The organism is Candidatus Uabimicrobium helgolandensis, assembly GCF_041508025.1.
GTDB classification, from domain to species: domain Bacteria; phylum Planctomycetota; class Uabimicrobiia; order Uabimicrobiales; family Uabimicrobiaceae; genus Uabimicrobium; species Uabimicrobium helgolandensis.
In genome coordinates, this window is sequence record NZ_CP165719.1 from 7,261,432 (window position 1) to 7,319,102 (window position 57,671).

General features: G+C 34.2%; 41 protein-coding genes, 2 tRNA genes and 5 pseudogenes (2 of these 48 only partly in view). 18 read left to right on the top strand and 30 right to left on the bottom strand.

Features of this window, described 5'->3' with window-relative positions:
• The 9 genes from UABHE_RS26855 to UABHE_RS26895 form a co-directional block, all read right to left on the bottom strand.
• Positions 1 to 533, bottom strand: the 5' end (the start) of a protein-coding gene (locus tag UABHE_RS26855) for a prolipoprotein diacylglyceryl transferase (RefSeq protein ID WP_372366395.1). 667 nt of this gene lie to the left of the window's left edge; the window shows 533 of its 1,200 coding nt (coding positions 1–533); its start codon is at positions 531 to 533; the stop codon falls past the left edge of the window.
• A 1-nt stretch (position 534) separates the two neighbouring features.
• Entirely contained in the window at positions 535 to 1,491 is a 957-nt protein-coding gene (locus UABHE_RS26860) for an RluA family pseudouridine synthase (RefSeq protein ID WP_372366396.1), read from the bottom strand.
• Between the two features lie 31 nt (positions 1,492 to 1,522).
• Positions 1,523 to 1,595, bottom strand: a tRNA-Thr gene (locus UABHE_RS26865).
• A gap of 57 nt (positions 1,596 to 1,652) precedes the next feature.
• Entirely contained in the window at positions 1,653 to 2,915 is a 1,263-nt protein-coding gene (locus UABHE_RS26870; protein ID WP_372366397.1) for an aminopeptidase P family protein, read from the bottom strand.
• Between the two features lie 66 nt (positions 2,916 to 2,981).
• Positions 2,982 to 4,874: a PilZ domain-containing protein gene (locus UABHE_RS26875; RefSeq protein ID WP_372366398.1), complete on the bottom strand. Its 1,893-nt coding sequence runs from the start codon at positions 4,872 to 4,874 to the stop codon at positions 2,982 to 2,984.
• A 9-nt stretch (positions 4,875 to 4,883) separates the two neighbouring features.
• Positions 4,884 to 7,379, bottom strand: a complete 2,496-nt coding sequence (locus UABHE_RS26880; RefSeq protein ID WP_372366399.1) for an STAS domain-containing protein — start codon at positions 7,377 to 7,379, stop codon at positions 4,884 to 4,886.
• Positions 7,380 to 7,555: 176 nt separating this feature from the next.
• Entirely contained in the window at positions 7,556 to 9,568 is a 2,013-nt protein-coding gene (locus tag UABHE_RS26885; RefSeq protein WP_372366400.1) for a protein kinase, read from the bottom strand.
• 57 nt (positions 9,569 to 9,625) lie between these two features.
• Positions 9,626 to 10,774, bottom strand: a complete 1,149-nt coding sequence (locus UABHE_RS26890; protein WP_372366401.1) for a hypothetical protein — start codon at positions 10,772 to 10,774, stop codon at positions 9,626 to 9,628.
• Between the two features lie 599 nt (positions 10,775 to 11,373).
• On the bottom strand, positions 11,374 to 13,806 hold the full coding sequence (locus UABHE_RS26895) for a hypothetical protein (protein WP_372366403.1): 2,433 nt from the start codon (positions 13,804 to 13,806) through the stop codon (positions 11,374 to 11,376).
• 274 nt (positions 13,807 to 14,080) lie between these two features.
• Here UABHE_RS26895 and UABHE_RS26900 point away from each other — a divergent pair, with 274 nt between their 5' ends.
• Entirely contained in the window at positions 14,081 to 15,022 is a 942-nt protein-coding gene (locus tag UABHE_RS26900) for a UDP-glucuronic acid decarboxylase family protein (RefSeq protein WP_372366404.1), read from the top strand.
• On the opposite strand, the gene UABHE_RS26905 is transcribed toward UABHE_RS26900, so the two are convergent.
• Positions 15,019 to 16,851 (bottom strand): serine/threonine protein kinase, encoded by a 1,833-nt coding sequence (locus UABHE_RS26905; protein ID WP_372366405.1) that lies wholly within the window; start codon positions 16,849 to 16,851, stop codon positions 15,019 to 15,021. The two genes, UABHE_RS26900 and UABHE_RS26905, sit on opposite strands and share 4 nt — an antisense overlap.
• Before the next feature lie 201 nt (positions 16,852 to 17,052).
• Here UABHE_RS26905 and UABHE_RS26910 point away from each other — a divergent pair, with 201 nt between their 5' ends.
• Positions 17,053 to 18,345 (top strand): transcription antitermination factor NusB, encoded by a 1,293-nt coding sequence (locus tag UABHE_RS26910; RefSeq protein ID WP_372366406.1) that lies wholly within the window; start codon positions 17,053 to 17,055, stop codon positions 18,343 to 18,345.
• A 293-nt stretch (positions 18,346 to 18,638) separates the two neighbouring features.
• Here UABHE_RS26910 and UABHE_RS26915 read toward each other — a convergent pair whose 3' ends face one another.
• Genes UABHE_RS26915 through UABHE_RS26940 form a run of 6 tightly spaced genes read right to left on the bottom strand, consistent with a single transcriptional unit; the run spans position 18,639 to position 28,457 of the window.
• A complete protein-coding gene (locus UABHE_RS26915; RefSeq protein WP_372366407.1) occupies positions 18,639 to 20,480 on the bottom strand; it encodes a hypothetical protein in 1,842 nt (613 codons plus the stop codon).
• Positions 20,481 to 20,492: 12 nt separating this feature from the next.
• Complete coding sequence (locus UABHE_RS26920; RefSeq protein WP_372366408.1) at positions 20,493 to 24,443, bottom strand: AAA family ATPase; 3,951 nt, start codon at positions 24,441 to 24,443, stop codon at positions 20,493 to 20,495.
• 11 nt (positions 24,444 to 24,454) lie between these two features.
• Positions 24,455 to 25,888, bottom strand: a complete 1,434-nt coding sequence (gene rpoN / locus UABHE_RS26925) for an RNA polymerase factor sigma-54 (protein ID WP_372366409.1) — start codon at positions 25,886 to 25,888, stop codon at positions 24,455 to 24,457.
• A gap of 12 nt (positions 25,889 to 25,900) precedes the next feature.
• On the bottom strand, positions 25,901 to 26,500 hold the full coding sequence (gene recR / locus UABHE_RS26930; RefSeq protein WP_372366410.1) for a recombination mediator RecR: 600 nt from the start codon (positions 26,498 to 26,500) through the stop codon (positions 25,901 to 25,903).
• 20 nt (positions 26,501 to 26,520) lie between these two features.
• A complete protein-coding gene (locus UABHE_RS26935) occupies positions 26,521 to 27,264 on the bottom strand; it encodes a metallophosphoesterase (RefSeq protein WP_372366411.1) in 744 nt (247 codons plus the stop codon).
• Positions 27,265 to 27,323: 59 nt separating this feature from the next.
• Positions 27,324 to 28,457 (bottom strand): bifunctional oligoribonuclease/PAP phosphatase NrnA, encoded by a 1,134-nt coding sequence (locus UABHE_RS26940; RefSeq protein WP_372366412.1) that lies wholly within the window; start codon positions 28,455 to 28,457, stop codon positions 27,324 to 27,326.
• A gap of 608 nt (positions 28,458 to 29,065) precedes the next feature.
• Between UABHE_RS26940 and UABHE_RS26945 the strand changes: the two genes are divergently transcribed.
• Both UABHE_RS26945 and UABHE_RS26950 read left to right on the top strand, forming a co-directional pair.
• Positions 29,066 to 30,010, top strand: a complete 945-nt coding sequence (locus UABHE_RS26945; RefSeq protein ID WP_372366413.1) for a D-cysteine desulfhydrase family protein — start codon at positions 29,066 to 29,068, stop codon at positions 30,008 to 30,010.
• 186 nt (positions 30,011 to 30,196) lie between these two features.
• Positions 30,197 to 30,269, top strand: a tRNA-Asn gene (locus tag UABHE_RS26950).
• Positions 30,270 to 30,376: 107 nt separating this feature from the next.
• Here UABHE_RS26950 and UABHE_RS26955 read toward each other — a convergent pair.
• Complete coding sequence (locus UABHE_RS26955; RefSeq protein WP_372366414.1) at positions 30,377 to 30,673, bottom strand: hypothetical protein; 297 nt, start codon at positions 30,671 to 30,673, stop codon at positions 30,377 to 30,379.
• 511 nt (positions 30,674 to 31,184) lie between these two features.
• Here UABHE_RS26955 and UABHE_RS26960 point away from each other — a divergent pair.
• Entirely contained in the window at positions 31,185 to 31,808 is a 624-nt protein-coding gene (locus tag UABHE_RS26960; protein ID WP_372366415.1) for a hypothetical protein, read from the top strand.
• A gap of 201 nt (positions 31,809 to 32,009) precedes the next feature.
• On the opposite strand, the gene UABHE_RS26965 is transcribed toward UABHE_RS26960, so the two are convergent.
• The 3 genes from UABHE_RS26965 to disA all read right to left on the bottom strand — a co-directional run bounded on the left by UABHE_RS26965 (position 32,010) and on the right by disA (position 34,748).
• Positions 32,010 to 32,183 carry a hypothetical protein gene (locus UABHE_RS26965; RefSeq protein ID WP_372366416.1) on the bottom strand — a complete coding sequence of 58 codons (174 nt, stop codon included), beginning with the start codon at positions 32,181 to 32,183 and terminating at the stop codon, positions 32,010 to 32,012.
• Positions 32,184 to 32,251: 68 nt separating this feature from the next.
• Positions 32,252 to 33,631: a hypothetical protein gene (locus tag UABHE_RS26970; protein ID WP_372366417.1), complete on the bottom strand. Its 1,380-nt coding sequence runs from the start codon at positions 33,629 to 33,631 to the stop codon at positions 32,252 to 32,254.
• A gap of 46 nt (positions 33,632 to 33,677) precedes the next feature.
• A complete protein-coding gene (gene disA, locus UABHE_RS26975; RefSeq protein ID WP_372366418.1) occupies positions 33,678 to 34,748 on the bottom strand; it encodes a DNA integrity scanning diadenylate cyclase DisA in 1,071 nt (356 codons plus the stop codon).
• Between the two features lie 328 nt (positions 34,749 to 35,076).
• Between disA and UABHE_RS26980 the strand changes: the two genes are divergently transcribed.
• Complete coding sequence (locus UABHE_RS26980) at positions 35,077 to 38,577, top strand: protein kinase (RefSeq protein WP_372366419.1); 3,501 nt, start codon at positions 35,077 to 35,079, stop codon at positions 38,575 to 38,577.
• Positions 38,578 to 38,603: 26 nt separating this feature from the next.
• Here the strand turns inward: UABHE_RS26980 and UABHE_RS26985 are convergent, their stop codons facing one another.
• On the bottom strand, positions 38,604 to 39,713 hold the full coding sequence (locus UABHE_RS26985) for a gamma-glutamylcyclotransferase family protein (RefSeq protein WP_372366420.1): 1,110 nt from the start codon (positions 39,711 to 39,713) through the stop codon (positions 38,604 to 38,606).
• 510 nt (positions 39,714 to 40,223) lie between these two features.
• Between UABHE_RS26985 and UABHE_RS26990 the strand changes: the two genes are divergently transcribed.
• The 8 genes and pseudogenes from UABHE_RS26990 (at position 40,224) to UABHE_RS27025 (ending at position 47,432) form a co-directional block, all read left to right on the top strand.
• A complete protein-coding gene (locus tag UABHE_RS26990) occupies positions 40,224 to 40,541 on the top strand; it encodes a hypothetical protein (protein WP_372366421.1) in 318 nt (105 codons plus the stop codon).
• Positions 40,522 to 41,061 carry an RNA polymerase sigma factor gene (locus UABHE_RS26995; protein WP_372366422.1) on the top strand — a complete coding sequence of 180 codons (540 nt, stop codon included), beginning with the start codon at positions 40,522 to 40,524 and terminating at the stop codon, positions 41,059 to 41,061. The genes UABHE_RS26990 and UABHE_RS26995 overlap by 20 nt, the downstream gene beginning before the upstream one ends.
• Before the next feature lie 367 nt (positions 41,062 to 41,428).
• On the top strand, positions 41,429 to 42,283 hold the full coding sequence (locus UABHE_RS27000) for an NAD-dependent epimerase/dehydratase family protein (RefSeq protein WP_372366423.1): 855 nt from the start codon (positions 41,429 to 41,431) through the stop codon (positions 42,281 to 42,283).
• Positions 42,284 to 42,374: 91 nt separating this feature from the next.
• Entirely contained in the window at positions 42,375 to 42,593 is a 219-nt protein-coding gene (locus UABHE_RS27005; protein ID WP_372366424.1) for a hypothetical protein, read from the top strand.
• Between the two features lie 18 nt (positions 42,594 to 42,611).
• Positions 42,612 to 42,767: pseudogene (locus tag UABHE_RS27010) on the top strand (heavy metal-associated domain-containing protein); the annotation flags it as partial.
• A gap of 109 nt (positions 42,768 to 42,876) precedes the next feature.
• Positions 42,877 to 43,302 (top strand): hypothetical protein, encoded by a 426-nt coding sequence (locus tag UABHE_RS27015; protein WP_372366425.1) that lies wholly within the window; start codon positions 42,877 to 42,879, stop codon positions 43,300 to 43,302.
• Positions 43,303 to 43,346: 44 nt separating this feature from the next.
• Positions 43,347 to 45,626, top strand: a complete 2,280-nt coding sequence (locus UABHE_RS27020; protein WP_372366426.1) for a hypothetical protein — start codon at positions 43,347 to 43,349, stop codon at positions 45,624 to 45,626.
• Positions 45,627 to 45,869: 243 nt separating this feature from the next.
• The gene (locus tag UABHE_RS27025) at positions 45,870 to 47,432 is read left to right on the top strand and encodes a leucine-rich repeat domain-containing protein (protein WP_372366427.1); all 1,563 of its coding nucleotides are present in this window, start codon (positions 45,870 to 45,872) and stop codon (positions 47,430 to 47,432) included.
• Positions 47,433 to 47,612: 180 nt separating this feature from the next.
• Here UABHE_RS27025 and UABHE_RS27030 read toward each other — a convergent pair.
• From UABHE_RS27030 to UABHE_RS27050, 5 genes and pseudogenes are all read right to left on the bottom strand, one after another.
• Positions 47,613 to 47,843 (bottom strand): annotated as a pseudogene (locus UABHE_RS27030) (protein disulfide isomerase family protein); the annotation flags it as partial.
• Positions 47,844 to 47,855: 12 nt separating this feature from the next.
• A pseudogene (locus tag UABHE_RS27035) lies at positions 47,856 to 48,206 on the bottom strand (hypothetical protein); the annotation flags it as partial.
• Between the two features lie 12 nt (positions 48,207 to 48,218).
• Positions 48,219 to 48,569, bottom strand: a pseudogene (locus UABHE_RS27040) (thioredoxin domain-containing protein); the annotation flags it as partial.
• Between the two features lie 12 nt (positions 48,570 to 48,581).
• Positions 48,582 to 48,929 (bottom strand): annotated as a pseudogene (locus UABHE_RS27045) (hypothetical protein); the annotation flags it as partial.
• A 12-nt stretch (positions 48,930 to 48,941) separates the two neighbouring features.
• Positions 48,942 to 49,100: a hypothetical protein gene (locus UABHE_RS27050; protein ID WP_372366428.1), complete on the bottom strand. Its 159-nt coding sequence runs from the start codon at positions 49,098 to 49,100 to the stop codon at positions 48,942 to 48,944.
• 405 nt (positions 49,101 to 49,505) lie between these two features.
• Between UABHE_RS27050 and eutH the strand changes: the two genes are divergently transcribed.
• The 3 genes from eutH to UABHE_RS27065 all read left to right on the top strand — a co-directional run bounded on the left by eutH (position 49,506) and on the right by UABHE_RS27065 (position 52,571).
• The gene (gene eutH, locus UABHE_RS27055) at positions 49,506 to 50,735 is read left to right on the top strand and encodes an ethanolamine utilization protein EutH (RefSeq protein ID WP_372366429.1); all 1,230 of its coding nucleotides are present in this window, start codon (positions 49,506 to 49,508) and stop codon (positions 50,733 to 50,735) included.
• On the top strand, positions 50,732 to 51,619 hold the full coding sequence (locus UABHE_RS27060; protein ID WP_372366430.1) for a phosphotransferase: 888 nt from the start codon (positions 50,732 to 50,734) through the stop codon (positions 51,617 to 51,619). The genes eutH and UABHE_RS27060 overlap by 4 nt, the downstream gene beginning before the upstream one ends.
• 166 nt (positions 51,620 to 51,785) lie before the next feature.
• On the top strand, positions 51,786 to 52,571 hold the full coding sequence (locus tag UABHE_RS27065; protein ID WP_372366431.1) for a hypothetical protein: 786 nt from the start codon (positions 51,786 to 51,788) through the stop codon (positions 52,569 to 52,571).
• A 28-nt stretch (positions 52,572 to 52,599) separates the two neighbouring features.
• On the opposite strand, the gene UABHE_RS27070 is transcribed toward UABHE_RS27065, so the two are convergent.
• Positions 52,600 to 52,947, bottom strand: a complete 348-nt coding sequence (locus UABHE_RS27070) for a DUF805 domain-containing protein (RefSeq protein WP_372366432.1) — start codon at positions 52,945 to 52,947, stop codon at positions 52,600 to 52,602.
• A gap of 407 nt (positions 52,948 to 53,354) precedes the next feature.
• Here UABHE_RS27070 and UABHE_RS27075 point away from each other — a divergent pair, with 407 nt between their 5' ends.
• Entirely contained in the window at positions 53,355 to 55,109 is a 1,755-nt protein-coding gene (locus tag UABHE_RS27075; RefSeq protein ID WP_372366433.1) for a hypothetical protein, read from the top strand.
• An 11-nt stretch (positions 55,110 to 55,120) separates the two neighbouring features.
• On the opposite strand, the gene UABHE_RS27080 is transcribed toward UABHE_RS27075, so the two are convergent.
• The 3 genes from UABHE_RS27080 to UABHE_RS27090 form a co-directional block, all read right to left on the bottom strand.
• Positions 55,121 to 55,450: an endonuclease domain-containing protein gene (locus tag UABHE_RS27080; protein ID WP_372366434.1), complete on the bottom strand. Its 330-nt coding sequence runs from the start codon at positions 55,448 to 55,450 to the stop codon at positions 55,121 to 55,123.
• A 747-nt stretch (positions 55,451 to 56,197) separates the two neighbouring features.
• The gene (locus UABHE_RS27085; RefSeq protein ID WP_372366435.1) at positions 56,198 to 56,845 is read right to left on the bottom strand and encodes a hypothetical protein; all 648 of its coding nucleotides are present in this window, start codon (positions 56,843 to 56,845) and stop codon (positions 56,198 to 56,200) included.
• On the bottom strand, positions 56,842 to 57,671 hold the 3' portion of the coding sequence (locus tag UABHE_RS27090) for a hypothetical protein (RefSeq protein WP_372366436.1). It continues 1,015 nt past the right edge of the window; only the last 830 of its 1,845 coding nucleotides appear in the window; its start codon lies off the right edge, out of view; its stop codon occupies positions 56,842 to 56,844. Before UABHE_RS27090 ends, UABHE_RS27085 begins: the two co-directional genes overlap by 4 nt.

The following is a 57,671-nucleotide window of genomic DNA, read 5'->3' on the forward strand; positions in this document are numbered from 1 at the left end:
AAAATTCCCCACGAATACAGATCGAAAGATTCATATAAAAACATAATTCTCGCAAAAAAAATACCACACACAAGCATTCCAATATATGTACTTTTTCTCCGCAACGAAGTATATTTTTTTGCGTAAATTGCATGAAAAAACAACGTGATAGCTATGGTCAAAAAAATAGGTAGGATATAGATTTGTTTAGAACGAAAGTAAAAAGTGATGGTTGTTGCGATTAATAAGGTATAGTAGCGCCGCGATATAAAAATAGTGGCTCCTAAAAAAAAGCCCCATAGTCGCCACCCACCGTCGAAAATATTGAACATTTGCCAATGGTACTGCTCATAAAACTCTATTATGTAAAATAAACGAGAGCCTATTGTACCAGCAATAATAGAAATTGTTGCAAGATGAAAAACACTATGGAGTGGGAGATCGTAGCGCGAAAAACTTTTCAAAGCGACAAATACAGCCAAAAGCGCTCCTATAGCTAAAAGCAAACTAAAAGACTGTACTTGAAGAAAACCAAGTTTTACAAATGGGTACATATCATGACCGATATTTACGTAGTTTTTTAAGAAAAACTTCGAAATCTTTGAATAAAGGAGCAGTAACCGTAATTTTTTCTTGTTTACCTGGATGTAAAAACTCTAATTCACTAGCATGCAATGTTAATCTTGAAACAATAGGTTTCTCTAGACGCTCTTCTTTATGATAGTAAGAAGATTTTAAATCAGAAAGTTTTAGAGTGTTGCGATAACCATACAAAGAATCAATAGCCAAAGGTGTTCCTTGGGATGCCATGTGAACACGTATTTGATGAGTACGACCACTTTCAATTTCTACTTCTAGTAACGCAAAATCACGGAAAAATTCAACTACTTTAAAATGAGTAATCGCTTTTTTGCCTTGTTCTTCTTCCACCATCATACGTGTACTTTTATTAGATACTTGCTTCAAAGGAAGGTTGACTGTTCCCGAATCTGCTGGTGTTCCAGCAACAATTGCTAAATATTTCTTTCTCACTTCGCGTTTTGCAAAAAGGCCGCTGAAGTAACGTTCGAATTCTTTATTTTTCGCAACAATAAGTGCTCCACTAGCTTCTTTATCAATACGATGAACTATACGTGGAATAATCTTATCATTCTTTAAATGATCACGAATACAATCGCGAAATAAAGTGTCGTGAGACCATCTCTCAGGAATAACAGCAATTAAAGGTGGTTTATTTACAACTAAAAACCCCTCATCTTCATACAAAACTTCTATTTTGAGGTTTTGTTGTTTATATTCTTTGTTTTCTTTTGGTAACAGTATGGAAATTTCGTTCTTTTCTCTTATTTGACGATGAATTTTTACAACAGAGCCATTTATCTTAACTAACCCATCGTAAATGAATTTCTTAACAGTGCTCTTTGGAAATTGATGAAGGTGTTGATGTAGGTATTCTTCAATTGTGAATCCTTGGTATTCGGCGGTAACCGTAAAATTGTAGCGTCTTTTCATATTTTTTATAGGCTTGAAAAAGTTTGGGAAGAGCCACTCACCGGACTTGAACCGGTGACCTAGACATTACGAATGCCTCGCTCTGCCAGCTGAGCTAGAGTGGCTTTCGGTGTAATTATTAACAAAAAAATCTATATTTGTCAAGAATGCAAAAAAGATTTTTATAGATTTTCAAAGAAATCTATTTCTTTAGGAATATCTTTAGTTAAAACATCGTGTCCAGAGTCTGTCACTAAGATATCATCCTCTATACGTAGTCCCATGCCACGGAATTCTGCTGGGACATTTTCATCATCGCTTTGAATGTACAATCCAGGTTCAACAGTCAAAACCATTCCAGATTCAAAAATGCGAGATTTACCGCGATAATATGAATTTCCAACATCATGAACATCCAGCCCGAGCCAATGCCCAAATGAATGGGGATAGTACTTTTTATGTTCTTTTCTTTCAACAATCTGCGAAATATCTCCTTTGAGAAAACCTAATTCAACCATACATTCGGCAAGCATGTAATCTATATCATTTACCCACTTATCAATAACAACTCCCGGCTTAATTTTGGCGATAATATTTTTTTGAACATCAAGCAGTTTTTGATAAATCATTCTCTGGCTATCTGTGAATTTTTTATTTATAGGCCAAGTACGACTGACATCAGCACAATAATGTTGGTACTCAGCTCCACTATCCACCAGAACAAAATCCCCAGCCTTTATCTGCATATTGTTATCATTATAGTGTAGTGTAGTTGCATTTGATCCTGCTCCAACAATCGCAGGAAATGCGTTATCGCATCCATTTGTTCTATAAATATGGTGTAAAGTCGCTTCTAATTCATATTCAAAACAATCCGATTTTCCATAGCTAAAAACTGCTTTATAAGCTGCTGCTGTTACCTCGGCAGCACGGCGAATTCTGTCTATTTCACCAGGTGACTTGATGATACGAAGTTCTTGCATTACATCATTCAAATCCCAAATATTATAAGGAACTATTTGCGATGATTTTTTTCGCAAACGTGTAAGTTTACGGAGAAGTATTTTGTCAATATCGCTACTACAACCTAAGGAGTAATATAAAGTCTCACGTCCTAAAAGATATTCGTCTAATTTCTCATCAAATGTTTTTATATCAAAAACTTCGTCAGCGCCAGACTGTGCCTTTATTTCTGAGAATGAAGGCATCTTGCGCTCCCATAAACTCATCATTGGATCAGGAGCAGGCGCAAACAGAAAATAGTTATTTGCCGTCACTATAGCAACATAGCCCACTTCATCAAGACCGGTTAAATAATAGAAATTGCTGTCGCTGCGAAAAACTTCTTTCATTGAATTAGGGTGGTGAGTTATATCACCAGAAAAAAGAATCGCGATACCATTATTTATTTTTTCTGCAAATCTTTTTCTATTTGAACTAAACATTTAATACCTCAATTATCAGAGCGATAAGTTAAGAACATTCCTAGTAAAATTTCGCTATTGTGTCCCTTATTTATTACGGTATATCTTTTGTAGTATTTCCATTATTCTAGATTTTGCTACAGCACTAGGATTACTAAATTTCAACCCCATACGAAACAATGCTTGTGAAGAAACCGGTGAACACCAAATAACAGTTGCAGCAACTTCAACTCCAGGGTTCTTTTCATAAAATAGCTTTAATCGCAGCGGCTCACCTTTAGAGAGCTGGGAAGTAGAAGCAAACGATATACCTGATTGACTGATATTCTCAGCTTTATAGCGCCGGTCATTTATTTTTCCCAGTGTTCCTCGTGCAAATGAAACTTCAACATCTTCTCCATGATAACGACGCTCTAATCTTCTTTCAGCGCCTGAATATTTTTCTTGTTGTTCATGACTCGCCGGTACTGGCTCCCAATTCTGCAAAGATCCTCGCGCTTCTATATGAACACTCTCAAACTCTTTTTTTAATACCTTATTTGTCAGTTTATCCTCTGCTATCGCCGCATTGATTTTACTCATGTCAATTCCCTTGACTTTACCGCCAGAAAAGTGATTCACTCTACGCGCAAATTCTGGCTTGACAATCTCAAGAGGCAAGGTTTTACCGCGACCTGACTTTTTAAATAAATCTTCTACTTCAGGCGATATACGTAGTATCATACTAAGGCCACGTCCAACACAATCTAAATAACTTAAAACAAGTATTTCAATACAAGGAGTAGACAGCTCTTTTAGATTAGAAATATCAATTGCAATAGATTTATTTCCTGTGGAGAGTAGCTTTTGGAAATAAGTAGGAAATTCTTGTACAAAAAGCATTGGCGAAACAAATTTGACTTCTAAACGAGATCCTGCAATATTGAACTGCGGTTCTTCATTCACTTTTCGTTCTACAACTTCAGCAGATGGAATCCATTTTTCCCAATCAGGCTTCTGGTTTTCTAACATCTTAAAACCTAAAACTTTGCCTGTAATAGCCATTTCCAAATATATTTCTAAAGATTTTTTCCACACATTCAAATCAAGAATCTTAACCTCACTCAAGTCAATATAAACATGATTACCACAGTCATTCAACAAATGAATATAATCATCGAGTTGCGCAACATATTGCTCTGGCGAGATCATTCCTACTTCTAAAGTATTTACCACCAACTTAAAAGCAATAGCATCATCCTCTTCTTTTGGAGCAGAAGGGGGAGCTTCTTCTAGCTCATCTTCTTCTGCAACTATTGCAGGTAGTGCAGGATCAGACATATTTAATTTGAAAGCTGGCGGTTCACTTGCTGGTTTTCGCAAGTTAAGTATGGCGGCTTGTGGGTTTTTTGATATTAGATTATGCTGGACTTCATTAACCTTGATAATAAAAACACTACTGTGTTGTATTGTTTGCAAAATAAACAGGTGTATTAAGGTACTTGGAATAGAAGTCAGCTCTGTAACATCAACAATAATACTACCAAATACCTTAATAATTTGACCAATATGGTCTTCTAAATATTCATGGTCAAAATCATCTTCTAAAAATACCTGATTTTTTTCAATAAGAACACCAGGAACTTCTAATTGCGATTGGGTGTTTTCATTAATCATTGATGTAATTTCATTATTAGAAACTACAGTACCTATCTCAAATATATAAAGTTTAGATTGGTCTGTCTGTTTTAAAGTGTGGTAATTTTTAGGATCGAGAATAAAAGTAATTGAATATCCTTGCATTTTCAATGCTTGCGTAAGAAAAGTTAAATGATTCAAATAATCACTGCTTATTTCGGGAGCTGTGACCATATCAACAACGAGGTTCCTTTTCTCTTCAGTAAATACTTTTCGTAAAATCTTTTGGAATTTACTTAATGTATCTCTTTTCGCGAGATAACGAATCTGTATTAGCTCTCCTAAATCTTTCTTTTTCGCCATGTACTCGCCTTAATTTGTAGAAAAAAACTGTTCTAATTCATCTGCCTCTTTTGGCTTAGTTATAGAATACATTACTCCACCAGCAATAATAGAAATCCCACCCATTATTACGCCGAAATTCGAAAGTCCGACACTCATTTCAATTTGCTTAATTAATTTGGGTATTAAATTCCAAGTTGTCTGCGATAAATTCCAGTTAAGTCCTTCAAGTAAAAACGAAACCATTGGAATAGTAATAGCACCTAATGCACTCACTTTTGCCCAGGTTTGTTTTACACAACTACTTGTAACAGAAATATTCTCTATCACTTCGCCAGAATATGCAATTTCAATATTTCCAACTATTTCACCTTCAACAATCGGTGTTACCCAAAATTCTGCAGTAGTCATTTCTGGACTAATATCAATACGCATAGAAGGGGGATACACGGTACAACCTTTTAATGAAGGAGTTACAGTCACTTCAGGTTTAGATTTTTTTACATTTATTTCTGAACGAGACTCTTCCTGCGCAACATAGTCCATAGCTATTTTTTGCAATTTCTCTTTCGAAAAAGCGACAAGTAAAGGAAAAGATTTGAGTGGATTCATTTTCTCATAGTAACGAACAACTATTTTTCTCTTGTAGTAAGTCTCTACGCGCGGTTTTTTTGCTTGATCTGATTTTTCTACTTGTTCAGGCTTCTCTATTTGCTCCATCTTCTCTGTTGTTCCAGAAACAGCCACAATTGCTTGAGAAGCTTCCTCCTCTACATCGTTAACTGCATCCACTATATCTTCCATTTCTTTTTTTTCTTCGGAAGAAGGAAATTCGGGCATTTGTGAAGTAACATTTGTTGATATAGCCTCAGCAGGCATAGATAAAGCATCTTCTTCATCTCGACCAGTTACAACTTCTTCTAATTTCTTTTTTGCTTTGTTCTCTTGAATTTCAGCAGGCTCATTAGTAATTTCTTCTTTTTCTTTCTCCGATTCATCAAGACCGTCAAAAACTTCGTTCTGAGCATTTCCAAACTCATTAATTTGTCCAAAAGTTTTTTCTGCTACACTTTCTTTATTAACTTCTTCTACTACAGTATTGCCTTTAGATCCAATAGTATTAACAGGAACTGTCGCTGCAGTAGGTAGCACGGGTGCAAGATCTGCCGGCTCTGTTGCACTAATTTCTTTATCTTCTTCTTCGGCCTCAAAAGCTTCATCAAAATCTTCATCAACCGCCATTTCAGCAGACGATTCATCCTCTTCATCGTAAATATCTGTCTGCTCTCCATGTTTTTCAACTACAGGAGAAACGGAAATATCAACTTCTTCTACATTTCCAGCAACATCAAATGTCTTTTTTTCTTCAATATTAGATCCACTACCTAAGTCAATTCCTGCTGGGTTTGGTAAATCAACAGAAGCTTTTTTAGCTGGTACTCCGCTACGAAAATGATCTTCCATATCGACAATATCATCTAGGTCATCTTCAGCCGTCATATCAAGCTCAGATATCGCCATATCATCTTCATCATCTTCATCAAACTCATCGTCTTCATCGTCATACTCATCTTCAGCAGATATATTGTCATCTTCAAAATTATTAGGAGATGAATCATGAGTTTCAAGACTTGGAACTTCTTCTGCAGCGCTTTCATCAACAGTTGCTTCCCAGGTATCACTCACTCCAGGTGATTTATCTGAGATTTCAATACCACCTCCTGGAAGACCTAAGTTATTCGTTAATTCACTGCCAACAGTTACATCACCAAATCCACTATCGTTAGAAAACTCATCACTAGCGGAAATAGTAATACCACTACTTTCTTCTCCGTCGCTTCCTCCAAGCGCTTCATTATCTATGGATGTCGCTTCTCCGATACGAGCATCTTCATTCGATACCTCAAAAGGATTAAAGCCACTAAAGTTATCAGGAGCAGGAAACTCAATATTACCCGGTTCATTATTCTCATTTACCTCTGGAGTAGGTGAAGGAATAACAATTGGCTCAGGGGCGGAAACAGGGTCAGGTGTCATAAAAATATTATTTAATCCCCCAACAGCATTTGAAGGTATATCCATTGGTGGTGGTGCTAATAAATCACCTGATTCCATCAACATTTCAGAAGAATCGGCTGGTATATCAGGAATCTGTGGTAGTAGTGGAAAGGGTAAACTATCCAAAGCATCTTTATTTGTCTTTTCAACTTTTAAAATCGTATCCATACCAAGCATTTTAAATAAGTCAAATATTTTTTGAGGGACATTCACCAGAATCAGATCACCATCAGATTCTTTATATCGATCCTGAACTTTTACTAAAACACCAAGTCCAGTACTATTCATATAACCAACGTTAGAAAAGTTAAGAATTAAATACTTACTTCCCTCTGCTGTTAAAGGGTTTAATGATTCCGTTTCAAAAATTTTAACTGTTCTTATATCAATAAAACCTGATAGATATGCAATTGTAACAGTAGAACCATTTGCGAGATGCTCTTTCTCTACTTTAAACGACAATGACATGAATACACCTTTCACAACTCATAGTTACAAGCCTAGTTTTAATATCGTTCCAAATTAATTAGTAGTATAGGCTTGTCATTCAAATTATCTTCAAATCGCAATAAATATATTAAAGGCGCTGAATTCGACAAAGATAAGGAACAACAAACCTGACCAGTATATGCTATATTAGTGCATTAGTTACTAAAAAAATTGGTCATTAATATCTCGCGGCTAAAACGGAATATTTCAATACGATCAAATACTTTTAATATAAGAGATAGTGCTAATTCTTCAGGCTCTAAACTTGGTATAGATGCCCCCACTCCATTACTTGAATTCATTCTACGATGAATAGCGCTTAAAAATGTTTCATAACCAAAACTCTTGCTTGGTGAACTACACCTAAAAGAAATATAGTTACGCGCTTGAACTATTCTCAAGCTCATAAATTCATTGGTGACTTCTCCTGAAAACAAACGCGCAGCTTCATAAACAGCAGGAGGAACAACATTTTGCTTCATTGCTCCAATAGAAGTAAAACTCAATATATTTCCCACAATTTCGTTAATTTGTGATAAATTTTCTTCTGTAGCCAAAAACTGTAAAGTAATGTCTTTACAATTTTTCAAATCTTCCATGTTAATATTATCGTTAATCGAAATCTTTAACTCGCTAGATTTATTGGCGGGCTCCATAAGAAAAAACAAAATTGTGTGTCCAATTTGAATCTTATCCCCCTCGTTTAGGTATTTCCTTTCCACTCGTTTTGCATTAACAAGTGTTCCATTATGGCTTGCTAAATCTTCTACTAAAGTTTCACCACGATCGTCTACATAGAAACAGGCATGATGCCCAGAAACTATCTTACTTGGTAAGACAACAAGGTTACGAGCACTACGTCCAACAGTTACTTTTCCTTGCTTTAGAGAAAAAGCTTCAACAACATTATCAAAGTATTTTACTTTTAAATATGGATCTTTCTCTTCTACTTGTGAAATTTTAGTGGTTGTTTTCTTCTTCGCTTTTGCCCAGAGAGATCGTAAACGACTAACAACTAAGCTATCTTTGCGGTCAGCAAGAAGTTTTTGACCAAGTTTGGTATAATTTTCAACATCAAGCGTTCGCTTTAAAGTAATTCGACCGTCATCATCTTTAAGGAACGATAATTGTTGTAACTGATCTTCGTTATATTCAGTGAAATCCAAACTAAATATATCAATATAAGCCGCCAGGCTGTTATTTGTTGGGCCAAAACCCTTAGCGTATAAATATTCTTTTTCTAGATCATTCACAACCATAGATGCTCTTTGGTAGCGGTGCTCTGGTGCAAAAGAAAGCATACGAGTAATAATCATCGACAGTTCTTTAGGAATGTCTTTTCTTACCCTATGAGGTGGCACTATACTGTTTTTCATCTGCCCGTAAATCACATGAGCTTGATCTTCAAAAGATAGCCTTGGAGAAGCATACATCAAAGGAATGCCTGTCACCGCTTGATATGCTACAAGTCCTAGAGCAAAAATATCAGCTCGTTCATCAATAGGATCATTGCAAATTTGCTCAGGTGCCATGTACATCAATTTTCCAGCCCAGTACTCTGGTTGTTTTTCAGCTAAAACAGCAACTCCAAAGTCAGTGAGTTTACATACACCTTGAGCACTAATAAGGATATTTTCTGGCGATATATCTCGGTGAATAATATATGTATGTGCATAAGATAAAGCACTTGCTATACGACTAATCACAAATGCAGCTAAAGGAATAGGAAAAAGTAAATTCTTTTTAAGATGTTGTACTAAAAGAGAGTGAAAGTCAATTCCTTTGATGTAGTCCATAATAAGCAAAGGTAACTTCTTATCACTTTCTTTTTTCATTTTATCAAGTATACCACCTTGAGCACTACGTCGCATAGAATCTTGCATTCCTTGCGGTAATAAATCGATAGGAACCATTTCCATGCCATATGTCTTCACAACATTTTCATGGCGTAACATCGTAGCGATACTAGCTTCCTGCTTAAGTTTTTCCTCTTCTTCAGGATTAATTGTTCGTAAACATTTGCAAACTACATTGTCAATAACTCCTCCAGTATCTTTTTCAGCTAAAAAAACAATTCCCATACCTCCCTCGCCAATTTTTTTAGCTACTGAGTAACGGGATTCTGAATTAAAAGAGATATTTTCTAATCCTGCCGTAGTTTGATTCATTATACGTTCCTTTTGTGTGCATTTAATCTAATTGTTATCTAAGCGATCTGCTATCACTTACTTGTCATATGTACGAACAACACGAGTACTAAGAACTTCCCATTTTTTATACAAAGGTACTAATTGTTTTCTGTGAATAGATAATTCATCGCCTGGTATTTTATACCCTACCATCAGCACTTCGTTATGCGCGGTCACAACTTTATAACGTCGAACGATAGGATTCACTAAGCCAGAGATAACAACGGCCATAAAATCAGTTTCCGCAGAAACACCATAGAAAATAGCAATACCGCGTCGCGAAGAATTTTTCTTAATAACGTCTCTTTTAAAACGATATTTCTGTTTATCATCACCTTCTTTACGACCCAAATAGTTACCTTTAGCACTCATTCCAGCGTGATAATACTGAGTTTTCTCAAATGGAGATTTATTACTTCTCGAATAGCGATACTCTATTACTGATCCACTCGTTACTTTCTTCACAACATCATCTTTTTTGATAATGACTGCCCCTTTAGCAAAAGATACAATTTCCCATCCAGAAAGAGTTTCTCCTTTTTTCTTTGTGATTTCGAAATTGTCAATTCTAAAGTTAGCGTATGTTAATCCACTATTCAAAAATGTAGGGCTTCCATCTATCTCGGAACCAATAATCAAATTTTTTGCCAACAAGTTCTCAAGAGCTCCTTCAACTTGTACATATGGCAGGTTAACTTCTTTGCTAATATCAAATGTTGAGCGCGTAAATTGATCTCCAAGAACACTTAAAACCTTAGTTTCATCTTCTGTTAATACAGGGTGCAATCCCAATTTTTTGTAGATGGCTTCTTTTGCAATTGGAAAATCAGTATCGTAGTACTTTTGTAAAGAAGTTATATATTTCTCTTTATTTTCAACACTATACGGAATTTTCGCATCATAAAACAACTCAGGTACTTTGTTTTCTGTAACCCCTGGAGCTGGCTTATCAATAACTAGTTTTATATTGATAGAGTAATTTATATCTCGATCTGTATCATTTCTTACAATATAACGAAAGTACCAGTATACATTTTGTATCCCATCTGGTTCCGTAACTATTATTCTTGTAGGCTTTTCTAACATCTCAAAATCAAGTCTCCATCGACGAGACTTTTTTTCTGCAATAACGATCTGTAAACTAAATAATACGACAATCAATGTTAGGAAAAATCTCTTTGACATCTTAACACTCCTGGGTCTAAGTATGAACCGCTCATTACTCTAAAAAATCCTATGTATCTAGATTTCTAGTTCTAAGATGCTATAAAATTGTGTTGAAGCGAAAATTTGCAGGTGCTTTTGAACCTAGGAAAAAATACCAAAATTCTCGTAGGTATAGTAATAACTAAGCCAATAATATTTTGGTACTTCTAACAACGGATCGCAATATACATATAAATTTGCAGTCAATATCAATTTTGTAACAGGACTAATGTTAAAACAAAATATCTTATAATCACAACATTAGAACTAGCTAAATTTTATAGGGTGCGACGTACCCTATATTACAATACACTTTTACCAAGCTATATATATTACACAAAATAGAATATTTTCTTCAACAAAATATTCTATTATTTGCTGCAAATCAATATTAAATGTAAGTAAAAGGCCACTTATTATCACCTAAAAGTACTAGAATAACCGATTCTAACGTTTTTAATCGCAAACGTATTTTCTTTTAATTTTTTAATAGGCTCTAATTCATTCAAAACAAGTAATTCTTCTCTAACCTTTTTAATCGCCTAAATAACGGTTTGAGGGCAAGGCAAATTGCGATATTAACCCAAAAATTGCAATAAACCTCCTAAACGTGTTTCTTCCATGTGTTGAATTTCTTTATTTGGCGTAACCAACATCGTATAAAAGTGTATGATCGCAACTAAAGATAAAACAAGAAAGAACTTAACAATATCAGAAAAAAGAACTTTTGTTATATTATGTCCCAAGAAACCGCCAAGTACGATCATCAACAATAAATACCCAATGGATTCTCCTGTAATTACTTCGCTATTTTGTAATAACAAAGAAATTCCTATCGGTAAAAGCATACCACACAATAAAGCGCAAACAAACATAGTCGAATCAAAAACATCACTAGTTATTACAAAAGGACTTAGCACAAAAGTCAAAACCAAACAAAATGAGATATACCTCAGCCAAGAAATTTCAGAACGCTTACAAATGAATGCAACAAAAGCGCCGCTTAAAATTCCAGAGATAAATACAGTGTACAGTTTATCTAACGACGAAAAGAAAGTCACTTCGGATAAGGTAGTGGTCAAAAATTTACTCAACACCACATAATAAAAAGAAAAAAGGAAAGGGGTTATCAGAGAAGTATTCCAAATAATTTTTTCTTTTACAACTTCATCTTCATAAGATAATTTTGGTATCGAAATAGAAAATAAAGAAAGAGTACACAAACACAACAATAAATATGAAGCATATAAATAATCTAAGTGTTCATTTATATACATTTTTTGTAAATAATAACTAGACGCAAAACCAAACAACTGCAAAAAAGCAGTGGTAACAACTACACCTCTACGCCTTGCTACCGAAACAAAACGATACAAACAGTACCACACACTCAAACACAAATAAACATATCCAATGCTCTGAAAAAACACCCAGGTATAATTCCATTCCGTACTAAGCAGGTAAGAGCTAATAACAAACACATATACGGCGCTGATAAAACTCCACTTGCCCTTTGCAATGTCTAATCGTTTTCCACCCCAAATGGTGAATACCAAGAACGGCACAACAAAAACCAAACCATACATATCGCTAAATTTAGTTGAATACAGTGTAGAGCCCAGAACAAATGAAGCCACAAATAAAAGAAAAGACAATGTTTTTGTAGGTTTTTTTTCCACTAACGATTTTTCGAGCTTATGACTCAGTAACTGTATTTCTTCCTGGGTTGCATCAATTGATAAGTAACCTGTTGCTCCTCCAAGGGGCAAAGCGTTATTTGGTCTTTCTAAAGAAATGTATTCGGTATGATCTTTCACACGAGCAGGAGTAATGACAGGATTCTCATTGTCTATGGCGATATTTTCAGTCGGAGAAAAAGGTAATATTTGTGTTTGTGACCATTCAGCGACAAAATTATCCATATTTTTAACTGGTAGTTTTTTAAATATTTGGCGTTGGATGCTATATTGTTTTTGCAAATCTTGATCTAGAGCTTTTACGGAAAATGGAATAAAACTTTTGGTAATTTTTTTACGCTGCTGTTTTTTCCATTTTTTGTAAATATCTATACTCTTTTTATTTGGAAAAACCAACTGTTGTAGCTCTTTATTTCCATACAAAGCAATTTGTTCTAAAGGTAATTTTGAATGTAATTTACACAGTTCCTCTAAAGAACTATCTTTTTCCTTTTCAAGAAAGCTATTAATAACATCCTTATGACTAGACTTCAAATGAAAGAAATAAGTTCGAGGCACTTGATCTACATTTGTTAGAGTATGTAGTGCTACTCCTGCACGTAGCAACTCTTCTTCAGTATAAAGTTCTTCATTTAACAACAATTCACTAAAACGAATAGGAATTTTCTGAACCAATTCTTTCCATTTATCAAAATATATTTGTAATTCTTGCTTTTGGTCTTCACTTTTATCAAGTGACAGCAAGCGCAAAAATAGCTGTCCCGACCAGATTTGCGTCGATACTTTATTCTGAACATCTATTGGTGAACTAAGAGAAACACGCCGTTCTTCAATATTATCAACCAAGTCTCGGTACTCTGATTTCAAGCTTCCCCGAGAGCTTAAAACAGAGAGTAAAGATCTTTCTATTCCATTGTCTTGTAGTTTCCGATGGATATTCGTAGCTGCAACAAGGTCTTTTACTGGAAAAGCAGTATCAACTTTATTTAAATTAAATCTTTTTTTAGCGCGTACATTTTCAATAAGTTGTTGAAAAGAAATTCCTACTTTCTGCAAAAAAAGCTCATCATCTTCATTGTTAAAACAGTAAACAACACGCGAGGGAAAAAGTTTTATACGCCTTTTACAGAACAACCCCCACAACAAGCTCTGAATTTGTTCTTTTTCTAGAATAGAACGTTCATACAGAATATGGACCAAGCGCTTATTTAAGCCACACTCTTGCAAAATAACTTCTTCTTTTATTATATCAAGTATTTTTTCTCGGTCTGCATACCCTAGAATCAAGGCCAACTTAGCAAAATCAATAGACATAAATTACCTTCACAGAAATCTACAACCCGATCAGGGCGTATCCACGCCTCAATCAAAACAACCTAAAAATCTTTCACATTCGAACTCTTGATTTGTTTAGAGTACATCAACATCATAAGAAAGATAAATGTCGACACATCCTATATTCCATAAATATTTGCAAAGAAATAACATATGCATCTACCAATGACATACACTTGCTATTTCTATGTTTTAATTATAAAATATAGAACAAAACCAATTATGATACAAATTAATTACGCTAGGGTAACAATTGAAAAAATCTATACTTATTACAGGCGCTGCAGGATTTATAGGCTCTCACTTGTGCGAACGTTTTCTAAAAGAAGAGTGGCAAGTACTTGCTTTCGACAATTTTTTAAGTGGTCACAGCAATAATATTTCTCACTTACTCAGCAACAAAAATTTTTCTTTTATCAATTATGATGTAACAAATTTTATGTGCTCACCTCAACCTATCTCTGTTGTTTTGCATTTCGCTTGCCCTGCAAGCCCTGTTGATTATATGAAATACCCAATGGAGACAATGAAAGTTGACTCTATAGGTACTTTTAACACTATCGACTTAGCAAAAGAACATGGTGCTCGTTATATACTAGCTTCTACATCTGAAATATATGGAGACCCTTTGCAGCACCCACAAACAGAAGAGTATTGGGGAAATGTAAATCCCATAGGACCAAGATCGGTGTACGATGAAGCGAAAAGATTTTCAGAAACAATTACGATGAGTTATTTTCGCGAGTATAAACTCGATACTCGTATAACGCGCATTTTTAATACATATGGGCCGCGAATGAAAGCTCAAGATGGCCGTGTAATCCCTAATTTTGTTAATCAAGCTCTAAAAAATAGTCCATTAACAATTTACGGAGATGGACAACAGACACGCAGTTTTTGTTATGTTTCTGACTTAGTAGAAGGAGTATATCGTTTAGCTACTTACGATAATCTACAAGGAGAAATAATCAATTTAGGGAACCCAGATGAATATACAATCCAAAAACTCGTTTCTATTATTCAACAAGAAATTTCAACAAAGTCACCAATTACTTACAAAAGTCTACCTACAGATGATCCTCGCAAACGTAAACCGGACATAACAAAAGCAGCTAACTTACTCAATTGGTCACCACAAGTAGATTTCAAAGACGGTCTTAGAGAAACAATTAACTACTTTAAATCCCTACTCTAGCCCTCATCCTTAGACGAAATTTTTCGCATAGCCACGCGCGAAATAGATATGCAACCGGGAAATTTACCTTGTTTTTGTATACTAAAAGCAACTTTCGTGGCTTTATTTTTTACACCAGACACTTTTTTTAACACCGATTTTGTAGTATGTAATTTCTTGGGAGCTGTTGTTTTACTAGAAGACGCTAACTGACGGTCAATAAGTAGATCGCGACCTAACACAGTTAAAGTAATTTTAAACTCTATTTTTGGATACAGCGCTATATCCTTGAAAAGTTCTGTTAAAACCATGGGAGCTTCAAACTCTTGTACTTCAAAGTGAACCGAGCCGCAAAGAACTTTGACATTGAAAGTAACTTCATAGTCCTTCCAATCAGGAAAATTATGAATATCTAAAATTGTTTTTTGCGTTTCTTCTGAAGCAGCAAACCCATACCAACCATCCCCATTCTCCTCTTTATGCCACTGTCCATCACGAACAACAAGTTGGGGGACTATACGATTTGTTTTTACACTACCACGAATTTTATTTTCCAAGGTAACTTTTTTCTTTATTTTATTCACAGAAGGAATGTGTATAATTTCCTTCCTCTTCTTTCGTAACCCTCGATTATTATCTTCAACTTTTGCAGTAATAAGCTCAGGAAACAGCAGATACAAAACAAGCAGTAGTGGACATATTAAAATAGCAGCTAACTTGAAATACATTTCTTTTTTCATGCCACTATCATTTTGGGCACTTTCTTTGTATCTAGCAACGCGATTTCGCGATTTTTGAATGGGAATACCTTTAGTTGTTTGACGACGGCGTTTCTTTGTTGTCGTAGTTTTTTTTTCTTGGTAAACAGCTTTGCCATCCAAATAATTTTGCAAGACCTCTTCCACTTCTTTCATGCTTTGAGGTCGTCCGCTAGGCTTAAATGCCATCAAATATTTTATAATTCGATTCACTTCTGGAGGGGCAAATTTTTTCGCTGATACTGGTGCAACTTCTTCATTTATATTTTTCAAAATAGCTTGCAAAGATAAATCAGAATACGGAGGTTTTTCACACACCAATTCGTATAATGTTGCTCCTAAAGAATAAACATCGGAAAGATAACTAACCGATTTACTACTCTTTACTTGTTCTGGTGCCATAAAATTTGGAGTCCCAAGTAACTGGTTAGTTCTTGTATAATTAGCATCCGAATTCTTAGCAATACCAAGATCAGCAATCTTAAGACGTAATTGACCTCCGTCGCGATACACAATTAAATTATCAAGTTTCACATCGCGATGGATCACCTGCATTTTGTGTAAGGTACCTAAACCTTTAGCAGCTTGGAGAATCAGCTCGATTTTTTCCCGTAGCGATAATTTATAAAGCTCACTTAAAGAACAAGGATTGCTAATATATTCCATACTATAATAATAAGCCTCTTGAAATTTCCCGCCACCATATACTTGCAATAAATGTGGCTCGCGAAGACCGATTGTCTTTTGCCACTCAGTAAAAAAACGCTCAATGTGTTTTTTTTCTTTTAAAACTTTAAGCGCACATACTTGTCCTTCGGGAAAGCATATTTCTTGTTCGCGACAATACGCAATTAATTGATCTTGGCTCTGAGAATCCCAAATATCTTTTCGATAATTGCAGTAAGCCTCAATACTTTCAGGAGGAACATTTTCTTTTTGAGCTTCCCAGTAGGCAATTAAACCAGCAAAATCAAACTGAGCTAAATTAACACTTGCTCTGTAAATATAAGCCATACTTCCTTGCCCAATAGGCTTATCTACAATATAAGAGCTATCCCAATTAAGTCCGCGAGGTAGTTTTGTTAGGTCCATAAGAATTTATCCAAATGCATGTCTGAAAATAAACACATAAATAAGTTGTTGGTCACCCAGAAGTGGACAAACCCTAACAATATTAGGGCATACTATAAATTTTTATTATAGCATAATTTTCTTGAATTTAAACAACATCTTCCGCATACTCTTAATCGCAACATAACAAACCACCTAAATTATTTCGCCAAAGGTAATAAAATGTATCAAGTACGAGACATCGTATTAAATATTTTAAATAAAAACAATCGATTCTGGGATCAAAATCTACAACAAATACTGCAACAATATGCAACAACCCAAAATGATAAAAATCTCATCACCGAAATTGTAAACGGTATACACCGTCGCAAACTCACTTTGCAATATTTAATAGAATACTACTCACATGCTAAGCCGCAAATAAAAATATATAATTGCCTGCTTTTAGCCATTTATGAGCTTTTATACTTAGAAAAAACACCTGCTTATGCTGTTATCCATTCATGTGTAGAACAGAGTAAAAAAATATCGAAAAAAGCAGGAAAATACACAAATGCAATTTTGAGAAACATTCAAAGAGACACCAAGAAGCAACAAGCGAAGCATGCTCAAAATTACCTTCCTATCTCACAACAACAAGGCTGGGTCTTTGCAAAAGATATATTCCCAAAAGACAACAACAGGTACTTGTCTATAGTGTATTCTTACCCTAAGTTTCTTGTTGAAAAGTGGTCGAAACATTTTGGAAAACAGCAATGTTTGACACTACTACAAATGGGCAACACGAGGCCAAACATTACCGCAAGAGTGCGAAACCATCTTGAAGACGACAGCCTAACGATGATTAATGAAAAAATGGCCCAAATAAACGCTTCTGGTAGTATTTCAAAATTAAATGGTCATTATTCTGGAGATTGGATAATTCAAGGTGCTGCATCAATAGAAACAATTGAATTAATGCAAATAAAAAAACATAGCTCCGTTTTAGATTTATGCGCTGCTCCAGGAGGAAAAAGTTTCCATATAGCTGATAACATGGAAAATACAGGGTTTGTTGTCGCATGTGACAAATCAGTTGAACGTCTAAAAAAGCTACATGATAACCAGCAACGTTTAAAAATAAAAAATATCTACTCTGTTGCTCTAAACTCGAAAAAACTCCCCAAAGGATTCGACGATAAATTCGACTATGTACTTATCGATGCACCATGCTCTAATAGCGCTGTATTCAATAAGCGCGTAGAAGCTCGTTGGCGATTCTCAGCCAAAAGCTTAAAGCAACTATCTCAAGAACAATATGAATTACTTAAAAGTGGTGCTTTCGCAGTAAAGCCAGGAGGAATGTTAGTCTATTCGACATGTAGTGTTGAACCAGAAGAAAATGCAGACCTCGTAACAAGATTTTTAAACGATAATACTCAGTTTACTTGTATACAAAGTAAAATAATGTTGCCAGAGTTACCATTTGTTGATGGTGGAAGTGTTCATATCTTACAAAAGAGTGTTCAGTGATTGACACTGGAAGTATTATAGATGTTAGCTCAAAGGTAAATCGCATAGTTGTTAAATCACTATTGCCTTCAGAGCGTAACTCTCAGCCTAGGGCTTCGCCCTAGGCTAGGATATATAGTGCTTTCAGCGCTATTTCAGTATTCTTAAGTCAACAATCGAGCGAAACTCCTGCTGAGCTAAATTTTTATAAATAAAAATTTTTAGGAAACGAACAATTTACAACAGATTTTCGCAACCAAAAATATTTCACTTCCTCCATTATTTCTTCAAGATATCGACGCCTGAGCTTTCTCTCATTCAGAGTTTTCCAACTCAACATCTATTCCGACTTTCCGCATTAAAAATAGAGCATTTGAAGTTTGTACAGGACCTTGGCGTAATTTATAATCAAAGTGCATTTGTTCATCAACAACATTATCAGTGAAGTGGAAATTGTGGATTTGAGAAAATTCGTCAGCAAGTGATGCTAAAAATAAATCGTGAGTTGCCACAACACCAGAGGCACCATTAGAAAATAAGTGTTTAATAATTCCCATTGAAGCGATAGTGCGTTCACGAGAATTTGTTCCTGAAAGCATTTCGTCAACTAGAAATAATAAATGCTTACTAGTTGAAAGTCCATCAATTACCTGCTTTAGTTTATGCAATTCAGCGTAAAAGTAAGAAAAACCTTTTTGCAAATCGTCGCGAGCACGCATACAAGTACGTAAATGAAAATCTCCAATAACAAGTGAAGATGCACAAACGCAGCTACCTGTATTTGCAAGAACTACGTTCAGTCCTATCGAGCGTAGCATTGTACTCTTTCCCGACATATTTGAACCTGTAATAATAGCTATTTGCTGATCATCACCCAAACTAAAATCGTTAATTTTTCGCTGATTTTGCGCAATACACGGATGCCCTAAACCTTCTGCTCGTAATATTTTTTCACTGTGAAATTCAGGAAAAGGATACTGTGGATTTATATAAGAAAAAGACGCTAAAGAATTAAGAGCTTGTATCTGAAAAAGGCTTTGTAACCACCTATCGATACTGCCAGACGTCTCTGTACACCATTTTTGTAGACGAAGTAGCAAACGAATATCCCACAACAACACGATATTCATAACCGAATACAACATTCCATGGCGATTATCAAAAGCCATAGTAATACGAGCGAGCTCTTTCAATTTTTGTGCTGGTTGTTCTCCACCAGCCAACATCTCTTGTTTTAAGCGTTGCAATTCTTCGCAAGAAAAAGAAGGTTGATCGATGATTTTAAAAATATTGTGATATGCTAAAATTCCACCGCTTACCTTGTCAATTTTATCATATACATCATGAACCTTTCCCTTCATAGAACGTAAAACAATCCACGAAACAAACAACGGAAAAATCCATGGCAAATTAAAATTCCATCCAGACATAAGCCCAACAAAAAAACCACACAGTGTAAACACTGGCAATACCCACAATAAAAAAGAACTTCCTTTTATCTCAAATTGTGCATTTCCATCTTTGATCCAAGAAATAAAACTAGTAACTTTCTCATCCTTAGCTTGCAACAACATTTCTTCTTTGGCAATGTCATGCCTAAATCGCAATAGAGGAGTAAGTTCTTTTACAGCTTCTTGCCGTAATTTTATTTGCGAAGTGCTCGCAGGTTTTAACAACCAATTTGCAAGTTGTTTTTGTCCTTCCTTACTATAACAACTATTCACTAGTTGAAAAATACTTCCTTTTCCAAACAAATCCAAATCATCACAGTAATCATGTTGTGCATCAACAAACATATTGCCATCTGTTTCCAAATCAGTCCAGGCATGATTAAGTTTTTTCTGACCATCGTTATTGTATACCAATAATTTATTTAGCATCAAAATATTGTTTTTTACTTTCTCATGCTTCATAGCAAAAATAACAAATGTTATCAAAGAAAGTAGCGACGAAAAAAATGCGCAAAACAACAACGAATAATTTATATTTTCTGAACGAGAAACAACAATAGCCCAAATAAGTAGAGCTAAAAAAGCCAAAAAAGTAACTGCTCGTACACTCACTAGTTTATTTGCGCTTTTTTGCAAACTACCTAGCTCTTCCTCATATTCTTGCTGCAATTTTTTATATTCTTGCAATACTAAATCAGACGACATTTTCATTCAACCTTAATTATTTTGCAGAGATACTAAGGAGCGCTCTCTTGTTTTCTCAACCACCAAGCGCGCAGGTAAATAATTGTTCAAAACTTCTAAGTGACTAATGATACCAATAGTACGCCCTGTTCCTTGTAGGTTATTCAGAGCTTTAATCACCATATCTAAATGGTCTTCATCTAGTGTCCCAAAACCTTCATCAAGAAATAAACTCTCAAGAGTACAATTGCTTCCCATGTTATAGCCTAGTTGATATATTCTTTCAGCTAAAGCAAGAGCTAAAGACAAAGAAGCAATAAAAGTTTCTCCACCACTTAGAGTTTTTACCATACGCATTTGATCCATATGCCAATGATCGATAACATAAAATTCTCGCTTCTCTACAGAAAAAGAGTAACGCCCTGAAGAAAGAATATCTAACTGAATACTTGCATCTTCGGCAAGCGTCTGCAATGCCTCTTCAAGAACATAAGTTTGAAATTTATTGGCTCGTAAATCCATAGCTAGTTGTTTGGTAATAATTTCTCTTTCACGTAAACTCTCTTGTCTTGTCACTAGATTTTTTGATTCTTCAAGATTTTTACGCAATAATTTTAGTTCACTTTCAAGATGGCCACGACGATGATTTTTTTCATTCACAATTTCTTTCAATTCTTCTAATTTTTGTAAATTAGCATCAATATCATCGTGATTCACTTCGCGTCCAGCCAACTGCTCGTTACAGTAACTTATCTGTGCTTCAATTTCGCGAAACTCTAAATAAAATTCCTGTATTTCATTTTCCCAGTTGTCTAAAATTTCCTCCGCTACTTTAATCTTGTTAATCTCAGCAATAGAAGACAATTGCATTTTTTGCAAATACTCTTCAACTTCTTCGTAAAGTGCAGCACACTGTTTTTCGCAATCACTTACTTCTTTTTGCAAACGCTTATCTTCATCTCTACTAGCTTGAAGAGTATGCTCTATCCGAATCAAGTTTTCGCGTGCTTGTTGATAACCATAACGAATTTCTCGTTCTTGTTGCTCCAAAATATCAATAAGTTCATGAGGGTTTCCACCCTTTGTCACTTGATCTATTTTGTTTTGCATACTTGATATTTCTTTTTTCTGAGCAGCTAATTCTTGTGCTTTTTCCTCTAAATCATTTTCAATCTCTTCTAATATCGACTGAGATTTTCCTTCTAGAAGTTTTTTATGACTTATCTCATTATGAAAAACATCTAATTTTTGCGATAGCTCTTGTTGTTTTTCGTGAGCAATTTTGTATTTATCCACGCCTTTTTTCAAAGCTAATTCAACGTTTTGTGCACGTATTTCAAGCTCTTGACGTAAACTTTCTCGACGATCTTGCCATGAATCATAACTTGTTTTGATTTCTTGTTCTAAGGCACTAAAAGCGTTCTCTGTCTCCTTTAACTGTTGTTCAACAGTGTTCTTGTGCAAAGAAACTTCTAAATACTTAGCATTTAGTTGAATAAGCTTTTGCTCTTTTTTCTCTATATTACTGATATCTTTTTCTATTTCTTTTTTTGATGGAAATTTTTTGCTGCGTAATTCTTTTTCTAGCACAGTAAGACTTTTATCTAAAGTTCCTATTTTCTCTGCGCGCTCGTTTTCGCGTTTTTTAATTGTGTCAAAAATAGCTTGCTGTTCACGCATATAACCGCTTTTCTCTATTACTTCTTCAGCCAAACTATCTTTCTCAACATCAACTTCTTTCATGTAGTTATAAAGTTTTTCTATATTTTCGCTTATAGTTTCTACATCTTCTATCTGCAAAGATTTTACTAACTTTCTTTCCAAAGCTCGTTGCTGTTTGGTCTTGTCTTTTTTATCCGCCTTTAGCTTTTTTAATTGTTCACTCTGTTGATTTTCTTCTTCTTGTAAAAAGCTTTTCGTTGCTTCACTTTCTGCAATTCCTTTGTCTAATTTTGAAACTTTTTCACGGCATTTCTCAATATCTTGCTCAACTTCTTTTAAAGCACTTTCTTCAGCAGAAACTCCTTTGCCAGGAACATCAGCAACTTCTTGATCGCAAACAGGGCAACAATCACCACTATCTAAATGTGAACGCAAAATATTAGACATATTCTCGCGGCGCATTTCCTCATAAGAGGCTTCGCTTTCTTGTAACTTCTTTAACCATTTTTCGCGCAATTTTTGATTTTTTGTTAATTCTGTAGATACTTTTTTGTGTTTCTTTTTATTCGCTTTTAATAATATATCTAAAGCACTTTGCTGTTTATTATTCTCTTCCAGAACAATATAAAGTTCTACAAGTGAATTGTGGATAGGAGTTAACTCTTCATATAAATTTGTCGTTAAATCTAGTTGCTGTTTTTTTTCATCGAGTTTTTTTTGTAATCCACTGTGCTGTTCACTTAATTTAGCAAGATGTTTTTCGATTACGCTACACTCTTTTTTCTCTTCTGATAAACGCAAAACCTCTGTTTCTTTCTCTGCAAACTGAGTATCATAATTACGTTGTAATTCCTCGTGCTTTTCAATTTGCAAAAGTGTTTTTCTTAGTTCATCTTTACAACCAAACTTTTTTATTTCTGCTTGGGTTTTTCGAAGATCTTCTTCGCAACTCTTATATTCACGAGTAAAACCTTGTAAACTTTTTTGGCGTTCTTCTAAAAGTTGAACTATATTTACATGTTTTTTTTGTTTTTCGCGATAGCTTTGTTCTGCAACTTCTAACACTTGTATATAGCTTTGGTTATCCCAATACACAAGCCATTTTTTTGCCTCTTTTTCGCAAGAAACTAACTCCTTGTTATTTTTTTCTATTTGCTGCGACAGTTTACTTATCTCACTATGAAGAACTTGTAGACTTTGAATTGTTTCTTTTTGACGCTTTTGCACTTTCGCGTGCTCTGCACTTTCACGTTCAAAATCGTGCTTTTCAGTAAGTAACTGTTCGTTTACACTGAGTATCTTTTGAACTTCACTCAGTCTCTTTTCTATTTCTTCTATTTCTTTGAATTGCTTTTCTTTAACGATAAGTTCTTCTTCTTGGCAACTATATTCCTGCTGTAGATCATGAATCTTTTGTTGTTGCTCTTCTTGGCATTGCAGCAGTTTTTTTAACCTATCGTTTTCAACATTTAATTGTTCTAACTTTGGCAAAAATGGTAAAATGCGCCGCGCTTTTTTCATTTTATTTTCTAAAACCTGAACTTGTTCTAGCCGCGGTAAGTATTTCTTGTACTTGCTTTGTAAATGTGCTCGATTTTCCCACAACTCCAAAAGCTCTTTTTGTTCAGAACATAATTCATTTAGTTGCTGATATTTTACCATTAAAATATCGAGTTCTTCTTCTAATTGATTATACTCAAGCTCATTTTTTTTAAGATTTTCTTGATTTGCTCCAGCAAATTCATTATTCAAACGCAAATCAATATACTCAATTTCTTTCTTCACAGCATCGTAATTTTTTGATGCTTTTTGTTGCATTCGACCTAGAATGCCAAGGTTAAGGAGATGAGTAAGAATATCTTGGCGACTTTTAGCATCGGTAAGAAAACGTGCAAATTCACCTTGGGGAAGAATAATACATCTAATAAATGAATCATAGTCGAGACCAACGACATTAGCAACTTCTTGATTTACAAGGCGTACTCCAGAAGCACATTCTTCCCAATCACCACTCCACTTGTCAAGTATTGCTTGTGTGCTTTTTTTATGTTGTACTTTACGTGCTACTTTGTAGACATTCGTACCTGATTTAAACTCAAGTAAAACGTGCATAGCATCAACATCATAAGAAATTAGGGAGCTAACATCATTTGTCACACGAGGTACTTTGCCATAAAGCGCAAAAATAATTGCGTCAATAATAGAACTCTTTCCTGAGCCAGTAGCTCCGGTGATGGCAAATAACTCTAAATCGGAAAAATCAATGGTAATGGGTTCCCTATAACAGGTAAACCCTTGAATAGATAGCTTTAAGATTTTCACTGAAAACTCTTCTAGTAAACTTTTCTTCTTCTTGAAGAGGGAATTTTTAAGAATTCTCGGTACTTAGTTACGGTGCGACGCGCTATATCTAAACCTACTTCTTTTAGTTTTTTTGATATATCGACGTCAGAGAGAGGTTTACGTTTATCTTCCTGGTTGATAATCTGCTGAATGCGTTCTTGTACACTTACACGCGATTCATTTTCACCATCATTTTTACTGATAGATCCAGTACAGAAAAACTTCAGAGGAAATATTCCTCGAGGAGTTTGAATATATTTCTCAGACATTGCGCGACTAATTGTTGAAATAGAAACATCTAATTTTTCAGCTAGATCTTTCATTTTTAAAGGCCGCAAGTGAGAAAGTCCATATTCCAAAAAGTCATGTTGATGCTCAACGATTTCTTCAATAACCAAACGCAACGTTTGTTGTCGTTGGCGAATCGCATCAATAATCCAATTGGCTGATTCCATTTTTTTCTTAACAAACTCTTTTGCTTGCGAATTTTTTTCACGCAAAAGCTTGCGATAGGTATTATTAATGCGCAATTGTGGTACATATTTTTCTTCTAAATGGACTATATACTCATCGCCCTCTTTAGTAACAACAACATCAGGAATAATAAAATGCGCATTTTCAGAAGAAATATTCCCTCCTGGTTTCGGATTTAATTTTTGTAAAGACCCAACTGTATTTTTGATATCTTCTAAAGAACGTCCTGTTTCTTTTACTATTTTCGGATATTTATTATTACAAATATCTTCTAAATGATTTTCTATTAGATTTTTCTTAAACAGATAATCATTATCTTCTACTTCTAACTGTAAAAGCAGACATTCTTTCATATTACGTGCACCTACTCCTGTTGGCTCCAATTTCTGCACGTAGTGAAGCGCAACTTCTGCTTCTTCCATAGTAACTTCGCCATCCATTGGCTGAGTTACTTCCTCCAATGAATAACGCAAGTAACCATTACCATCTATGTTATAGATAATATGTTTACAAATATTAAGCAAATGCTCTGACAATTCAAAAAAATGCAATTGTTCATACAAATGATCTTGTAGTGAATTTTGCGGTGAAGCCGTATTTTTAATTGCTTCAAATTTTTTATCTTTTTCGTCAAATCTTTTTGGAATATGATTTTCAGCAAAGTATTCGCGAAAATCTTCCGATTCAAGATTTTCAAAGCTACTCAAAAAGTCATCGTCACTCTGTTCACTTTTTTCTTCGCGTTCACGTTCGCGCTCAGGTTCGCTTTGTTTGTCTTCCTCGGCAAAATTTTCTTTTTGTTCTAAAACCGGGTTTTCTTGCAGTTGATTTTGAACAAAATTATGTAACTCTAGAACAGGTAGGGCCAATACTTCTATAGATTGTATAATATGCGGTGCTATACTTTGCTCAGTTTTGAGTTTAGGCTGTATCTGAATACCTATATGCATAGTATTTCCCCCTTATTTAAAATCCTGTCGACCAGACAACGCATCGGTAAGCATTGCCTGATTTGCGAACTCTATGCTTCCCCCTGTTGGGATTCCGCGCGCAATTTTCGAAATTTTAATAGAAAAATTCTCTAATTGCTCACGTATATAGAGAGCTGTTGCATCTCCTTCGATATTTGGATTTGTCGCTAAAATAACTTCCTTCACTTCTTCGTTCTTTAACCGTCCAATCAACTCTTTAATCGTTGTTGCTTCAAGATGTTGATTTTCTAAAGGAGCAAGCCTTCCCATTAGCACATGGTAGAGCCCCTGGTAGGTCGCCGTTTTTTCTAAAGAAATAAGGTCTTTTGTTTGCTCAATCACACAAATTGTACTATGATCTCGACGTGGATTGCTACATATTTCGCACAATTCTTCGTCGGCAATATTAAAACATTGTTTGCAACGTTTTACATTATTCTTAACTTCAGCAATAGCATCCGCCAAAGACATTGCATCACCGTGAGAAACATTCAAAATATAAAAACCCAATCTCTCAGCAGTTTTATTACCTATTCCAGGTAATTTTCCAAATTCGGCGATTAAATTTTTTAAAGACCTTGTGTAAGCCATAAAAATACCTTTAGAAAAAATCATTTCCCTAAGAGCAGTCGCTCTCCTAGATAATTATCCAAATATTCATTTGCTAATATTTTTTGACGTGTTTTTTCCATTTCATAAGGTATACGATGGAAAAAAAACATATCATCAATCACTTCCAGATAACTAGCTCTGTTATCCTTGTCACGTGGTTGTCCTACAGAGCCCACATTAATAATTGCTTTTTGATTTTGAAAATGATACTTATATCCTAACTCATCAACATAACTTGTTTTTAAATCTTCAGTGATTACACAAGGAATATGAGTATGTCCAATAAACAAGATAGAATCAAATGCAGAAAATACATTCTGATATTTTTCAGTTTTAACTGTCTGCTTCGCTCCAAAAATATAATCAGAAGTCGGATCAAGAGGTGAAGCATGCACAAATAAATAATTATCTTCTGTATATGATAACGGCAAGTCCGACAAGAATTGCCTGTTTATTTCTCCACTCCCCATCTCTGCAAGAGATTTTTGAGTCCATTCGATAGAAGCTTTAGCACGATCGTTAAAAAGATAAGCGCCTTCAATTATAGCTTCTTCGTGATTGCCTTTTACACACACATCAGCCGTTTCGCGTACAATTTTTAAACATTCTTGGGGATCTGGCCCATAACCGACCACATCCCCAAGACATATAATTCTATTTATTCGGCGACTTTTTATGTGTTTTAATACGGCGTCTAATGCTTCTAGGTTACTATGTATGTCTGAAATAATAGCATAACGCACGTTTATATACCTTTAAAAACTCTTAGAAGTAAAAAATGATAAAGCATCTTTCACCACATCTAACCACCCAAGCTCTTTAAAAACTTAGACTTAATAGTTCGTGAAACAAGTTCCCATAGTAAATCGCGATCTGAACAACCTGAAAACATTCCCAAAGGTATTTGAAAACCCCCTTTGTCAAGCCGCCCTCCGCCATATGGTTTTCCTGTTTCTTTGTCAACCCCAAGAACTGATTTCAAAAAACTATCAGGATCAACAGTTGTACTTTGGGTTCTCAAAGAACCATGAATATATTTGTCATCAACTATGCCAAATATAATTGCTGTATCAATACCTTCGCGTCTTACAAGATAGTCAGCCGCTTGAGCAATACCATCGCGATCAGAATCGCGAACAAAACCCACACCTGAAAATATATAATTGTCGCGAATTTCTTTGCTAGCTAAAGCTTTTTGTAAAATATCCATAGTATTTGCTGTAATTGGTGATGAGGCAATAACACGCAACATATCGTTATCAGCATATGTACATAAATAAGTCGCTGCTCGCCAATCAATTTCTCGGGCAAGAAGAAAGTTATCTGTATCGCTACGAATACCGTGATGTAGCGCCGTAGACAATTCAACATCTTCTGTATTACCCATAGTCATGGACACAGTGCCATACTTTAAATACTCAGCGTAAATAGAGCTAGTTGCGCCCGCATTTTCGCGAATATCAGTAAAGTAAGCTTTTAACTTACCCATATTGCGGTGGTGGTCCACAACAGAAAACAACTCAGCCCCTTCTGGCATTTTTTCCAACGCCGGAAAATCAGTCGCTTGTGTATCTACAAGCGCATAACACGTATAATCTGAGAGATCCATTTCATCACTATAAGGAATCATAGTTACACCCAGAGTTTTTACCAAAGCGCGGTTTTCAGCATGACTAACAGGATCGAAATAAACTATATTTACGTCAACCCCTAAATTGCTACCAATAAAACGATGCGCCCAAGCAGATGCAATGCTATCAGGATCAGGATGACCTTTGATAAACACAAGCATTTTTTGTCCAGCAAATTTACGAAAAGACTCTTCGAATTCATAAGCTTTTTTCTTCCGCAAGCTGTGAATGTCACGTTCTTTATGCTTTTTTGTGTCTTCTTCACTGGTTATAACGGAAAGATCCGACGTATTTGATTCAGGCATATATTTTCATTTCTATAACAAACCTAAAAATACAGCTCTCAACATAAACAAATATAGTTGAGAAACATACAAAACCACCAAAATTTAAGGTGTAATTTTAGAAGTGTTTGATGGTCTGAAATTCGGTGTGAAAATTTTAAACTACGGGTATTGCAGTCCGAATAAGTATACATTGATCATTGGTTGTTGTCAAGAAACTTTATCCAAAACAAACACACCAAAAAACTACATTAATTTTAAGTATACTTTTCGACCAAATTCATTTTCAAAAACATATCAAATTACTCGATAAAAAAGTAGAGAAAAATAACATATGTCGTGTATATTATTTTTTAAGCAAGTCGCAAAAAGTTTTTAAGAGCATGCAGCTTGCCTTTGAGTGTCATAGCGGCGTTAAGCCTTCGGTTACATAGCCACAGTTATGTGCCTCTCAGGCTGCCCTTCTTTGACATTCAAATTCTACGCTGACTTGAAACGTGCTCAAAAACTTTGCGATTCACTTAACTCAAGTTGCGCCGGGATCGAGTTATTTATTTTTATAATAGTAGTTACAACACATTTTCTAGATGCCAACGTATTCTAGCCTAATACCACAAGGAATAATATTTATGGATATAATCAAATTTTCACTAGCAAATCTTCCAACTCCACTACATAAACTCAACAATCTAAGCAAACAGTTAAATGCAAACATATGGATAAAACGAGACGATTTAACAGGACTAGCATTTGGTGGCAACAAAACTCGTAAATTAGAATATCTCATTGCCGACGCTCAAAAAAACAACGCCAAAAATATTATAACAGCAGGTATGTCACAATCCAATCATTGTCGACAAACAGCCGCTGCTGCACGTTTATCAGGACTCAATTGTCACTTAGTATTGGGCCTTCCCAAAAGAGACAATGGTAACCTGTTATTAGATAATTTACTCCAAGCCAAAATACACTGGTGCGAAAAACACCAACGCGAAGAATACATGCAACAACTAGCGCAAAAACTACCAGATTCCTACGTTATTCCTTATGGTGGTTCCAACAACATCGGAGCATATGGCTACGCAACTGCCATAGAAGAACTACAACAAACAACAAATATTCATTTTGATAATATAATTCTCGCCACCAGTAGCGGAGGCACCCAAGCAGGATTAGTTTATGGTGCGAAACTACACAATATTAAAACAAATATATTAGGAATAAGTGTAGACTGTAATCCACAACAACAATTTGAAAACGCAATATGCGAAATTGCCCGAAACATAAATTCTCTAACAAACAAAAACCTATCTTTCTCCCCGCAAGAGTTCAATGTTAACTATGATTACCTAGGAGAAGGCTACGCAATTCTATCGCAAGCAGAAAAAAACGCTATAACACAGTTGGCGCAAACAGAAGCTATTTTTCTAGATCCAGTATATACAGCCAAAGCTTTTGCCGGATTTCTAAGTCTTATTAAACAAAATAAATTATCAGGTAATCTCCTCTTTTGGCATACCGGAGGAACACCAGCATTATTTGCCTACGAGCAAGAAATGAACAATATCGAGTAAATTAACAACTAAAATGTAAATTCAAAATCTAAAACAATAATAAAAAAGCATTCTTTTTTATTTAACCTAAGTAACTGAAAAAAAAAGAATTAGAATGAACAAAGCATTGACTTGACAAAAAATTGCAAAAAAAAATAAAAAAAACTATTGCAATAGTCAAAAGATATGGTATAAATATTTTTATCATCCTTGATAGCTCAGTTGGTAGAGCGCGTGGCTGTTAACCACTAGGTCGTAGGTTCGAGTCCTACTCGGGGAGCTTTGCTCTAATCCTTATAAAACAAGGATTAGAGCTTTTTTTTTGCAATCTGACATTTTATCCTACTATTAAAATCTTCATCTTTTCCTTACATGGTTCTATTTTTCTTACAATTTTTTTTTAAAATTCTTCGCTTTTTTCTTTGTGTCTAACAAACCCCCCGCGGGAACTACCGGTCCATCATTATAATCGTGCTTATAGCGAGGTATAACTTGGCGGGTTACATCTATAATTATTTGATGCATTTCACTGTGAGAACGAATAGTTTTATTCCACAATTTACTTGCTGCAACACAAAGCTCTCTCTCTTCAAAAACTCTTTCAGTAAAATCATCAACAAGTTTTGAAAGTAAATTTTGTTTGTCAAAGAACAGTAAAAGATTGCGAAATACCACGCTATCCATTTCTTGTGCACGAATGTTATTTTTAACCCAAGTTGCGACCTATAAAAGTTGTGTATAGTTTGGTATAACTACTCTTACAAACTCGATGTGCGCGATTCGAATCTCGTGAAACGTAGTCGTGGCACATGGCACGAAGTAAGGTAATACAATGAATTTAAATCATGAAAAATTAGGGCGTGTCATCATTCAAAATATTGTGTGTTTTTTCGAGCCCGAGCCCGTTTGCGAGCCCATTTCCGAAACTTTCACTAACAATTTATCAAAGAAGCAAAGTTTCTTTTTCCATCGCAAAAAACTAGTATTGAACCAATAAATCACTTTCTGTCGCTCTCAAAAAGTTTTCGGGCGCGGGCTCGCAAACGGGCTCGGGCTCAATACTACTGGCGTATCATTAAATGAATCCGTTATATTTTTATCTGTATTGAATGATGACACGCCCTAGATGAAATAGAAAAAAAGTTATTTTCGCAAAAGTAAAAATACAGCTTCCAATCCTATCAAGGTTAGGTTCATGCCAATAATAAACCAAAACAGCAAACAAGTTTGCTTTCGCATTATGTATTACGGCTTACCTCTTTCAGGAAGAACAAGTAGTCTAGAAATAATACACAAAAAAGTAAGCAACTACGTTTGCAAAGAACTCACTCATGAGATAATCACAAAGCACCGCGACTATCTATATTTTGAATTTATCTCGCCCAATAAAATAAACGACATCACTATAAAATATAGGCTATTTGTATCCCCTTCTTTTCACAGCTGCTTTGCATGTGGTCATCACATGACCCTAGATGATCATATCAGCGATATAGACGCAATACTAGATCGTGTAGACGGCATTATATTTATAGTGGATAGCCAAAAGCCTACGCTCGAAGACAACATCGGAGCGCTAAATCTACTTAAGGATGTTTCGCATAAAAAAGGACTGTCAATAGAAGACCTTCTTCTTGTAATCCAGTGGAATAAACGCGATTTGGAAGATGAAAGTATCGTTGATGTAGAAAAACTAGAACGCGAAATAAACTATTTGAGTGTTCCTAGTTATGAAACAACCGCAGTGACTGGCGAGGGAATGATTCCTGCTTTTAAAAAATGTATGGAATTAATGGAAGATAGATTTATTGATTGTTGAATATTATTTGATTTTCTAGTTTAGTCGATATTTTGGCGAAGCGCCAATTGATGGTGGTGAGCTAGTATGTTTTTCTGAAGTCAGTGATTCGGGAGATCCTACGCACATATATCGCCACGTATTCTTTCTCGGAGAAGACCAAAGTACAAATTCGCGCTTAAATTTTTTAGATAAAATTGTCTTTGGTCCTATTGCCTATTTTTACGTGTTCCATTTTTCTGCCATATAAGTGATGCGTAAGATCTCTTTATTAATAAGCTGTGCGCAAACTTCTCCGATTCCTTTTATGTCCTTTAATAAATCAGTGAAAGCGTCGCGAATAGCGCTGAATGTTCCAAGGCTTTCTACTAAATTCTTGATAATCCAGATTCGCAAATCAATTGACCAAAGGATTCTCTATTCACCGGTGTGAGAACAACAATATTGATTTTACAGAAAAACCTTTAATATAAGATGTCTTCCAAAAAACATCCGTCATGTTCTTCTATACAGTCTTCACAACAAAGAACTTCTCTTTGTTCTTGGGAACAATCAATACAAATGAACTTTGCCACTTCTTTTTTACTTTTTTCCTTACACATAGAGCAATATTTATAATTTGGTTTATTACGCCCTGTTTCTACTGGATATAGTTCTTTTTTCTTTGGCTCAAAAATGTCTTGTAATTCAATAACATGCTCTATCCAATCCCCAAAATCATAGACATATTTTAATCGATCACCTACTTGCATATCTAACGTTGCAATAGGAATCTCTGCTCCATCTCCTTCGCCAAAAGGATTGATATTCGCCAACTCTATTTCGCGGTAACGCTTGCGTTTATTTTTTCCACGCTGGGTACATTTCCAAAAACCTGCCATATGATCAAAATCGCGTTGAAAAAACTCCATCATACAATCGTTAAGGTCTGCTAAAGTATTTATTCCCTGAATTTGAAAAGAGCGCCAGATTGTATCTTCGTACTTAAGAAATGCCTTGAAGCAATAAACTTTATCCCCTTCCTTTTTATCTAAAGCGTATTCTTCTTCATTTTCCTCAGATATCCATCCAAATCGCGTATTTTCTATGTATTGAATACAAAAATCATCGAACATCATACGACCATCATCAATTAAAATATCTTGCCAGTACTTGCATGGTAGTTTATTCTCTTTTTTCAAAAGATAATATGCTGTTGGTATAGTCCTGTATATATTTATATGTTCCTTGCTGGCTTTCTCTAACATGCCAAACACAATATCAGCAAATCGTTGGTTATTCTCTTTATTAATTCCCTCTAATGTTTTCACTTCTAGAGAAAAACAATGTTTATTCCAATCGACAATTGTAATCAAAATGATATTTTTATTTGTTATTTCATTTTCTTTAAACCATGATTCTAAGCTATACCCTATAATTTCACTAGGCATAAATAAATCGAGTGGACTTTGTTTTTTAAGCTCTATTGTTGTTTCTTCATAATCTAATTTTCGATGAGATGCGTCCAGCAACTGCACTTTCTTTTTTCCATACCAATTAGTAAAAGAAGAAAAAACTACTGGTAAAAGTACGCCTTGTTGTAAAAATTCGTCAAACGTTATATAGTACTGGACTCCCTCCATCGCAACTTTTAAAGGTACAACAGTATGTAAATCTTCAAATATCAGCAATTCCCCATCTAACTCGCGCAAATAAGAACGAATAGCTTTTTTAGGATCTTTTGCTGTGGGTGTATATTTTTTTAGTACTTTTGCAACTAGTTCATCTGCTTTTACTGGTGCAATTATTGAACTAAGAATTTTTTTTACAATCTGCTTGCGTGAGGGTTGTTTTCTTTTTGCCATTTGTTACTTTCCCAAGATCTGTATCCTTAGTTTATGATTGTAATTTTTATGTGCTCCACTTTTCCGCCATATAAATAATACGTAAAATCTCTTTATTTATAAGCTGTGCACGGATTTCGCCAATTCCTTTTATGTCTTTTAATGAATCAGTGGAAGCGTCACGAATAGCGCTGAATGCTCCAAGGCTTTCTACTAAATTTTTGATAATTGCACTTGATAGACGCGGAATCATAGACAATATGCGATAGCCACGTGGTGCAATAGCATCAATATAACTATTAATATCTCGTGGAAATCCCATTGCTAAACTGATATTACCACCATTGAGCAGTGCTTGGTCATCTAATTTTTGTAGGCGTTTTAGTACATCTTCTTCCGTGCGTTTGTCGCTTTTATAGTAATCGCGTATCACTAGGAAACCGTTTTCAATAACTTTTTCTTGCTCGGGAGAATTTAGGTGAAGTGAAACAACTTCGTTACCAAGTTCTATACGGTGCCTATCAAGTTCTACTTTTGTACGCCGTGCCATTTCACTATACTGTATTGCGGTAATAACATCCACCAAACTCACATTCTCTCTTATTTCCCCTAGATGAAGTTTTTGTATAGCCACAATCAATGATTTTATGTGTCTTTCTAAAGCCAACATTGTTTGATTAGCGCTAGAAATAAGTATAGGAACACTGCGAAACATATATTTTTGGTTGTTAGCATAAAGGTGCAATGTTTTGCGACGTTCTGAAATTGTAACCACAATTTTATTTGTTTGTTTGGAAAATCGTTCTCCCGTTTGATGACGAATTCCTGTTTCTTCAGATGAATATTCGTAATCAGGTACAAGGTTGGCGTTAGCACATACAATACGCTTTAAATCTTCTGAGATAATAATAGCCCCATCCATCTTTGCCAACTCAAAAAGACGCATAGGAGTATATTCACAATCTAAATGAAAACCACCTTTTGTTAGAGCTAAAACTTCAGGCAAATCACTTAGCACAATAAGACTACCTAGACCACCTTGCAAAATAAGGTTTACGCCATCTCGAAGTGGAGTTCCTGGTGAAAGAAGCTTAACCGCCGTTAGTAACTCCTCATCATCATTTATAGAATGTTCCATTAATATTACTTCCTATCTGAATTACTGTTCAATTGCTGTGGTTACAATCATACTCTATTTAAAATCTTACAATATTTTTAAAACACTGACCACTCATATTCTCATTGTAATTTCTGAAACTCTCAAAAATAAGTATAGAAAGTTGTCACTTCCAATACTGGAAGTAAGCAAAGAATACAAAAATAATAATAGAATTTCTAAATTTTTAGAGCCCTTTGCGGTTTACAAAATTTGTGTTATGTTAGTAATGCCCCACAACAAAAAATTCTTTCAAAAGAGACAACATATTTAATATATACGCATTTAAAACGATCTAAGTGAGTTAAAAATGAAAAAAAATGCCTTTTTGTGTTTTATTTTAGAAACTATTCATCCCAATTTAGCAATACAAGATTCTAACTTGGATTTTCCTGAATATTTCGATAGCAAAATATCGAAGCAACAAACCCAAATGACTGATAATTGGTTTATTGAATTTCTTATTCTACAGCAATACGAACAAACAAAAATTGTAGAACAAAAAAATTTAGTGGCTTGGTTTTATCAAAACATGCATCGATTTAATAAACACAAAAACTATCTCAGTTTAGTTGACTGCAAAATATTGACAGAGGAAGAAGCCAAAAACATTGCATCACAAATGCTAAAAGATGAACTCCTCTCTATCGAACAGATGAAATTATTTTTACAGTCAACTCTAAGAAAAAACCCACTTGTTCATTTTCCGGAAAAAACCACTTTGAAACAAACTTTACCTTACTTCCAAAAATTTATACAAAGAGTAGATGCTTACACAAAAAATCAAAGAAAGGATCATAAAAAATTTGGGCACTACCGCATTTTATCGGAACTTGGGCGAGGAGGAATGGGAGTTGTACATAAGGCAATAGATACAAAGCTAAATCGATTTGTAGCGCTCAAGGTTATTACAAATCCAAATATTGACCACAGTGGAATAAAGAGATTTTTGCAAGAAATCAAAGCGATTACTGTACTACAACACCCTAATATTATTCAACTGTATGATAGCGGCCAGGAGCCTCAAATGTATTTTGTCATGGAATATATTGAAGGGGTAAGCCTTGCTCAAAAAATGAATGAAAAACAAATAGAGTTTCAAGACTCTGTTAACATCATTATGAAAATTTGTTCTGCGCTAGAAATAGTTCATAATAAAAAAATAATTCATCGCGATATAAAACCAGATAATGTTATGTTAACTCTAAATAGCGAACCAAAGTTAATGGATTTTGGCCTAGCCAAAATGGTAGACGAAAAAAATAGTCTATCTCAACAAGGAGATATACTGGGTACGCCTTTTTACATGTCGCCAGAGCAAGCACTGTGCAAACCTGTAGATGAAAGAACAGATGTCTATTCCACAGGAGCAACTCTTTATGAAATGTTAACTGGAAGACCTCCTGTTCAAGGAAATCTGTATGTGCAAATTGCTTACAATGTAGTTAGTAGAGAACCTATTTTGCCAAGAACTCTAAATCCCGATATTCCAAAAGAACTAGAACTTATATGCTTAAAATGCCTAGACAAATCTCCGGCCAAACGTTACCAATCAGCACAAGAATTACACACTGACTTAGAAAATTATCTAAATGGAAAACCTATATCTATTCGTTTAGAGTCTTTGTATCGTTTAAAAAAATGGTATATTCGCAACAAACTACTTTCGTTAGTCATTTCTATTTTAGTTTGCTTTATCGCTGTAATTGCTTGGTTTTCTTATGATAAAGAAAGAATAAATCAACAACTACAACAACAAAAAAAAGAAAAAGAAGTCGCTTTAAAACATGCAGAGAAGCAACTTACAAAAGCTCACATTAAAATGGCAGAATACCACTTCTATCAAAAAACAATGCACCAAGCCAATCAAGAAATAAATACAGCGAAATCCATCACCCAAAATAAATCTAAAAAACTCAAAGAATACCTTTATTACTTCCAAAAATATTCTGTAGAACCCAACATTCCGCAAAAAAAACGAGAATATACTTTCCCGCCTAACGCTAAATTATTTCCTCAATTAAACGAAAACTACCTAAGTATGATTGCAACAGGAAAAACCTATATATGGAAATACTCGTCGTTAAAAAAAAATAAAGGAAACTTGGACACAGGAAATGCAATTACATTTCCTTTCTATAAACAGAAAGCATTCTACAAAAATACCGTGACTTTTTGTGATATAGATTATTTAGTAAAAGTAAATCTCGATACGATGCAACAACAAAAATACCATTTGCCAGGCGTTGAAAAGTGTTACCAAATGGCTTATTCTCACAACTATGTTGCCGTAGGATTTCGCGAAGAAATGTGGATATACGATTTAACAAATAAGAAAAAATTTGTTTTTCCAACAGGCCGTAAAAGATCCGCTGAAAATGTTCCTTTAATTTTTTCACAAGACGGAACTTTACTTTTAGGCCGCTTAACTACGCATATTGGTATTTGGAGACTAATCAATAAATCGCAGTGGAAAGTACAAAAACAATCTTTTAATTTCCTAGGAAAAAAAATGTACTGTTTAGCAATGTCTTCACAAAAAAATCAGATTCTTTACGGTGATCAAAAAGGAAATATAAACATCATAGAAGGGAAAAATGCTTTTGCTGATAACTTAACAATATCATCTGTAGGTCAACATTCTTATAAAGTGAATGGCATTTATTATAACAAAACAAGTCGCCTATTTGTTTCTGTAAGCAGAGGTTTTATCATTTGGGATGCTATTTCTAAAAAAATTCTAGCACAGCATCGAGATTCTGAGGTTTCGAATATTTTTGATGTCAATTTTAACAAGAACGAAGTGGTTTTATTAGTGCGTAAAAAAGGTAAACTCGTTGCTCAATTTTGGGCAATTGAACAAAAAGTAACCCCTTTACATTTGCAAGACCAAAAGGAAGTAATAACTCTTTTACTAAGTCAAGTTGGTTCGGCATCTTTTCTCGATAGTCGCATTAGAATCAGTCCACAAAAAAAGTATGCGGGCATCACATATAAAGCGGCCATTTCTATTTGGGAACGGGAAACAAATAAAAACAAAGCCCGAATTGATTATGATATGGTGCATATTTCAGATTATCAATTTAGCCATAATGAAAAATACATAATAGTATCTTATGCCAAAGGCAGGATTGTTGTTTTTGACATAACAAACTTAAAGATAGTAATAGATTTGAAAAAACACATCAACGGAGAATACTACCAAGAATCAGCTGTTGCATTTTCTCCTGACGATAAGAATATATTCTTTTCTATTAAAACTAAAAAGGGATTTTTTCTTTTTAATTACAACATCGTTAGAAAAAAAATAGCACAAAAAATAAAGCTTAAAAGCGAAATAAGCTTTTGCAAGCTAAGACAAAAAACGCAACTTGTTGTAGGTGACTTTGAAGGCCGTGTTCATCTTTTTTCGATTAAGAACAACCTTCTAACAAAATCATCAATGATTGATACAGATCTCCGCGAGCGAATCAAACAAGTACTGCTTACTAAAAACGGCAACAAAGTACTAATTGTAATTGATAAATATAAACAAGTAAAAATTTACAAAAAAGAAAACCCAAAATACATTCTAGATCGGATATTACCATTAAAAGAATCTTACACATTCTCTAGTTTTTCACCAAACGAAGAGTATTTAGCAATGCAACTACTAGATAAATTTTATTTATATAATCTAAAACATGATTTTAAAATAGAAGTGGCTCCCGGCTACTCAAAAGAGGGCTTAGCAACTATTTCTAAAGATTGGAGTTTACTTGTTTTTCCATCAGCAACAGGAATGCTTACCTACGATTTAAATTTTAAGTAAACTTCGGCTTCATATTTATCCCTTTTTTATTGGAGCGTGTCCATATCAATTTCTTTACAAATTTCATCAATATAACTTTGAGGAAGATCTTGCTCTTTAGCTCCGGCAACAACTATTTCAAAATAACCAACAGATGGCGCAACTACATCAGAAAAAACACTTTCTGAAATATAAGTAATCGCTCTCGTTTTGTTGCCCTCAGCGTCTTCGATTGTCACAACAACTTGGCTATAACCACCCTCGTAGCGATCTAATAAGGAAAGTGCATTTTTATCTATTTCATAGCAAACGCCCCAAACAGTAGAATCTTCTTTCTTCAATATGTTCGCCTTAGATGTGCCATCTTTCCCTTTTTTATTAAATTTAAATTCATAATCGACAAGATGTCCAATAAAAGAATTGTGAATTTTGGGGGAATCATGACCTTCGCCAAATCGTTTTAACAACCGCGAAAATTTCAAATTACTTCCATAGGCAAAATAAAGTACATGTTCTATTCCACAAAGATCATCCATTTTACGAATAAAATTTTGCCTTCTTTTCATGTTAACTAAGAGCTCATTTTTATAGTTTTCTATAAAACAAATAAGAGCTTCTTGAAAATTTGTTCGGTAAATAATCATGTTGCCTTTATCTAACTCTTTTACCAGATTACTACTACTTCTAGCACGTATTTTTGAGGTTTCCTTGGTTTGCGCTTCATGCAACAAACCACAGCGAATATGACTATAAAAATTTGCAGCTAACTTCTCTGAAAATTGTTCGTTAAAAGGTGCATGTCCTAGTAAAAAATCTTTAAATAATTGACGGCTACTCCTATATTCATACAGCCAAAGATTATCTCTCTTTACTGTATAGATTTTTCCTTGGTAGAACGCTTCAAGAAATTCGATTAAAATACACTGTATCGCAACAACGGTAAATCCTTCACCTTGCATCAGATCCTTTTCGAGAATAGATGTTATCGGATTTAAAAATCGCGTTTGAATCCGAGAATAAAAGATATCAAATGCTGCATTCCATTCTTGTAATGGAAGCTCTTTCATGTTTTTTAATAAAATCGTTCTTAGATTTTTCCACTCTTCTACAGTTATATTTCCTGAAATTTTTGTATTGTCATTAATATTTTTTCCCATGAGCATCTCTCAAATAAGTTTTAGTATTTTATAAAGGCTTTTCAAAATAATTGGGCTGTCATCAGTTAAAACATTATACTAAAAATTCATGACTGTGGCTATGACCCTAGTCGTGATCGTAATCATAACCAATCAGTTGCGATTTCTTTTTCAAGAAATACTTAAAATATTCGGTTACGGACAGGGTCACGACTACCGCTACGATTACGATAGTTATAAATATCTAATTGATCATACACCTTAGATATGTTGATATTCAAAATAGAAAACAACCACTCATATCACAGTCTATATTTTTATTGCTAAATTGTACGTGTATTATTTTTTAAATATCGACAACCTGCTCAATCAATATTAGTTTATTACAAAAAATCACTTATTTGAATCGAAAAATAGCTATTCTAAAATAACGTCCTTTAATATTTATTTTAAAAATTTACGAACCTATTTGTTTTTTGTGTCTCTTTAATAATAGATAAGTTAATTCCACACTAAATATAGGAGATCAAAATGAATGCATTAGATAACGTTCGCGAAGCAGCTTTAAATAAAATAGATGAAGCAGAAAAAAATTTTAAAAGATGGCTAATTGGTGCGGGTTTTTTTGAAGGACTACTGTTAGTAGCTTATTTTTTCTGTATGAATATACACAATCGTTTACATTGGTTAATATTAATTGCCGCTCTACTTACATATGGAACATTGTGCTTTGTGCTTTTTTCACTTAAGAGTTATATTAATCTTTGTAATATTCGCATACTTAAAGCTATTCAAGCTCAAAGTAATATACTAATTCAAGGTAGTAGTGATGACAGTGCATCAAAATGAAATGCTTATTTCTCTTGCACAAACAGGTGATCGCGACGCCCTTAACAAACTATTTATACAAATCCAGCAACCTATCTTTCGTTATTTAAAAACACTGACAAAAGACAACACTCTTGCAGAGGATTTATTACAGGAAGTATTTATTGTCATCTTTAAAAAATTATGGTTGCTCAAAGAGCCAAAAGCTTTTGTCTCTTGGACATACCGTATTGCAAATCGCATTGCAGTAAAACGTTTAAAAAAAGAAAAAAGCAGTAAAATTTTATTCCAAAGTGATTGGCTACAGCAACAGGAACAACAAGAAACTCATTGTATCGAATTTTTAGGACAAATAGATGTTATAAATGCTATAGAACAAACTTCTTCTGCAAGTCGTCCGGTTCTTTTTTTGAGATTTGTAGAAGAAAAATCACTCAAAGAAATTGCCGCAATATTAGAAATTCCTTTAGGAACCGTAAAATCTAGATTATTTAGTGGCATAGCTCAACTGAAAAAACATGAGAATACACAACTAAAGTAAGTTATAATTTATCATTAAATTATTTTACAATATTATATATATAGGGAGTGTTGACATTTAAATTTTACAAAAGTAGTAAAGTTGATCCTGATATCGATCCGATCCTGGTCCTGTTTTCGAAAATAAAGAACCTTGTCTGTTTTGTTAAGTTATCTTTACAGTTTTTCCGGTTTGTTTTGATCACTATTTGCAACAGCCTCTATCGCACAGTGCTAGCAAAATGTTAAAAAATCGGGATTGGGAACAGGATCGGGGTCAAAAGTTTATATTTTAAAAGACTAAGCTCGATTATTTGAGTTATTTTTCTAAATGTCGACACGCCCTAATCGAAAAAAACAAGATATAACATTTCCCAGAAAGAACATCTATGAATATACTCATTCTCGGCGGTAATCGATTTTTTGGCAAAAAATTAGCTAAGTTGTTAGTAGAAGATAATCACCAAGTTACTTTACTCAATCGTGGAAAAACCGACGATAACTTAGGAGATAAAGTAAGCCGTATTAAGTGTGACCGCAATAACTTTGAAGAAATGCAGACAAAGCTTGGAGAGACAACGTGGGACATTGTTTTTGATCAAATTTGTTACACATACATTCACGCACAACAAGCAACACAATTATTTAATGGAAAAGCGAAAAAATATATTCATACATCCACCGTTTCTGTTTACGATTATGGTGCAGACATAAAAGAAGAGTATTTTCAACCAAAAACACATCAATTTTCTGTAACCGCAACTGACCACACTAAGGAATATAAACAAGCCAAACGTCAAGCAGAAACAGCATTCTCACGATACGCTAATTTTCCCACTACCTTTGTTCGCATTCCTGTTGTTATTGGGAGCGATGACTACACAAAGCGTTTCGAATTTCACCTAAAGCGCATAAAAGACAATAATCCTATTTATTTTCCAAATATTAAGGCGCGCAAATCATTCATTACCTCCGACGATGCAGCAAAAGCATTATATTTCTTAGGAAAAAGTGAATTCACAGGTGCGATCAATGTTGCCAGTCCTAAGCCTCTTTCCCTACAACGTTTAGTTGAAATCATTGAGAAAAAATACAACAAGAAAGCGACACTGGCACAACAAGAACAAGGAGACTCTCATTCTCCCTATGGTATAGAAAATGATTGGTTTATAAATACCGATTTACTCCATAGCCTTGGTCTCAAACTATGCGATATTGAAAAATGGCTAATCGACTTTAGTTAGGTCATTGTAAATTGCAATTTGTATTATACAAAAAACCAATTTTGTTGTAATATCATGTAAGTGCATCCTTTTCTAGTGAAAGGAATTTATTATGTCACCAAAAATAATGATATTAGCTTTATGTGTTTTCCTTGCAATTGGTTGTAGCGAAAAAAGTTCTAACAACAATGCTTCTACTGATTCTGATGTAAAAAAAGTTGATACAAACGTTGAACCAGTAATAGAAGAAAATACTGCTGCTGTTGAAAACAATACAAATGCAAAAGCAACACCAACAATGCTAGTTTTAGAGGTTGAAGGCATGACCTGAGGCGTCAACTGTGCTCCTCGCGTTGCGAAGATCTTAGAAAAAGTTGAAGGTGTAGAAAAAGTTGAAGTTGATTTTGATACAAAGAAAGCTACAGTAACAGGTAAGGTCGATGGCAAAACACTCATCGAAGCTCTAAAGAAAAGCGAAAGATACACCGGAGAACTATCTAATTAATTTAAATTTATAATTACAATACGAGGATGCGCTCAAAAAACTCCAGTAAAATTTAATTTTGCTGGAGTTTTTCTGTAGGTGCCAACATTATCTTCCTAAGTGAGAAAAAATGACAGACTTAACTTGGTGCATTGCAAACGAAACACAAGGACGATGCCTTCACGATGCTATTATTTCTAACATAGAAGAAAAATTATCTTTATTAGAAATAACAGTTACGCGTATGGGCTGGGAAAAAAGAGAACAAAGGCCAATTCCCAGATATAAATCATTAGTACTATTTAAACATTTCACTAGTCACAAACTAGTTACATGTTGGACAACAACTCCGCGAAAAAAAAAGCCCTGCCAACCTACTAATTTATGGGAAATAAAAAAAGTTCAAAGATTCCAACATGGTATCGTATTAGTATGTGTCTACGGCCCTGATATTATCGTTTATGGAAATAAAACAACAATAGAAATTATTGACAAAGAAGCTGTACAATCAAATCCGAAAAAAATGATTGTCGATACTAGCGGACAGCTATTGTAAAGTACTTTACAAAATAAGAAAATTATTTAAGTATTGGAGCACTAATGATGAAAAATATAGTAATTGTGTTGTTCTTCACGTTATTAATACATGCAGAAAACGAACGTGTAATCTCTTTTACTCAAAATCCATTTAAAAACACATTTATCAAAGAAAAATGGAATTCTCCTGATAAGCAGCCGTGGCAATGGCAGCAATCTCAACCATATATTCGCTCTAGTAATATATCAGCTTTACAAAGTAGCTCTTGTGAATTTAATTTTAGTGCTGATGAGGGATATATCGAAATATCCTTTTTCACTAATTTGCGCGGAAAAGAACAGACTTTCACAATTTCATTAGACAACAAACAAAAAAAATCATTTTCAGGTATTCAAAATCACACAGTACGTTTTAAAACATCGTTGGGTCCGCATATTTTAAAATTTGTATTTCGCAAAGCAGCGCGCTCTCGTGGTGGCGGATACTCCACAATAAGTAAAATTCGCTACAAACCTATTATCAAAAATATTTTACACCACACGACCTATCATTCAGACGCCAAGTCTGATGTTTCTTGGGGAAATAATGACAACGTAGCGCAATCTTTTGAGATGATATCCATATTCGTCCCTGTAAAATCGACTCAAGATATCAATAAACTACAATATAAAATTGAACTACCAAAAAATACAGTTGGCATAATTCACAGCAAAACCACCTGGAAAGCCAAAAAAGACAAGACCATAACAATTCATTTCTCTTTACTTGCCAACGGACATTTTCGTAAAGATAGCATGAATATAAATATTGCATTTATCTCCTACGGCGTAACATTAGCCAAAATACATTATTCTGTTCCGTTTGAATATATAGATCCTGCACGCGCTTTTCTAGAAAAAGAAACGGTAATTAAAAGTAAAAAATTTGACTTTTCCTCTGTAAAACAATTAGATTCTTTTCTGCGCCAATTTCCCAAGTCTGAGTTAACGCCAATTGTTTTTTCTTTAAGACTCGAGTGCTGCCGCAAAATTCGCGATGCTTCCTTAGCAAAAAACCAAAACGAGACAAACCATCAATTACGCGAAAAAAATATACTCAGCGCAATAAACAGTTATCTTACATTTATTGAGAAATATCCAGAAAGACTACTAACAAAAATTGCTATTCACGAAGTGTTTCAACTTTATACAAAAATAAATCGTATCTCTTTCTACTACAATTTTGTAGAACGATTTCCCCACAGTGAACAAAGTATCGTTGCTCTTGAACATATCAAAGCCCTAATGTATAAAATAGTTTGTACTAAAAATACCATCGAAGCTTACGATAATTTTATCGAAATGTATCCAGAGGCATCGCTTTTTACTCAAAAATGCTGCCAGTTTGCACTACAAAAAGCTTTAAATAAAGAAAAAAGGCTTATCCAAGATTTTTCGCAAAAAATAACAACAAAAGACAAATACATTCAACAACTAATTACCCAATCTTCTCGCGCAAAAAGAGCGAATGAATTAATAAATAAATGGTTAAAACTTACTAGTGAGCTAAAAAACATGAGTAGTGATAACCATTTATTTATTACAGGTGTACGTATCCAAAGAATCAAAACAATATTAGTTAAAATGTATCAAGACACAAGCGCAATATCAACGCTCCTTATCATGGAAAAACTAGAAGAAATTACTAAAATTAATAAAGAAATAAAAAATCTACAACTCAGTTTACACAACAAGAATTTGCAAAAAATAGAAAGTTATTTTAGTGCACTACAACAACACTTAGATAACAGTTTCTCTAAAACAAACGATAAAATAACAACACTCCACAAATCAGTACAAGATCTCAAAAAAAGTCTGCAATTCATACACCTAGACATAAATGCAAAACTCTCTACAATAGATCAAAAAATTAACACTGGTTTTTCCAGCATTCATCATCGATTAAAAAACATTCAACAGCAGCTAGGCATCCATTCTGATACTACAACAAAGTATTTAATGCTACTACACTACAATTTAGATAATGTAAATAAGCAAATCATAAGTGCCAATGGTAATATTGTAGAGCTAAGTAAGAACAACGATGACTTCATGCGTCAACATCTTAATTTATTAAAAGCAGTACAACAAAACGGCAAAATTCTAGATGGTTGGCAAAAATATGAAAAAAACTCTTCCTTAAAAACGGCAGTAAGTAAAACAGTGGTAAATTTCATCGGAGAAACAATCCAATCCATACCAGTTGTTGGGCCAATAACCAAACGTCTAACAGCACCTTTTATTAAATGGATTGGTGATAAAGCAGGAGACCAAGCAACTTCGTTATGGGCAAGTATATTTTAGAACGTTATATTAGAAAATCTACGGTGATTAATTCGTTTAGTCTTATACATTAGGGCGTGTCGACATTTAACTTTCCAGCAAATTCGGCACTTTCGAATACGACCTTCGTTGTTTTTTCGTTATATAACGAAAACTATGCGCCTTAAAACGCCTCGCTATTATCCAAAATTACTCGAATTTCAAAAAAACCTAAATGTCGACATGCCCTAGAAACAATCCAAAAAAATAAAGGATTAATTTTTAATGAAAAGTAAGACGTTAACAACAATAGATAATGGTACAGTCTACAGAGGATGCACTTTTTATGTAAAAACGGGCATAGAAAATGTTTCTAACTGTACTTTTGAGAATTGTAGTTTTAGAGGGCTTGGAGTTTCTGTAACTATGATTGATAGCTGTCAATTTATTAATTGCAATTTTGTTATGCTACGAATCCGAGATGTAAAAAAAGTAAAATTTTCGAATTGCTATATTGAAACTCTTAGTATTCAAGAAACTAAAATGTTTAGTCTTCCAGCATGGGTAGATGACTTTTCTTTTCTTGAGGGGATTTCTCATGTCGATAATTTGTCTCTTTATCATACAAATATTCAACAAGGGAGTTTGAAATATCTCAAAGGATTAGGTCTAAAGCACTTATATTTGCACTGTCCTGAAGGAGATAGTTTAGGGTTCTCTGACCTCTGTAAATGTCCAACCTTAGAAACTCTTAGCATTGATGGCTCCTACGACGCGTATCTCCCTGCAGAAGAATCAATTCTATTGGCAAACTTACCTAATCTACAAGAACTTAATCTCATAAACATAGAAATAGAGGAAGTAATGCACTTTGAGGGTTTGTTAGGTTTAAGAAAACTTAACCTTTCTGAAAGTGGCATAGATGGCCAAGTTTTGAGTGCTATTAAAAATTTAGTTAATCTAAAAGCGCTAGACATAAGCAATAATGATGTAGGAGATGAAGATCTACAATGCTTACAATCACTAATAAATTTAGAAATCTTAAACCTAAACGAAACAAATCTAAGTCATCAAGGTTTGCAGTTCATCAAGAACTTAAAAAAACTCAAAGAACTGAGCATTGCTATTTCGGATTTACGAGGAAATTTTTTAGAACAACTGACAAATTTGACAAACTTAGAAAAAATAGATATAGAAGAGACAAAAATCGACGATGTCAATATTTTCAAAAAATTTACCAAGTTAAAAGCTATCAATTTAAATTATATCAATTTAGATAGCAAACAATTATCGACTATTGGCTCTATTGAAACATTAGAAGAACTAGAATTGGACAACACAAAACTTGATAGTTCGCAGCTTTCCCATCTCCGAAATCTGCGTAATTTAAGAACACTATCTCTTTCCAAATTAAAAGTAACAGACGAATTGTCTATTTTGAAAAATTTTTCACATCTTGTAAATTTGAATGTCGCGAATACCAATATCAATAATAAGCATCTTGCTATTATTAAGCAATTGTCTCACTTAAGAATACTTAGTCTCACCGAGACGAAAATTGACAATGATGGTCTAGTTCATTTGAAAAATCTAACAGAACTTGTAGAGCTATCTTTAGTTTCTACTAAAATTACAGACGAAGGACTTATTCATCTCCAAGATTTGGAAAAACTCAAGGAATTACATCTAAACTACACAAAGGTTACAGGCTCTGGTTTAATGTCTTTGAATAATGTCAAACAGCTAGAGGTATTAGGAATTACCCGTACAAGAATAAACAGCAATGATGAGGAGTGTATCTACCGTCTACCTAACATGCGTCACTGTTATTTCGTGCCCATTCGGTGAGCACAGAATTTTAAAATTTTTTTGACGAAGAAAAGCAAAATTTGGTATCTGTATCTACCATAATTATTGCGCTAAATGATTTGAAAACGCACTCAAAAACTTGAAAACGCTTTAGAGAAGAGTAAGGCAAAATAATTCTTCGGAAGGTGTCCCAAGGCTATCACCCCTTGGGACTTGTACTTACTTTTCTGACTCGATTAAAGAATCAATAAAATCTCTTACAAAAGACTCAGATTTGTTGCCTGTGAAAGATTTATCTCCGGTTTTTCCTTTTGAAAATACGCGGATTGTGGGATATACACCGAAAAGATATTTCTTTAGTTCGCTATTTTTACTTGCATCTACTGTGGCGAGCAAAACTTGCTCGTCAGAATAACTGGTAGCGATTGTTGCCAGTTTTTTCTTTAATTTTTGGCACGCGCCTCACCACGATGCTGAAAATTTGACCATTACAGGCACTTGAGAACTTGCAATAAGCTCTTCAAATTCGCGAGCTGTTTGTAGTTCAATAAGTCCTTTTCGTACAGAAGCTTGTCTTGACATTTCTTTTTCACCAGAAACGATTTCGTCAATAAAACCTCTTACAAATGACTCCGACTTATTCCCTGTGAAAGACTTACCTCCCACCTTTCCTTTTGAAAATACGCGGATAGTTGGGTACACGCCGAAAAGATATTTTTTTAGTTCGCTATTTTTACTTGCATCTACTGTGGCGAGCAAAACTTGCTCGTCAGAATAACTGGTAGCGATTGTTGCCAGTTTTTTCTTTAATTTTTGGCAGGCGCCTCACCACGATGCTGAAAATTTAACCATTACAGGTACTTGTGAACTTGCAATAAGCTCTTCAAATTCGCGAGCTGTTTGTAGTTCAATAAGACCTTTTCGTAAAGAAGCTTGCCTTGCTGTTTCTTTATTTTTAGAAACAACACCATCAATAAAACTTCTTACAAATGACTCTGACTTGTTCCCTGTGAAAGACTCACCACCCATTTTTCCTTTTGTGAATACGCGGATAGTTGGGTATACACCGAGAAGATATTTCTTTAATTCGCTATTTTTACTTGCGTCTACTGTGGCGAGCAAAACTTGCTCGTCAGAATAACTGGTAGCGATTGTTGCCAGTTTTTTCTTTAATTTTTGGCAGGCGCCTCACCACGATGCTGAAAATTTTACAATTACTGGTACTTGTGAATTTTTCACAAGATTTTCAAATTCTTGGGCTGTTTGTAACTCGTATAATTGCCCACGAATTGCAGCAGGAGAAGCATCTACACCTGAATTTATCACGCCATCAATAAAATCAACTAGAAAACTTTCTGACTTGCCACCTACAAAAGAAGCTCCGCCAACTTTTCCTTTAGAAAAAGTACGAACGGTAGGGTATCCACCTTGTAAGTAACTCTTTAATTCGCTGTTTACATACGCATCAATAGTAGCGATCAAAACTTGATCATCTGAGTAGTTGGTAGCGACATTTTCCAACTTCTGCTTCAGAGTTTGGCACGCGCCTCACCAATAAGCAGAAAACTTAACAATTACAGGAACTTGAGATTCTTTGATAAGTTTCTCAAAGTCCTTTGTATTGTCAAGCACTTTTAATTCAGCTGTCAATGTGTTAGCAAAAAATGCAACACAAAGTATAGCTATAAGTGTAAAAGCCTTTTTCATTAAGACTCTCCTTTTTAAAAGAAATAATTTTTTTACGAAGACGCAAGTGCGCCTTATAAAATATAGTACACAAAATAAATTATTTTACCTAATCATTTCTAAATTTTTATAGCGCATGCCAATACGCCAACAGCCTACTCCTCAGTAATTTATATTAATTTTTATATAAAAATCAACTGTTTGAGATTATAATACAACTTTAAAACGTAAAACAGGGTGTCAGCATTTATCTTTCCTATAATTTCGCACTTTTAGATATTAACTTTGTTGCTTTGAAAACGTAGAGCACAAAACTATTCGCTTTCAAAATGCCACTGCTTCTAAAATAGTTAATGTTACATAAAAACACAAAATGTCGACACGCTCTAGTTGAAATCGTAAGCGAAACACAGAAAGGAAACAAATATGGCTCTAATCGGCAACTATGTAATCTACGTTGTCATGGCGTGCGCAGTAGCAGGAGCAGTCGCTTCTATTTTTGATGATGAAAAAGGCCTAGGAAAAGAATTCAAAGAAGGTATCTACTCCATTGGTTATATTTTTCTACCAGTGGCTGGCATTATGGCGTCGATACCATACTTATCTTATTTTATAAAAATAGCTTTTGGGCCTATATTCACTTGGGTTGGAGCCGATCCATCTATAGCGGCCACTACTTTTATTGCCGTAGACATGGGAGGATATCAGCTTGCAGAGACTCTAGCACTCACAAAAGAAAGCTGGATTATGGCGATGACAACAGGATATATGGCTGGAGCAACTATTGTATTTTCCATACCTGTTGGTTTAGCAATGATAGAGAAAAAAGACCACAAATACATGGCTCTTGGAGTTATGGCTGGTATTCTCAGTATTCCTATTGGGGTCTTTGTTTCGTGTTCACTACTTGCAATCACATCTCCAACAATTTATTCTCAAGCTAATTCAACAGATCCTTACCAACTAGCCCTCACATTTTCGACTATATTTACAAATCTAATTCCACTTATTGTTGTTGTTTTGACCATTGCTTTGGGATTAAGATTTCTACCTGATCTTATGATCAAAAGTTTTCTTTGGTTTGGACGAATAATGAATGCGTGCATTACCTTAGTATTGGTATTCTCGATTGTAGAATATTTTACATTTGATAAAGTTATGCAAGGAGGCGGTTTCTTTTCTTATATTTTTGGAAGTTGGGGATTCGATCCGATTATCGCAGACGAAAAAGACCAATTTCGTGCTCTAGAGATTGCCGGATATATTGGAATCATGCTCTCTGGCGCTTTTCCAATGGTATATTTAATTCAAAAATACTTAGCAAAGCCAATGGATACTCTCGGAAAAAAAATAGGCATCGAAAGTGCAGGAGCTGCGGGTATTTTAGCATCTATAGCTAACATTTTAGCGATGTTTCGCCTTATAAAAGACATGTCCCCAAAAGATAAAGTTCTCAATATTGCTTTTGCAGTATGTGCCGCTTTTATGTTTGGTGACCATCTTGCTTTTACTGCCAATTTTCAGCCTAATTTAATCTTAGCGATTCTTTCAGGAAAATTTATTGGTGGAATATGTGGTTTTTTATTAGCTTACTGGCTATCAGTTCCCAAAGCACTACAACTAGAAAAATCAGTACATGAAGGAGAAAAAGAATGATAGATAAGGTCATTAAAGAAATCCCCCAGTGGCAAGGTAAAAAAATAAGCTACACTTCTCTTTCAGGTGGAATAACTAATCTCAATTACAAAGTTGATGTTGACGATGAATCATTTGTAGTTTGTATTAGCGGTGCAAAAACATCTCTTTTAGGAATTGATAGAGACCAAGAACGCACAATTAATGAAGCCACTGCAAAATTGGGAATCGCTCCGCAAGTAGTTCATTCTACAGACGACGGGCATTTAGTGACGCGCTTTATCGAAGGCAAGGCGTTCTCTGAAGAAGATGTGCGTATAGAAAAAAATATCGAACGCATTGCCAAAACCATTCGAAAATTTCATACACTCTCGGACTTCCCATGGAAATTCTGTTCGTTTCGTATGATTGAAAACTACGCAAAAACCGCCAAAGACCATGGAGCCCAATTTCCACCACAGTTTTCGCAAATGATTGAACAAATGAACAAAATCGAAAAAGCTCTTAGTAATCAACCCAAAAAACTCTGTTTGTGTCACAATGATTTGTTAAGCGGTAATTTCATTGACGATGGTACTATTAGAATTATAGATTGGGAATATGCAGGAGTAGGTGATCCCTTTTTTGATACCGCAAATTTTTCAACAAACCATGTATTCACAAATGAACACGACAAAATACTATTAAATCACTACTTAGGGAAAGAACCTTCAGACACAGACACAGCTCATCACAATTTAATGAAAATTATGTCGTATTTTCGCGAAGCGATGTGGGCACAAGTGCAAATGCAAATTTCCACTCTAGATGAAGATTTTGAAGCTTATAGAGATAAGCACTTTGATCGAATGAGTGATTGTATTGATAGTGAGAAATTTGAGGAGTATTTGAAGGCTGTCTCTTAATTTGATGGAATAACAATGACTCGACCTTCGTCGTAATCGCTTCAAAATAGCAATTAATTATAATCGTGATTACGGCGTCTATGTCACTTGCAAAATAAAAACTAACAAAAGTATATTTTTTCGTAGATAGCGCTCTAGCTTAAACAAATATGTTAAAGGAACAATAGTGTTTATTGTCAAAGTATCAAAAAAACATATTACAAATCCTTTTAACAAAGGTACAATTCTATCATTGCCGTTAATACGCATTGAGAAAAATTTATTACACAAAATAGTTGATTTTCGCTGGAAAAATAATCGCCTCATTTATGAAATGAATCATTGGTCAGTTCTAAGCGCTAACACCAATAAAAATAGCCTAAATGAAAAAAAAATAAAAGGTAAATGTTTAAGAATTGTACTTGGGGAAAGAATCTATCCTTTTGATGGTGGAGAACACTACGTACCATTTCATAACATTTCAGTGTATAATAATTTTGGACATTTTATAGCTGCTACCTCTTGGAAACGTTCGAGAAAATTAGTAGAAATAAAAAAAGCAACTATTCGCAGTCATCGGCCTTTTAGTATTCAATTAACTTATAATCCAGACTTGTTAGAGCACAATCCACTCCGCTGGTCAGGTAAAAACCTACAACTTAACTACTGCCAAATTTGTAACAGCAAGCAAAATCTGACACGTCATCATATTTGGCCATCTTGGCATCCTCGTTCCACATTGTCAGAAACTAAAAACTGTACTTATAATACAGCGATATTGTGCCAAAAATGTCATTCTCAAGCAGAAACATACTACCTCGAAACATTAGCGCTGGAATTGACTAATTTTAAAGCACAAGATCTAACAAAAATAAGCGAAAGTTACCAGGAGCTTGCTATTTCTCAAAATATTGATTTTACAAAAATATATACAAAATTCCTCAAAGTGAGCAATATCGGTAACTTTCTCTGAAAATAAAACATCTATCTTAAACATTTACCTATTCATATCCTCTAGGATCCGGTCCGTAACTATTGGGACCTATATTTCCACCAGCAATAAGCAAATAATACACAAATATAAAATTAAAAAACGGAATCAGTAAAATAACGGCGTAAGAGTTTGATTTACCCAGGTCATGCATTCTTCTTATATGAACACGCCAAATATAAACTAATATAAATGGAAAAGGTATATTCATTAGATACACCAATGTAATTTCGCCTACATAAACAAGTGCAAATGTACCAGCCATAAATAAACAAAAAATAAAATAAGCAAAAAATAACTCTCTTCTAGTAGCACGTCCTTCAGTAGAAAAACGCTTTTTTAAAAAGCTCTGCTCCATTTTTTTCTTCCGTTTCAGTCTCTAGGGTATTGTTTTTGTTTTTTAAAAAACGACCAATCTTCTGCTATTATAATAACTCTTTTATTAGAATAGGTGTCCATTAGTTAGGACCTATCACCAATTAAAACATTATACTAAGAATTCGTGACTGTGACCTTACTCGTAATCGTGATCATAGCGTCACGACTACCGCTACGATTACGATAGTTATTAGTATCTAATTGATGATACTCCTAATAATTATAAATTAAATTTAGAAAATATCCACATTCAAGTTTTGTTACATTCGCTGAAAAAGATAACTAGAATCAAAATTGATGTTTGCTTTGATCAAGCCTATTTGCACAAAAAATTTTCTCCCCTTATAATAGATATAGAAACAATCTCTAATTTTAAGGAAAAATACGATGAAATACATAAAATGTTGCTTAGTTCTACTTTTATCTCTAAATTGTACAATCGCAGCTCAAAGTTTCAAATTAGAGCAAAACTTGCCAGATTCAACTTTATTCATAGCATCGGTTCCAAATGGAAAAGCGGCAATCAGTGCCATAATGGAAACAGGATATGCAAAGCTAGCCTGTTCCGAAGAAATGCAACAAATTACTAATCCAATATGGGAATCATCTCAACAACATATTTCACCAATAATACAACAATTTAAAAAAATAACAGGCGCACTACCGCAAAACCTACTTTACATATTACAAGGAGAAATAAGTTTCGCGATAGTTGATTATTACCAAGGTATACACCATGGTCCTCCTTTTTTCATCGACGCAGTTATATCTATTTCTTTAGAAGGTAACTTCAAAAAAGGAAAAGAATTGGTACTAACACATCTAAATAATTTAGTGCCTAATGCGCCCACTGTTGAAATTGAAGGTAAGGAATTTTTTATTATAGAAAAATCTCCTATTTTTCTTGGATTTATTGAGCAATCTCTAATCATTGCAACAAGTGAAAGGAGAATATCTTCTTTACTTACTAAGAACATTGAGAAAACGCTTGTAAAAGACACATCTTATAACAAAATACGCAATCGTTCTCAAACAACGTTGTCTCTTTTTCACTTAAAAGTGAGTAACATCATAGAGAAGAAGGTTCGCGGTTTAAATTCTCTTATTTATCGATTGGGCTTACATGATACCAAAAGCATTAGTGGAAGTATTGGTGTACATAACAACAACTTTCGCTGCTCTTTTATTATTGAAACAACAGAAAATGAGAGAAAAGGTATTTTGAATTTCGTTCCAACCAAAAAGCTAAGCAATGATCTATTTTATGAAATTCCTAAAGATTCAGTTTACTACAAAGTATCAACTTTTGACTTATCAAAACTATTTGCTGAAATAGAACAACTTTCAACATCCTCTAGGCAACTGAAAAGCAAAGTAGAAAAAATGCTAAACATATCTTTGCAACAAGACCTAATAGATACTTTCGGCAAAGAAGCTGCAATGTTTATAGATGTATCTAGTGGTACTACCAACACAGTTGTCATTACAAAAATGTCAAATAGTGAGCGTTTCATTACAACAGTAAAAAAAATAACTAACCTATACCCAAATATCGAACTAAGAACGATCAACTATAACAAACAGTTAATCTACTACATTCACCTCAATAGCCCAAGCAAACAAGTAGAGAAACAAAGCCTACTCAATTTGGCTATGTTAATAAGAACAGGATTCCATTCTTTTTTTATAAAAGACAACAAAATGTACGCTTCCAACAGTACTTTAAGTTTAAAACGCTATATACACAATTCTCAAAAAAAAGCAAACGGCATAAATATAAAACTAGCCGAAAATCAAACAACATATTCGTACATTGACACTCCTCGCGGAATGAAATATATATACAACAATGCCACAAATATTCTAGAAAGCCTTGCGCCTTTTGTAAATCTCATTACAAACATCCCTCTAGATATAGACATAGCGAATTTACCACTTATCGAGGATTTTTCTGCAGACTTATATCCAACAATAACTACTATCACTAATAGTAAAAATGAAATAATATTAGAAACGAATGGAAGTGTACTAGGAGGAGTTATATCAACAATCTATTTTAGCTTTTCCTCCTTATATACGTTAGGACTCCAAGTAATGTCAGTACCTGAATTCAAAACTAAACTTTACGAAAAATTTAAATAACAAAAGATTATTCATAATTTTTCTCTTATCTTTTTCATTACACTTTCGAGATCTCTACAAATTTCAACATTGGTAAATCGAAGTATAATAAAACCTTCTCTTGTTAATTGCTTTTCTCGTGCATGATTGTAGAGACTACGAGGTGTGCGAATTTGGTCATCTATTTCCACAATAATTCGCTTTTCATAACAATAAAAAGCAACAACATAAGAAGGAAATGAGTGTTGTTTTCGAAATGTAGATCCTTGTCTTTTATTTCTCAGCTCTTTCCATAAAATATTTTCTGCAGCAGTTGAATTTTTACGTATTTTTCTTACTAAGTGTTTTAGTTTAGTATTCATGTTTTGTCCTTTTCCAAGAGAAATGTTTATTCTACCTCATGGTTCGACAAAACAGATTCAAAGGAAAATACGTAAGTTTTTTGACGAAACAACAGACAACATAGTTTCGAAATCAAGTCACCGTTCCATAGTTATGCGAAAAAAATGACATCTTTCATATTTTCGCTAAGCGATGGCAAATAGATTTTGAAGTTTACAGACTTTAATCGAATGAATAATTGTGTGGATAGTAGGAAATTTGGCAGGTATTTCAAGACAGTGTTTTGTTGATTTAGCAGCTCAATCTTAATACAGTCAGCTAAAGATAAAACCAAAATGAAATAGACAAAAAATAATTCTCTTCTAGAAGCACACGCCTTTCAATAGAAAAACGCTTAAAAAAACTCTGTTCTATTTTTTTTCTTTCGTTTTAGTTTTTCCTAAAATAAATAGTAAAAATGACAAACATAACTTCGAAAAAATAGAGAATATCCTTTATTTTCAAGAACGAAATCAGGATTGGAAAAGAATTGACCTAAAGCTTTAAATGTTGACACGCTGTTCAGAGTTCGAAATTCATGCCAATAAATGTTTTCTTTATCTATCAAAACGAATAGCAGCTTTCTAACTCTTTTAAAGTCATCTGCTTGTCACTCATAAGAATCAATTACCGAAATATAATTGTGTAACGCTTCCTGTGCTAAGTTTTTACTTGGGCCTTCAATTTATTTTTATTGTAAATTTGCTAGTATTTATCGTTAATTAGTTTTAGTGGAAGCTAGACCATTCAAACAATACACGTATCAAGTCATAAATACAAATCGCAATTAAAATTACGGTAGCAACAACCACGCTTTTCAATAATAAAAAATTAAAATACATGTTCCAAGAAGAGGGGATAATTTCTTCATTCAAAAGATAACGCGAAAAATCAGAATAAGCATCCGTTAATAACACAATTCCAAAACAATGAAGCACAAAAAAAAGTAAACCACGAACTCTTGGCAACACAAGTACAGGGATTCGTTTTACTAAAAATCCATTTTCATTATAAATCCGTATTGGCCATCGAATAATCTTAGAACTCGGATTGCGATTATTTGCTTTAAAATGAATTTGTGCAATTAATGATTTAGCACCTTTAGAACGAAGCTCTTCACTTAAAACTTTACACTCTTTTGATATTTGTTTAAATTCTAATATTGTAATAGAATCTATATCGTCAACATACACATAGTTTTTTATATCTTTTTCGAGTTTTTCACATGCCGTAACAAAATCGTAGTTTTCTTTCTCTGAACTATATATTTTCATATAATAACTAGTGTGGGCAGAAATAATTATTTTCTTAAATTCGCCCAAACGAAAAAGAAAATTACAATATTTTTCATCTTTTCTTTTAATACTTATAATCATATTAAACCTTTGAGTAAATTCTCTCTAAAGTGTCTTAGAACCTTTTCATCACTATCTTTAGATCTAATTTTTGTCCAACTCAAATCTGAATATTCTAGCTCAGGAAGATCATAATTTGCCAGCTCTTTTTCCCTGCCAAACAAATAAATAGAGCCATATATATATTTCAACCAGTCATAATCTCGACTTTCTAAATCGAAGGAATAACAATGGCTTTTTTTCTTATTATTCAAAATACTAAACTCGCTGCGGTTAGGAACATCTTCATTTTTACTTCGAACACACTTAATAAAATAATTACCACGTTTATAAAAAACTTTCTTAAAGGTTTCCCAAGAAACAAGAAAACCTTTACCTCTATTGCTTTTCGAGCTAAAAAAGATATAAAACTTAGTATTACCCTTATCAAAACAAAAATAATCATTTTCAAGTGTCGACATATTACAAAAACCACAATCATTACCAATAGAATTCATAAACACATAAAGTAATTTTACTAAATTCTCTGGACATTCCTTATAATTTTGCCAAATCTTTAAAAAATGTTTATGAAGTACACTATTAAAAACATCTCTCAAAGCGATAATATGAATCGGTTCGATCTCTTCTAATGCAGAATTTTTTTCCTCTGCTTTGAGTTTTTTTTCCCCTGGTTTGAGCTTTTTTTCCTCTGCTTTAAGCTTTTTTTCCTCTACTGTAGAAATTTCAACAAAAGGCTTTGCATCATAATATTTTATATTCCATATATCTCGACAATATGCTAACCACGAACGAATATCACATATATTATTTTCTAAATACCGATCATAATATTGCTCAAATTCTT

Coding starts and splice junctions, on each gene's coding strand:
- recR (WP_372366410.1), bottom strand. CDS start 26,500: ATGGCTTACACAAGGTCTTTAAAAAATTTAATCGCCGAATTTGGAAAA.
- UABHE_RS27025 (WP_372366427.1), top strand. CDS start 45,870: ATGAAAAGTAAGACGTTAACAACAATAGATAATGGTACAGTCTACAGA.
- UABHE_RS26870 (WP_372366397.1), bottom strand. CDS start 2,915: ATGTTTAGTTCAAATAGAAAAAGATTTGCAGAAAAAATAAATAATGGT.
- UABHE_RS26915 (WP_372366407.1), bottom strand. CDS start 20,480: ATGTCGTCTGATTTAGTATTGCAAGAATATAAAAAATTGCAGCAAGAA.
- UABHE_RS26985 (WP_372366420.1), bottom strand. CDS start 39,713: ATGGGAAAAAATATTAATGACAATACAAAAATTTCAGGAAATATAACT.
- UABHE_RS26995 (WP_372366422.1), top strand. CDS start 40,522: ATGACAGTGCATCAAAATGAAATGCTTATTTCTCTTGCACAAACAGGT.
- UABHE_RS27020 (WP_372366426.1), top strand. CDS start 43,347: ATGATGAAAAATATAGTAATTGTGTTGTTCTTCACGTTATTAATACAT.
- UABHE_RS27050 (WP_372366428.1), bottom strand. CDS start 49,100: ATGAAAAAGGCTTTTACACTTATAGCTATACTTTGTGTTGCATTTTTT.
- eutH (WP_372366429.1), top strand. CDS start 49,506: ATGGCTCTAATCGGCAACTATGTAATCTACGTTGTCATGGCGTGCGCA.
- UABHE_RS26860 (WP_372366396.1), bottom strand. CDS start 1,491: ATGAAAAGACGCTACAATTTTACGGTTACCGCCGAATACCAAGGATTC.
- UABHE_RS27080 (WP_372366434.1), bottom strand. CDS start 55,450: ATGAATACTAAACTAAAACACTTAGTAAGAAAAATACGTAAAAATTCA.
- UABHE_RS26960 (WP_372366415.1), top strand. CDS start 31,185: ATGCCAATAATAAACCAAAACAGCAAACAAGTTTGCTTTCGCATTATG.
- UABHE_RS26875 (WP_372366398.1), bottom strand. CDS start 4,874: ATGGCGAAAAAGAAAGATTTAGGAGAGCTAATACAGATTCGTTATCTC.
- UABHE_RS27060 (WP_372366430.1), top strand. CDS start 50,732: ATGATAGATAAGGTCATTAAAGAAATCCCCCAGTGGCAAGGTAAAAAA.
- disA (WP_372366418.1), bottom strand. CDS start 34,748: ATGGAACATTCTATAAATGATGATGAGGAGTTACTAACGGCGGTTAAG.
- UABHE_RS26980 (WP_372366419.1), top strand. CDS start 35,077: ATGAAAAAAAATGCCTTTTTGTGTTTTATTTTAGAAACTATTCATCCC.
- UABHE_RS26940 (WP_372366412.1), bottom strand. CDS start 28,457: ATGCCTGAATCAAATACGTCGGATCTTTCCGTTATAACCAGTGAAGAA.
- UABHE_RS26945 (WP_372366413.1), top strand. CDS start 29,066: ATGGATATAATCAAATTTTCACTAGCAAATCTTCCAACTCCACTACAT.
- UABHE_RS27070 (WP_372366432.1), bottom strand. CDS start 52,947: ATGGAGCAGAGCTTTTTAAAAAAGCGTTTTTCTACTGAAGGACGTGCT.
- UABHE_RS26910 (WP_372366406.1), top strand. CDS start 17,053: ATGTATCAAGTACGAGACATCGTATTAAATATTTTAAATAAAAACAAT.
- UABHE_RS27075 (WP_372366433.1), top strand. CDS start 53,355: ATGAAATACATAAAATGTTGCTTAGTTCTACTTTTATCTCTAAATTGT.
- rpoN (WP_372366409.1), bottom strand. CDS start 25,888: ATGCATATAGGTATTCAGATACAGCCTAAACTCAAAACTGAGCAAAGT.
- UABHE_RS26885 (WP_372366400.1), bottom strand. CDS start 9,568: ATGAATCAAACTACGGCAGGATTAGAAAATATCTCTTTTAATTCAGAA.
- UABHE_RS26905 (WP_372366405.1), bottom strand. CDS start 16,851: ATGGACCTAACAAAACTACCTCGCGGACTTAATTGGGATAGCTCTTAT.
- UABHE_RS26895 (WP_372366403.1), bottom strand. CDS start 13,806: ATGTCTATTGATTTTGCTAAGTTGGCCTTGATTCTAGGGTATGCAGAC.
- UABHE_RS27015 (WP_372366425.1), top strand. CDS start 42,877: ATGACAGACTTAACTTGGTGCATTGCAAACGAAACACAAGGACGATGC.
- UABHE_RS27005 (WP_372366424.1), top strand. CDS start 42,375: ATGTCACCAAAAATAATGATATTAGCTTTATGTGTTTTCCTTGCAATT.
- UABHE_RS26880 (WP_372366399.1), bottom strand. CDS start 7,379: ATGTCATTGTCGTTTAAAGTAGAGAAAGAGCATCTCGCAAATGGTTCT.
- UABHE_RS26970 (WP_372366417.1), bottom strand. CDS start 33,631: ATGGCAAAAAGAAAACAACCCTCACGCAAGCAGATTGTAAAAAAAATT.
- UABHE_RS26890 (WP_372366401.1), bottom strand. CDS start 10,774: ATGTCAAAGAGATTTTTCCTAACATTGATTGTCGTATTATTTAGTTTA.
- UABHE_RS26955 (WP_372366414.1), bottom strand. CDS start 30,673: ATGGATAGCGTGGTATTTCGCAATCTTTTACTGTTCTTTGACAAACAA.
- UABHE_RS27000 (WP_372366423.1), top strand. CDS start 41,429: ATGAATATACTCATTCTCGGCGGTAATCGATTTTTTGGCAAAAAATTA.
- UABHE_RS26990 (WP_372366421.1), top strand. CDS start 40,224: ATGAATGCATTAGATAACGTTCGCGAAGCAGCTTTAAATAAAATAGAT.
- UABHE_RS27085 (WP_372366435.1), bottom strand. CDS start 56,845: ATGATTATAAGTATTAAAAGAAAAGATGAAAAATATTGTAATTTTCTT.